We start from the raw sequence: 57671 nt of genomic DNA on the forward strand, positions 1-57671 counted from the left end.
GCCAAAAGAGTCAAGCTTAGCACCTTGCATTAGTAAATCCATTATTTTATATTCATCTAGAGAAGAGGAAGCTGTTATTTGAACATCTTCATAGCCAGCATCATCTAGCATTTTCCTAGCTTGCTTTGATAGGTAGGCAATATCTCCAGAGTCAAGTCTTATTCCCTTTGGCCTAATTCCCATAGGTTTTAAAACTTCATCAAATGTTTTAATTGCATTTGGAACGCCTGAACGTAATGTGTCATAGGTGTCAACTAAAAGCACGGTACTATCTGGAAAAGTTTCGGCGTAAGCTTTAAAAGCTTCTAATTCTGAGTCAAACATTTGAACCCATGAGTGTGCCATAGTTCCTAGTGCTGGAACCTTAAAATCTCTATCAGCCAAAGTATTAGCAGAACCTATACACCCAGCAATATATGCACTTCTAGCTCCAAAATTTGCTGCATCAGCTCCTTGAGCCCTTCTTGAACCAAATTCCATAACTGCTCTTCCCTTAGAAGCCCTAACAATTCTAGAAGCTTTGGTTGCGATCAAAGACTGATGGTTAATTAAAAGTAAAAGCATAGTTTCAAGAATTTGTGCTTCTATGCATTTTGCCCTAACTGTAATTAGTGGCTCACCAGGAAATACCACAGATCCTTCTGGTACTGCCCATATATCAGCTTCTAGTTTAAAATTTCTGATAAAGTCAATGAATTTATCAGAAAAAATATTTTTCGACTTAAAATATTTTACATCTTCTTCAGTAAATGAAAGATTTTTTAAATATGATATACAGGACTCTAGACCGCAGCAAATTGCAAATCCTCCATTATCTGGTATATTTCTAAAAAATAGGTCAAAATAGGCAACCTTATTCTCCATATTTTTCATTAAGTAGCCATTAGCCATAGTAAATTCATAAAAATCTGCAAGTAAGCTTAAGTTTCTTTCTTTATTTTTATCCATTTTATCCCTTCTTTTTTTAATATATAAATATATTGTACCACATTTACTTGTTTTATAAAGCTTTAGTATTATAATATTATAAGAGGTGTTTTATGGAATTAGAAATAAAAAAACTATCCAAATCTTTCAAAGAAAATTTAGTTCTGGATAATTTATCTGCAAAATTTAATAGCGGGGAAATTTCTGTAATTATGGGAGAAAATGGAGAGGGAAAGTCAACACTTGTAAAAGTACTTGAAGGAGAGTTAAAAGCTGATTACATAGATGTAGTTTTTAATGGACAAGAAAAGAAAATCTCTAAAGACTATTACAAAGAAAATTCCATTGGGCTTTGCCAGCAGGAGATCAGCTTATCAGAAAATCTTTCTATTCTAGAGAATATAATTATTAGTAAAGATAAAAAATGGATCAATTTTCTTAAGGAAAAAGAAAAAGTTTTAAAAATTTTAAAAGATTTAAATTTAAGCCTAGACCTAAATAAAAAAACTCATAATCTTACACTTAAAGAAAAAGCCCTTTTAATTATTGTAAAGATGATTTATCAGGAGAAAAAAATTCTCCTATTTGATGAAAGTTTTTCTCTTTTTACAAAAGCTGAGAGAAAATATATTTTATCCGCATTAGAAAAATTAAAAAAAGACAAAATAATTATCATTATTTCACATAGACTTTATGAACTAGAAAATATATGGGATAGAGTTTTTATTTTATCAAAAGGAAAACTTAGGGAAAAAGAACTTCAAAAAGAGAATGGCTATTATAAAGATTTAGAATTTACTGAGAAAACAAATTACATGAAGTTAGACTCTATTCCAATGGATCAGGGAGTCTTTGTTTTTAGAGCAGATAGTAAAGAGTTAGAGGAAGAATTTGTAAAAAGACTTATTAGAAAATTTAAGGATATTAGTATTATTAGTGAAGATAGAAATGATCTTCTAGCTAAGGAAAGGTCACTTTCAGTAAACCTCTTACCAAAGGGAATTTTTAACATAAAAGATAAAGAAAGATTAGACAAAGTTTCTAAAATTTTAAAAGATTCTAATATAAAGGGGAAAAGAGAAGATGCCCTACATACTCTATCAGGCGGCAATATGCAAAAATTACTTATTAAAAGAGCCTTATCTTTTGGAGAAATTCTTTTAGCAGTAGATCCTTTAAGAGGTCTTGACGAAAAAAGCGAAAAAATATTTTTAGAAAAAATAATGAAGTCAAATCATAGACTTAAATTTATAAAGATTGATGAAAACTACTTAGAAGCATATAAGTATAGGAGGATTAAAATTGATAAAGAAGGACAGATTTACGAAATATTTTAAATTAATAGTCTTTTTTATTTTTCTAGTTTTTTTTCTCATAAGTCCTCTTGGAAGAATTACTTTAGAAATATTTTTCAAAAAATCAAGCCTTATAGAGTTTATCAGCTTATTTGCATTCACATTATCCTTAAGTCTAGGATTTAATTTTATAGCTATGTCTGGGAAAATAAACCTATCCCTAGCTTCATCAATTCTTATTGGACAGCTTTTCTTCACGATTTTTGCAATTAGAATTTCAAATCCTATATTAGTCTTTTTATTAGCTGGAGCTTTATCTATACCAGTAAGCTTTTTAGTATCATACTTTTCAAACTATTTAGACTTAAAATTATCTATCGATACTGTAGTTAGCTCCCTTATTACAAATTATATTGCCTTGTACCTAGTTAGTTTTATTAATTTTTCACTTCTTAGGGACAAAAGTTCAACCGCTATGGCTAGTAGAATTTTTATGACTAAAAACACTTTTCCACTCGGGATAATTCTAAGCCTGATATTATTTACTTTATATATTTATATTTATAAAAATACTTCCTACGGAGAAAATCTTCTAATAAGTGGAGAAAATAGGAAAATGGCAAGCTTACTAGGTTTTAAGCCAAGAATTTTGGATAAAAAAGCTGTATTTTTAGCATCTTTATTTGCAGCTCTTTCGGCAGGCGTTTTTTTATTAGAAAATTATAATAATCTTGAAGTTAGAGACCCATCTATATTTTGGGATGCCACCTTAATCTCCATAACTTCAAGGCAAAAACCAATCCAAACACTTATATTCTCTTTTATATTTACCTTAGTTAAATTATCATTTTCTATACTTTCAAGAAGAGGTAATTTATCTTATGAATTAGTAGTTATTTTAGAAACAATTTTTATATTTGGGCTTTTAATTTTTAGAAATAGGGGAGAAGTAAAATATGAGTAATTTAAATATATTTTTTGAAATATTGATCCCCTTATTATTTCTTGTATGTGGAGTAATTTTTTCTTCAAACTATGGTAGATTTAGAGTTTCTGTAGAAGGAGAATTTCTCATAGCTGCCTTTTTTACAAATTTTTTTGCAATTAAAACACAAAATGTTTACTTATCTATATTTTTAAGCCTAATAATTAGTGCTTTTTTTGCTACTATTTCTTTTATTATTATAGAAAAATTTAGAATAAATGACATTATTTATGGCATTATTTTCAATGTTTTTGCCTTAAGTTTTACAAGTTTTCTTATGGAAAGTTTAGCGGGAGAAAAGGGACTTTTATCAGGAACGAGCCATTTAAAATTACCTATACTTCTTCCATTTTTAGAAAATAACATATATCTTTCTTTTTTTAACAAAAGTATTCTTTTTTATTTGGGAATTATTCTTCCTATTTTTTCCTATTATTTATTAAAAAAGACTGGATTTGGTATAAAACTTAGACTGGTAAAAACAACTAGTAATATTTTGTCTTTAAGCGGAGTTAATAAAGATAAATATAGACTTATAGGAGAAATTATTTCATCTATTTTCTTCTCTTTAGCTGGATCTTATCTTAGCCTAGTTACATTGAGCTTTTTTTCTAGGGGAGTTTCGGCTGGCAAGGGCTACCTTGCTTTATTTATTGGAGCATTAGCTAAAGATGATTTAAAAATGGGTTTTATATTTACAGGATTTTTTGCCCTTTATAGTTTAATAGGAGAGTCTTTAAAATTAATATTTCCCTACTACTCAATAATTCTTGAATCAATTTCATATATTTTAATTTTAATAACTGGAATTATTTATGTTAAAATAAAAAAAATTAATTTTGCTTATTTGAATAACTTAAAAAAATAAGATTTATGATATAATAAAAGTATATTTTAAAACTAGGAGGTTATTTATGTTAGTTTCAGCTGAAAAAATGTTACAAGAAGCCTTTAAAGGTGGCTATGCGGTAGGACAATTTAATATAAACAACTTAGAGTGGACAAAAGCCATTTTATTAACCAGCGAAGAAGAAAAATCACCAGTTATACTTGGAGTATCCGAAGGTGCTGCAAAGTATATGGGAGGATATAATACTGTAGTAGGCATGGTTAAAGGCATGATAAAAGATCTTGATATTACAGTAGATGTTTCTATTCATCTTGATCATGGCTCTTTTGAAGGAGCTAAAAAAGCTATTGAAGCAGGATTTACTTCAGTTATGTTTGATGGATCAAAATATGATATAGATGAAAATATAGAAAAAACAAAAGAAATTGTTGAACTAGCACATTCTAAGGGCATAAGCGTGGAAGCGGAAGTTGGATCTATTTCTGGAGAAGAAGATGGAGTTGAAGGAATTGGAGAGCTTGCTTCACCTGATGAATGTAAAAGAATTGCTGATCTTGGAATTGATTTTTTAGCTGCTGGTATAGGAAATATACATGGTAGATATCCAGAAAATTGGAAGGGACTTGATTTTGAAGTTCTTGAAGAAATTAAAAACAAGACTAAAAATATGCCGCTTGTTCTTCATGGAGGAACAGGCATACCAGAAGATATGATTAAAAAATCAATTTCTCTTGGAGTATCTAAGATAAATGTAAACACTGAATGCCAATTAGTTTTCCAAGAGGCAACTAGAAAATATTTTGAAGAAAAGAAAGACCTACAAGGTAAGGGATATGATCCAAGAAAGATATTAGCACCTGGCTTTGATGCAATCAAAGAAAAGGTAAGAGAAAAAAATCCATATTTTTGGATCAAATGGAAAAGATAAATAAATTTATTTAAATAAGGAGTAGAGATGAAATTTTTTATAGATACTGCAAATGTTGATGAGATTAGGGAAGTAGCAAGTTGGGGAATTTTAGATGGAGTTACAACTAACCCATCCCTTATTGCCAAAGAAGGAAGAGATTTTAAAGAAGTTATTAAAGAAATTACTTCTATTGTAGATGGTCCAATATCAGCAGAAGTTATTTCAGAAGATTCTGAAGGAATGTTAAAAGAAGCTAGAGAATTAGCAAAAATTCATAAAAATATCACAATCAAAATCCCTATGACAAAAGAAGGTCTTAAAGCTACAAGCGTTCTTTCAAAAGAGGGAATTAAAACAAATGTTACATTAATTTTCTCAAGCAACCAAGCCCTACTTGCTGCTAAGGCTGGAGCTACATTTGTCTCTCCATTTTTAGGTAGACTTGATGATATTGGAAATGAAGGAGTAAATTTAATACAAGAAATCATGGATATTTTTGATATCTATGGTATAGAAACTGAAGTTATTGCAGCTTCCATAAGACATCCGCTTCATGTAACTGAGGTTGCTAAAACTGGTGTAGATATAGCAACAATTCCTTATGGTGTTTTCCAAAAAATGTTAAAACATCCTCTAACAGATTCAGGCATTGAAAGATTTTTAAAGGACTGGGAATCTGTTAAATAACTACTAGAACATAAGTGAAATTAAGGAAAATTTATTCAATTTTACTTTACAATAATTTTTTCTATTATTTTACAGCAAAATAGAGAAATAGGATCCCTATTTCTCTATTTCAAATTTATTTAAGGAGTGAGACAATGGATAGAAATTTAACTATAAACTTAGTAAGAGTAACCGAAGCAGCTGCAATCTTATCATCTACATATCAAGGTAGGGGAGATAAAAATGGCGCTGACCAAGCAGCAGTTGACGGAATGAGATCTATGCTAGAAGATTTAGACATGGATGGTATTGTAGTTATAGGAGAAGGAGAAATGGATGAAGCTCCTATGCTATATATTGGAGAAAAAGTTGGTAGAGCTGACGAAGCTTCTGAAAAAGTAGACATAGCAGTTGACCCAGTTGATGGAACAGACCTTGTAGCAAAGGGAGAAAATAATGCTATAGCAGTTATTGCAGCTGCTCCTAGAGGAACCCTACTTCATGCTCCAGATATGTATATGGATAAAATTGCAGCTGGTCCAAAAGCAGTAGATGCAGTTCATATTGATCTACCTATAGAAGTAAATCTTAGAAGACTTTCAAAAGCCTTAAATAAAGATGTATCTGAACTTGTAGTTGCAGTTTTAGATAGACCAAGACACGAAGAATTAATAAAAAAGATAAGAGAAACTGGTGCAAGAATTAAATTGTTTGGTGCTGGAGATATCGCTACAGCAATTTCAACTTGCATGGATGAATCAAATATAGACTTAATGGTTGGAATAGGTGGAGCTCCTGAAGGAGTTATAGCTGCTGCAGCAATAAAAGCCATGGGTGGTGTTTTCCAAGGTAGACTTATGCCAAGTAACGAAGAAGAAACAAAAAGATGCAGCGAAATGGGAATAACTGATCTTAACCATGTACTTGATATAGATGATCTTGTTAAGGGAAAAGACTGTATGTTTGCTGCAACAGGAGTTACAGATGGAGATTTCTTAAAGGGCGTAAGACAATTAAGTGGTGGTAAAGTAAAGACCTACTCTGTTGTTATGAGAGCTGAAACTGGAACAATTAGATTTATAGATGCTATCCACAACCTTGATAGAAAACCTGAATATGCACTAAAAAGCGATCACGTAAAGGTTAGAAGATTGGACTAATGCCAAACACAGTTGAAGATTTAAAAAAATTAAAACTAGTAGATTTAAAGAGTTTGGCAAAAGGACTTGGCATAAATGAAATTTATAAATATAAGAAAGATGATCTTATAAGTGAAATATTAAAAGCTAAATCATTTGCTGGTGGGGACTCAGAAAAAGACTCTTTAGAGGATGAAAGCTTGCTTGATGAAGAAAAAAATACAAGTAGTAAAAAAGAGAAAAAAGGAGAAAACACAAGCGAAGTTTCTGGTATATTAGAAATACTTCCAGATGGATTTGGATTTTTAAGGAGCAACTTATTTGAATCAGGAGATGATGATATTTACGTTTCTCCAACTCAAATCAAAAGATTTAGACTTAAAAATGGAGATTTTATTACTGGACTTACTAGAACAAAGAGGGAATCCGAGAAATTTTCTCCTCTTATATTTGTATCTACAGTAAATGACGATAGTCCTGGATTTGCAATTAATAGAAAAGAATTTGAGAATCTTACTCCAATCTATCCAAATGAGAGAATACTTTTAGAAAATGGCAGCAAAAACCTTACTTGTAGAATAGTAGATCTAATTTCTCCAATAGGAAAAGGACAAAGAGGTCTTATTGTTTCAAAACCAAAAGTAGGTAAGACTACTCTAATAAAAAACATAGCCAACGCAGTTTGTAAGGCTTACAAAGATATTCAAATTTTTATTCTACTTATTGACGAAAGGCCAGAAGAAGTTACAGATATGGAAAGAGAGGTAGTTGGAGATAATGTCGAAGTAATAGCATCAACCTTTGACCAGCTGCCTTCAAATCATACAAAAGTTAGCGAAATGGTTTTAGATAGGGCAAAAAAGATTAGTAGAACATGGAAAGGATGTTATGATCCTTTTAGATTCTATTACTAGACTTACAAGAGCCTACAACTTAACAACAACTCCTAGTGGTAGAACCCTATCTGGAGGACTTGATCCAGCAGCATTCTATAAACCAAAAAGATTTTTTGGTGCAGCTAGAAAAATTGAAAACCTAGGCTCACTTACAATCCTTGCAACCGCTCTAGTTGATACTGGTTCTAGGATGGATGATGTTATCTTTGAAGAATTTAAGGGTACTGGGAATATGGAAGTCCACTTAGATAGCGAGCTTTCAAATGTAAGAATATTTCCTGCAATAGATATTTTTAAATCGGGGACAAGAAGAGAAGAGCTCCTTCTATCAAAAGATGAATTGGAAATAATGAGAAAACTTAGGAGAAAATTCTCTAAAAATACAAATATAGAAATTCAGGAATCTTTTTTTGAAACACTAGAGAAAACTTCAAGCAATAAACAATTTATAGAGATTTTAAAGACTACGATAGAATACTAAAAAGTATAATTAAGTCTCTAGTACTCTTTCTTTTATGAAAAACTAGAGACTTTTTTACTTGATATTTATTATTTTACTAATAGAATATTATTTAAACTAAAATTTTTAATATTTAAATATTTATATAAATCATACTTTAGATAATAGGAATGGAGATAGAAAATGAAACTGGGATTTGACCATGAAAAATATTTAAATGAACAATCTAAATATATCCTAGAGCGTGTAAACAACTACGATAAGCTCTATATTGAATTTGGAGGAAAACTAATAGGCGACCTCCATGCAAAGAGAGTCTTACCCGGCTTTGATGAAGACGCCAAAATTAAGGTTTTAAAGAGCATAAAAGATAAGCTAGAAATAATAATATGCGTCTATGCTGGAGACCTTGAAAGAAATAAAACAAGACAAGACCTTGGTATTACATACGATATTGAAGTCCTTAGGATGATAGATGACCTTAGAGCATTTAAGCTTGAAGTAAACTCTGTAGTAATTACTAGGTACGAAAATCAAGTATCTGCAAATGTATTTTCAAATAAACTTGAAAGAAGGGGGATAAAAGTATATAAACATTATCCTACCAAAGGTTACCCAACCGATGTTGATACAATTGTTAGCGATGAAGGATTTGGGAAAAACCCATATATAGAAACAAAAAAACCAATTGTAATTGTAACAGCTCCAGGTGCAAATAGTGGTAAGCTTGGAACCTGCTTATCTCAGCTTTACCATGAGAGTAGAAGAGGTAAGATTGCAGGATATTCTAAGTATGAAACTTTTCCAGTTTGGAATTTACCTTTAAAACATCCTGTAAATATTGCCTATGAGGCGGCAACGGTGGACCTTAAAGATGTCAATATGATTGACTTCTACCACCTAGAAGCTTATGGAGTAACATCTGTTAACTACAACAGGGACATAGAACTTTTTCCAGTCTTAAATAAAATTATAGAAAAAATTACTGGAAGGGAAAGTGCATTTAAATCTCCGACAGATATGGGAGTTAACAAGGTAGCAGATGGAATAATTGATGATGAAGTTGTAAAAAAAGCTTCCATAGAAGAAATTATTAGAAGATATTACAATACCCTATGTGATTATAAAAAAGGAATTATAGAAAATGATGTAGTATCTAGAATGAAAATGATTATGGAAGAGCTTGGACTTAAGGGAGAAGATAGAAAAGTAGCCCTTATGGCAAATCTAGCAAAAGAAAAGGAAAGTTTTATAGGAGAAGATGGAGAGAAAAAATATCCAAATCTTGTTTCTATCGAGCTTAATTCAGGCAAATTTGTAAATGGAAAATTTTCAAAACTTATGAATGGGTCCGCTGCAGTTATCTTAAATGCAATAAAAGAATTGGCTGAAATTCAAGACGACATTCACTTAATTTCTCCACTCGTTTTAGAGCCAATTATTAGTCTAAAAAAAGATGTTTTAAAATCTAGGACAATTGCACTAGACGCTGAAGAAGTTCTAATGGCCCTTAGCATAAGTGCAGTTACAAACCCTGTAGCTCAATATGCTATGAGTAAATTAAAAGAATTAAAGGGCTGTCAAGCTCATTCAACAGTTATTCTTTCTAACGACGATGAACAGGTTTTTAGAAAACTAGGAATAGATGTTACATCTGACCCACTATTTCTAACAAGTAATTTATTTGAAAGCTAAAATTTTAAAAGTTCTTTTAAAATTTATCTTTTAATGTTATAATAAATATAGCTAATATATTTAGCTTGCAGTTGTTAGAAAAAAATGTTATAATATTAAAGTTAATTTAAATATTAAAGGATATGTAGAAAACGAGGTGAAAAGCATGAAAGAAGGAATTCATCCAGAATATCACGAAGCAACAGTTACATGTGCTTGCGGAAATACTTTTAAGACTGGATCAACAAAAGAAAATTTAAAGGTTGAAATCTGCTCAGAATGTCATCCATTCTATACAGGACGTCAAAAATTCACTGAACGTGGTGGTAGAGTAGAAAGATTTAAGAAGAAATATAATAGAGATTAATTTCTTCTAGAGGAGGTTAGTGCTTAGTGTGCTAACCTTTTATTTTTGTAGGAGGATATATGAAAAAAACTACAATAGGAGGGCAGGCTCTCATAGAGGGCATACTTATGAGAGGCCCACTCAAATCCTCAATAGCAGTTAGAAAAAGTGATGGAGAGATAGCCCTTAAAGTTTTTGACACAAAAAATAAATATAATTCCAAATTTTCAAAACTTCCTTTTATTAGAGGTTTTTTTATGCTGTTAAATTCTATTTCTCTAGGTCAAGAAGCCTTAAATTACTCAGCTTCATTCATAGAAGATGAGACTTATGACGAGAAAAAAGAAGGAATATTTGAGAAAATTTTTAAAGAAAACTCTGAAAAAGTCCAAAACTTTTTAATGAGTCTTTTTTGCTATATTTCTAAGTTTAGCAATCTTCTTTTTTATACCAAACCTAATAACAGGGCTAATTAAGGGCAGAGTTAAAAATATATTTTTATTGAATTTAATAGAAGGTATTTTTAGAATTATTATGTTTTTAATTTATGTAAGTCTTTTTTCATTTTCTAAAGAAATGAGAAGAATATTAATGTACCATGGGGCAGAGCATAAGGCAATATTTGCCTATGAAAAAGGACTCGATCTTACAGCTGAAAATGCAAAGAAACAGCCCAAAGAACACCCAAGGTGCGGTACAAGCTTTTTATTTTCTATTATGCTAATTTCAATACTTGTTTTGTCTTTCTTTGGCTGGCAAAGTCCACTAAAAAGGCTTATTATAAGACTACTCCTTGTGCCACTAATTATAGGTATAAGTTATGAAGTAAATAGAATTTTGGCAAAAAGTGATGGATTTATTAGTAGAATTCTTATAAAGCCTGGTTTATTAGTTCAAAAACTTGCCACAGTTAAAGAACCTGACTTAGAGATGCTTGAAGTTTCTTTAGAAGCATTAAAGGCAGTAATTCCAGAAGATGGTGAATTAGATACATGGAAATAAAAGACCTATTAGAAGATTTAGAGGAAAACGAAAGAAGACTAATCTTAGAGGAAATCTTTAACATAGATAGAACTTCATATTATTTAGGAAACTTTAACCTATCAGGAGAAGAATATAAAGAACTTAAAAATCTTGTAGAGAAAAGAAAAGAAGGCTACCCACTCCAATATTTAATAGGCAAGTGGTGGGTTTACGGCTTGGAGCTTTTTGTGGAAGAAGGAGTTCTTATTCCAAGATTTGAAACTGAAATTTTGATAGATAGGGCAGTAAATTTAAAAAAAGAATTTAAAAAGATTTTAGATATAGGAACAGGCACAGGACTAATTGCAATAGCCCTAGCTAAAGAATTTAAAAATGCTGAAATTATAGGACTTGACATAAATCCAAAGGCTATAGATTTAGCAAAGAAAAATGCTAGGCACCACAAGGTAGATAATATTAAATTTATAGAGTCGGATCTTTTTTCAAATTTAAAAGAAAAAGATTTTGATTTAATTATTTCAAATCCACCTTATATCGATAAAAACCTTAAAAAGAGTTTACAAAAAGAGTTAACCTACGAGGACGATAGGGCCCTTTACTCTGGAAGTAGTGGACTAGATTTAATAAGAAAGATTATAATAGAGTCAAGGGACCTTTCTAAAGAGTTTAATCTACTACTAGAAATTGGATATGACCAAGGAGAGTCGGTTAAAAATCTTTTAAGTAAAGCTCTATATAAAAATATAGAAATTACAAAGGATTTAAATAATTTCGATCGAGTGGCGGAAGGATATTACAATGCATTTACTTAACTTATTTATTTCATTTTTTAAAATAGGGCTATTCAGTTTTGGTGGTGGCTATGCAATGATACCCATGATAAAAACTGAAGTAGTTCAAATAAATAGCTGGCTTACTAATAGTGAGTTTATAGATATGATCGCTGTATCTCAGATGACTCCAGGTCCGATCGCTATTAATCTTGCAACATATATTGGTTTTCAGGTAAATGGACCTCTTGGAGCGGTAGTATCAACTCTAGCTGTTATTCTGCCATCTTTCATTATAATGACTATAATTTATCTTTTAGTTTCAAAACTAAAAGGATCAAAATACATGGACTGGTTTTTTACGGGTCTAAGACCAGTTATAGCAGGATTAATAGTATCAGCCATACTCATGGTGCTACCATCGAGCATTGTAGATATAAAGACCTTTATAATATTTGCTCTTTCATTTGTCCTAGTCCATTTTAAAAAGATTCACCCAATTTTTGTAATAATTATAGCTGCCGGTTTAGGAGGAATTATCTATGGATGGTAATAAAAAAATAAATCCTATTAAATTGTTTACATCGTTTTTTTTAGTAGGTGCCTTTACCTTTGGGGGCGGAATCGCAATGATACCAGTCATAGAAAGAGAAGTAGTTACTAAAAATAAATGGCTTGAAAATGATGAGTTTTTAGATGTTATCGCACTTGCTCAATCATCCCCTGGACCTCTTGCAGTTAATACAAGTATTTACTTAGGCTACAAGCTAGCATCCCTTCCTGGAGCAATATTTTCTGCACTTGGAACAATCCTACCATCATTTCTAATAATGCTGCTGGTAGCTACAGTTTTTACATCAATAAGATCACTAAAAATAGTTGATTCAATATTTATGGGAATAAGGGCCTGTGTTGTAAGCTTACTTTTATCAGCCATCATTTCAATCACAAAAAGAAGTAAATTTAAAATTCCTTCCTACTTAATTATGCTAATTGTAACACTTATTGTTTCATTATATGGCATATCGCCAATTTTTGTAATTTTAGTAGGTGGATTTGGTTATATTTTATATAAATTAATTAGTCTAAAGTTTAGGAGAGATGAAAATGTTAGATAAATTAAAAATAATAGAAGATAGGTATGAGGAGCTTGAAAAGTTAATTTCAGATCCTGAAACTATGAAAGATATGGATAAGTTTCAAAAACTTTGCAAGGAACACGCAGACCTTGAAGATATAGTTAAGGTTGCTAGAAGTTACTCTAAAAATATAGAAATATTAAATGAAGATAAAGAACTTTTAGGAACAACAGACGAAGAAGAAATGAGAGAACTTCTAAAAGAGGACATAGCTGAAAAAGAAAAAAATATAGAAAAGCAAGAAGAAGAAATAAAAATACTGCTCCTTCCTAAAGACCCTAACGATGAAAAGAACGTAATTGTCGAAATAAGAGCTGGAGCAGGAGGAGACGAAGCCGGTCTTTTTGCAAAAGATCTTTTTAGAATGTATTCAATGTATGCAGACTCTAAGGGCTGGAGGTCTGAAGTTATGACGATGAATGACCAGGGAGCAGGCGGCATAAAAGAAGCAATTTTTATGATAAAAGGAAGCGGTGCCTATTCAAACCTTAAATATGAATCTGGAGTTCATAGAGTTCAAAGAGTCCCACAAACAGAATCTCAAGGAAGAATTCATACTTCAACTGCAACAGTAGCAGTTCTTCCAGAAGCAGATGATGTTGACGTTCATATAGAACAAAAAGATCTTAAAATTGATGTATATAGATCAAGCGGAAACGGTGGTCAATCGGTAAATACAACAGACTCTGCCGTTAGAATCACCCACCTTCCAACAGGAATTGTAGTAACTTGTCAGGACGAAAAATCTCAGCTTAAGAACAAAGACAAGGCAATGAAAATTCTAAAGACAAAACTTTATGATATGATGCTTGAAGAGCAAAACAAAGAAATTTCAGAAGATAGAAGAAGTCAAGTAGGTACAGGAGATAGGTCTGAAAGAATTAGGACATATAACTTTCCTCAAGGAAGAATAACAGATCATAGAATAGGGCTTACAATCTATCAATTAGATTCCTTCTTAGATGGAGATATTCAAGAGATGATAGATGCCCTAATTGCAGAAGATCAAGCTAAAAAATTATCTAAAATTGATTAATTATTAGCTTTTCTATAACTTATATTGGCAAAATCTTTAAACTAAGAGAAGAGGGTGGTGACTTCTAAAAGTTACCACCTCAGCTAATTATTATTTACTTTACCCTTTATATTTTACTTAGGCAATAAAACTTTTATTTCCGAGCCCTCTTTAAAATACATAAATTTAAATTTAAGAAATAAATCATAAGTTAAATAGGAGATTTTAATGGTTAACTTTTTCGCTAAAATTTTTATAAAAGATTATAAAAACACAAATAACCCCAATATCCAGCTAAAGTATATAACCCTTTCAGGCATTATAGGTCTTGCCTTAAATCTAATTTTATTTATTATAAAATTAACAGCAGGCTTAATTATTGGATCAGTTTCAATCTTTTCAGATGCCTTCAATAACTTGTCCGATACTCTAACATCTTTATTAGCCATATTTGGTTCGACTTTTTCAAGACGTCCAGCAGATAAAGAGCATCCTTTTGGACATGGAAGATATGAATATATAGCATCTTTTTTAGTCTCAATGGTTATAATGTATGTTGGTTATTCACTTTTTAAAAATGCCTATGAAGAAATTAGAAACCCTTCAAAAGCTGAATTTGGACTACTTTCCATCTCTATATTAGTTTTTTCTATACTTTTAAAACTTGAAATGTATAAATATAACCACGACCTATATAAAAGATTCGACTCTGTATTAAACGATGGAGTTGCAAAAGATAGTTTAAACGATGTTGTAGCTACATCTGCAATCCTCTTATGTGGTTTTTTAAACCAATTTATAGATTTTAACCTAGATGCACTTGCAGGACTCGTTATCTCAGTCCTAGTTTTTAAAACTGGTTTGGACTTTGCAAAAGATACAATTAGCATCCTTACAGGAGAAGAAGTTTCAGACGATATAAAAGGAAAAATAACTGATATAGTTTTAAATTCCACCTATATAAAAAATTATCATGACCTCAATGTACACGATTATGGTAGAGGTAAGATCCTAGCATCAATTCACGCTGAAACTCCATACGATCTTAGCATCCTCACAATCCATGACGAAATAGATAGAGTAGAAAAAGAAGTTATGAAAAAACTGCACATTGAACTTGTTATCCACATGGACCCAACATATTCATACTATGACGAGGAAAAGACAAAATATAAGACAGAACTTTTAAAAATAAATTCTATAAATGACCTTAAACAAATAAGCTGGCCAGCAGAAATTCTCAAAAGAGGTGGACTTGTTGTTATTCCAACTGAAACGGTTTACGGTCTTGCAGCCTTATATAACAATGAGAATGCCATAAGGAAAATCTTTGAAGTAAAAAATAGGCCGCTTGATAATCCTCTTATAGTTCATATAGCAGACTTTAGCGATATATACGACCTAGCGGAAGATATTCCAGAAAAATTTGAACAAATTGCAAAAGAATTTTGGCCAGGACCACTTACGGCAGTTCTTAAAAGAAAAAGTACAGTTCCAGACATAGTTACAGCAGGTGGGGATACAGTCGCTATAAGAATGCCAGATAATGAGATCACTAGAAAAATAATTTCACTTTCAGGGCCACTAGCTGCACCTTCAGCCAATCTTTCAGGCAGACCTTCCCCAACCAACCCTAAAGATGTACTTATGGACTTAGATGGAAGGGTAGAAATGATTGTTGATGGAGGTATTTCAAGAGTAGGAATAGAATCTACTGTTGTAGATTTTACAGGAGAATTTCCTACAATCTTAAGACCTGGTTTCTATACAGAAGATGACTTTTTAAAATATTATGAAAAAGTTTTATTGGACCTAAGCCTAAAAGATAAAAATCAAGTTCCAAAATCCCCAGGGCAAAAATACAAGCACTACGCTCCAAAGGCTGAAATGTATATCTACGACTACAATCTAGAAAATAGAATTGATAAGATGAAAAAAGACCTTGAATCCTATAAAAATCAAGGCAAAAAAGTTGGAATCCTTACATTTAACGAATACCTTAGAGAATTTGACACCCCATATGTAAAGTCCTTAGGAAGTATCAAAGATACAGAAGAAAATTCCAGAAAACTTTTCTCCTCTCTTAGAGACTTCGATAGGTACAATGTTGATATAATTTTAGCAGAGGGAATCAAAGAAGAGAATCTTGGATTTTCTATAATGAATAGGATGAAAAAATCAGCAGCAGGTAAAATTATCAAGTAAAAAAACTATAAAATCTAGCAAATAATTAAAATAATATTAAATATTAAAAAAGTCAGTAGAGAAAAATATGTTATAATAAATTGACTAGAAAAAATGATTGGGGGCTAAAAATGAAAGTTGTTATAGGATCAGATCATGGTGGATATGAATTAAAAAAAATCATAATTGACTATCTAAAGGCTAGGGAAATAGAAGTAGTAAATCTTGGAACAGATTCATCTGAGTCTGTAGACTACCCAGATTATGCAGAAAAATTAGCCAAAGAATATCTAAATGGCGGTTATGATTTTGGGATAGGAATTTGCGGAACTGGAATAGGAATATCTATTGCCTTAAACAAGTTTAATGGAATAAGGGCTGCACTTTTATCAGATGCTTTTTCCGCAAAAGCAACCAAAAGACACAACAACGCCAATTTTATTTGTTTTGGTGGTAGAACCATAGGACCAGAAGTCGCAAAAGACATAATAGATGCCTATATGGGAGCAAGCTTTGAAGGAGATAGGCACCAAAGAAGACTAGATAAAATAGAAAAAATAGAAGAAGAAAATAGGAGATAAAAATGTCAAAAGTTACAGTATTTGAACATCCACTTATAAAACACAAACTAACAATATTAAGAAAAATAGAAACAGGATCAAAAGACTTTAGAGAACTTGTAAATGAAATTTCAACAATGATGGCATTTGAAGTAACTAGAGACTTACCAGTTAGAGAAATAGAAATCGAAACTCCAATAGAAAAGACAACAGGATACGAAATAGCTGGCAAAAAACAAGCCCTTGTCCCAATCTTAAGAGCAGGACTAGGAATGGTAGATGGAATACTAGAAGTTCTACCAGCAGCAAAAGTTGGCCATATAGGACTATATAGGGATCCAGAAACCTTAAAGCCAGTTGAATATTATTGTAAACTTCCTGTAGATATAAGCGAAAGAGAAATCTACGTATTAGATCCAATGCTTGCAACAGGAGGATCATCTTCAGCTGCCATAACTTTCCTAAAAGAAAAAGGCTGCAAGTCGATAAAACTTGTAAATATAATAGCTGCACCAGAAGGCATAGAACTTGTTCAAAGAAACCACCCAGATGTAGATATATTTGTAGCAGGCCTAGATAAAAAACTCAATGAACATGGTTATATAATGCCAGGCCTTGGAGATGCTGGAGATAGGCTTTTTGGTACAAAATAATTCTTCAAAAACAATTTAATAAATTTTAAAATAAAGCCAAAAATCTTAACTAAAGATTTTTGGCTTTAATTTTTAAAACATTTCATATAACAACTAAAAAGTTTACTTTAAAAAATAAAATAAAAATCTTATTCATAAAAATAAAAATTGAACTAAATTAATACCAATGTCAAAATTGATTTTTTTAAAATTAAGTGCTAAAATATAATGCGAAAATAAAAAAATAGTAAATAAAAAACGTTGTGCTAATTATAGTATGCTTTTAAGCATTAGGGAATCAAGTGCAAATCTTGAACTAATCCGGTAACCGTGATTGCTGACAAATAATATGGCCACTATCTTTAAGGTGGGAAGGCGTTATGAGGATGAAGCTAAGTCGGGATACCTAATAGCGTTTTTTACCGGGATAGATAAATTTATGATGTCTTTCTCGGTTTTGAGAAGGATTTTTTATTTTTCAAGGAGGAAGACATGAAAAAAAGAATATTATCATTATTTTTAGCTTTTGCCCTTGCATTTTCTTTTACAGCTTGTGACAAAAACAATAATAATAATGAAACAAAACAAGAAACTGAAAACAAGACCGATGAAAATTGCAAATCTTTAGAAACTGAGAATACAGTATACCCTCTAAACATAAAGGATATGCTAGGAAATGAAATCTCATTTTCTCAAAAACCAGAAAAAATAGTTGTACTTAATCCTGATAGTGCAGAAATAGTAAATGAACTTAAAGGAGCAAAAGATATAGTTGCAATAGGTCAATATGTAGACTATCCAGAAGAAATACTAGAAAAGCCAAAACTTCAAACAGGAGACGAGTTAAACGCAGAAGAAATTATTAAACTAAATCCAGATGTAATCTTTGTTTCCGATATGGCTCAAACTGCCGAACAGTTTAAAACAATTAAAGATGCAGGTATAAGTGTAGTTACATTTAACGCCAAAGATCTAAATGGAGTATATGAAGAAATTGATCTTATCGGAAAAATATTAGACAAAAACAAAGAAGCTAAAGATTTAATTGGGTCTATGAAATACGTATTTGACGAAATAGCAAAAGATAAAGAAGCCAATAAAGGCAAGAGCATATATTTTGAAGTATCTCCTTTAGAATATGGACTATGGTCAGCTGGAAAAGGAACATTTATGCAAGAAGCAGCAGATATGTTAGGATTAAAAAATATATTTGACGATGTAGAAGGATGGAAAGAAATCTCTGAAGAAGAAGTTATCAAAAGAAATCCAGATTATATAATGACAATTACTATGTACTCAGGAAGTGGAGACAAACCTGAAGAAGAGATAATGAAAAGAACTGGCTGGGAAGAAATAAGTGCAGTTAAAAACAAAAAAATATTAAATTTACAAAACAATGAATTATCTAGACCTTCACCAAGATTAAAAGAAGGATTTAAACTTTTATCAGATTTTGTAAAGTAGAATGTTTACTAGTAAAAATCAATCCAAAATCTACATTCCTATATTGCTTTTACTATTTATAAGCATGATAATATGTATATCTATAGGAAGTGTAACACTCCCTTTTAAAGAAGTTGTCGAAATTTTAATAAAAGGATTTAAAAGAATATTTGAGGGGCATCCAGCCCCTCTTTCTGCTAATGAAACCATTATCTTAAAAATAAGACTACCTCGAATACTCTCAAGTTTCTTAGTTGGAGCATCGCTTGCAATAAGCGGAGCGTCTATGCAGGGGCTTTTAAGAAACCCCCTAGCAGATGGGTCAACCTTGGGAATAAGCTCAGGAGCTTCGCTCGGAGCTTATTTAGCAATTGCCTTTAATCTTAGCTTTCCAATAGGAATATTTAGACCAACAGTAGTATTTGCCATAATATTTGCATTAATATCTATAATTATAATCTTTACTCTAGCAAGACAAATAGATAGTGGATTTTCAACAACCACAATAATCCTACTTGGAGTTATCTATTCAATGTTTGTATCTGCAATAACAAGTCTTATCATAACATTTAATACAAGAAAAATAGAGTCCATAACATTTTGGTCGATGGGATCTCTACAAGCTTCAAGTTATGAAGGAGCATTAGTTTTATTTTTAGTACTTTTAATATTTTCAATCATACTTATATCCAAAAGCAAGGAACTTGACGCCCTATCTATAAGCGAATCATTTGCTAGCAACATAGGAGTAGATGTAAAAAAGAGCAAAAAAATAATCATATTGGCAGTATCATTTTTAGTTGGTACAAGTGTAGCTTTTTCTGGAACGATAGGCTTTGTAGGCTTAATCTCACCTCACATAGTTAGAAAAATAACCGGACCAAGCCACAAAAAACTATTTATATTTTCAAGTATCTTTGGTGGTATTTTTTTACTCTATGCAGATCTTTTATCTAGAACCATACTTAGACCAGCTGAAATACCAATAGGTATCATCACATCCTTTGTCGGTTCCTTTATTTTCATATATATATTTTACAAAAAGAGGAAAAGTCATGCTTAGATTAGAAAATGTATCCCTTGAAATTGGAGAAAAGAAAATATTAGATGATATAAATTTTGAACTTAAAAAAAATACAAAACTAATGGTTATAGGGCACAACGGAGCAGGTAAGTCAAGCTTAGCTAAGGCAATCACGCAAAATATTAAATATAAAGGTAAAATATATTTTGAAAATAAAGATCTACAGTACATGAAAGCAACAGAAAGAGCCAAAGCTATTGGCTACCTAATGCAAACAAATTATATTGAGTATCCATTTACAGTAGAAGAAATAGTTTCTTTCGGTAGATATCCATATAGAAAGGGTATACTAGATACACAAAGTGAATTAGACAAAAAAATGATAGACTCGGCAATAGAGACAATGGAGATAGAAAATATAAGAACAAGATCTGCAAACTTTCTTTCAGGCGGAGAACTACAAAAAGTTTTCTTGGCTCAGGTCTTAGCCCAAGATCCTAAAATCTTGATACTAGACGAAGTTACAAACCATCTTGATATATCCATTCAAGAAAAAATATTTAGTTTAATAGACTCTTGGGTTAAAAAAGGGGACAGGGCAGTTATAAGTATAGTTCACGACCTAACACTTGCTAAACTCTTCTCAGATAACATACTCCTTTTGCAAAAAGGGAAAATTGTAGCAGAGGGGAAAGCAAGTCAAATTTTTAAAGAAGAAAATATAAATAAGGCCTATAACTTTGATGTAATTTCTTGGATGAAGAAAAGAGCAAAAATATGGATAGAGTAAAAGCAAGTTGAAGAATAAAAATTACCTTCAACTTGCTTTAATATTTATATAGAAAAAGGGAATAATAAATATATTAAGATATAAAATAAAATTTATAAAAGATAAATAATACCAACTTTCAAACTCAATAAAAAAATTAATATTATTAAAAATAAAAATGCTATTTTGCCTAGCAATTCTCTTTTTAAAAATATAAAAAAATTATAAAAAAAGAGAAAAGAAAATTTTTCAAAAAAATTAAATTTAATTCTTTTAAGAAAAATATTTTAAGCCTAGAATTATAAAAAAATATATGAACTCGCATAAAATTCATAAATAAAACTTTAAAAAACATCTTAATAAATTTATAAATCTATAATAAAATATAAAGAAAACACATATAGAAACTTCTAAATTTAAAAAAATAATAAAAATTAAATAAATCAACTGAATTTTACATTTTACCTCTAAAAAAATCGCTAAAATTAGTAAAATGTAGTATAATATGGGTAGAAATATATAAGAAGAAGTGAATCATATTTTAATGGATTTTTTATAAGTTCATGTATTATTAGTCAATAAAAAATTGAAAAATTAATCACCTTACAAAATCTATAGATTTAATAGATTTTAAAAAACTAGTTAATAGCTGACCAAATTGTGCATTAAATTAATACACATAAAGCCAGATATTATATATAGCAAATGCTAAATTGCAAACACCTAAAAATAATATAGTTAGGAGGGGATAATATTCGGATAGAAAAATATTTAAATTAAGCAGATTATTTTAATTAATTAGGGCTTAATTTAAATTTTAATCTTTTTTTTGAAAATGTATTTTCAAAAATAAAATTTACAAACAATTTAAACAAGGAGGAAAAAAATGCAAAAAAACAAAGAACAGTCACTTCGCAGATTCTTATCACTTTTTTTGGCACTAATAATGATTTTAACTAGCTTGCCACTAAACGTATTTGCGGAAGAACCTTCAACAGGGACTAGAGCAGTAGCCACTCCAGACTGGGAAGTAAGCGACGAAGAAGCAGAGGCTGATCACTGGCCATTGACAGCAAATAATAGACTTGTAGAAGCTGCCAATGCTGACTCAATTAAAAACCCCAACATTGAGTATGGAGGTACATTTAATTTAGGAGATAGACAAGTCATTACAATTCTTTATAAAACACAATCAAGTGCAAACGCAGTATGGCAAAGGTTGCTTCTAAAATTTGATAAAACCTTAGCACAAATGATTGACTGGGATAATGCTAAAACAGGAGCATGGAAAGATCCAGCTAAAAATAAAGAATCTACAAATCCACAGCATTTTAATGGGGACATTATAAAATTTACCTCAGAACCAAGAGAAAATGCCGGATCGGACAATGTATATAGTGTGGCTTTAAATGATGCTATGTTTAAAAAGCAAGCTATAGAAGCGCCTATGCATTTTGTATTAAAATCTCCAGACCAATTACAACAGCTAGGTCTTCCAACGAGTGTTGAAGCCCTTGTACAAAGTAAAGAGCCAGTAATACAATCAAGAATAGTAGATAAGTATTATGAAAAAGTTCGTATGAACCCATGTGCCCACTTAGATGGTTACTCAACTTATACTTCTTCTACTATTATACCTAGAAGAGACTATAGGGCTGGTTTGATACCAGAATGTGAAGATGATAACATAGATCCATGGATTTTAACACAGACTGCTTTTCTAACCTATAACAAGAATAAGGGTTATGTAGACTTAACAATTAGACACAATAAAAACGCCAATAAGCCTTTACAACATAAACCCGTTTTAGGACTTAGAACAGTGATTGAAGATAAATTCTTTAACGTTTTGGCAGGAAGTGCCGAAGAAGGAGTCCCAGAAGATGGAAGTGCGAAAATTGCTGATGTATTCATTGTAGGAGCCAATGAAAAACCTTATGATGGTGGTTCGTATGATAATCCAGTCCCAGAAAGGCGCATTCCTGTTCTAAGAAATCAAATTAATCAAGGGCAAGATGGTCTTCAATATATTCAAGTGGTGGGTACTGACTATCAAAAGACAGCCTATGAAAATAACATCAAAATGCAAAGCAAAGGAAATGCATTGGAGACGCTTTTAAACTCTGCACTTGCTTCAGGTGGTAGAGGTGTTGGAACCATTGTTAGGTTTTATGTAAAACCTGAAAAGTTTGAAAGTCTTATTAGCGATACAGACCTTCTAGATATGACTTTTTATACAACATTTACTACACAAACAAAGAAGGGAGAAGCTAGAGAAACTTTCTCTGGAAAAGTTGATAAAGATAGAACCCTTCAAAAGGGACAAAAACTAGTTCTAGATGTTGGAACAAAAGAATTTGGCCTTGGCTCTTTTGCGGGCAATCGAAAGATGGTAATGGAAGTTGGAGAAAGACCGCATAATGTAGTTTTCCAATCAGCCCCAAATGATGCTCTTGGCACCTCTCTATATTGGAAAGACTCTACTTCATACTGGTGGACAATTCCTTATGACATGACTTTAAAAGAAGGGACACCAATAAAAATCTACATGCAAGGCTTAAAAAACAATATACAAGAAGTTAGATTTTACACAAGTAAAGATGAGCAAGCCTTAGGAGATGCAGGAGACTTCTTTACAATAACAAAAGATCCTGACAAATGTGGAGACATGCAATATGTTCGTTTCGCTGGCAACTTAAAAAGCCCGAACATTGAAAAAACCCAAAATGAAGCCTCCATTCCAGAAATCTTTACAACAGATACAATTCTCTATGGACACACAAAGATTGGTAATGCAATTGTTAGAGCAAGGGGCGTATCGGAAGACGAAAAAGTCTGTATTAAACCAAGCTTACCTATCAGACGCAAATGACACCTACAAAGATGTAGGAAGTGGAGACGATACAGAGTCTGTAATTGATAAAAAAAGATCACGGGCTGTAATTGTAAATAAAAAGATATATAACGGCTATGAATTTTCAACACAAACAGCAGTTAACCCAAGCGATCCTTTGGGAGCTACAACAGGGATTTTAAATAAGAAGTATAAAATGGTAAAAGATGCGCCACTAGCCTTTTCAACAGAAGACTACTCCATCAATGCTATTGAAAAACTTCCACCAGTTATCGAGCAAGTACAAGCCAAAGTGAAGTTTGACTTAAATGGAGGCTACTTGGGAGAAGACCCAAATGCGGAAAAGGCAAAAGATCCCATTGTTAAAATTGCTCCGCTAAATGAAAACTATAGATATGTAGTTGATAAGGATAACTTCCCAACAGCAACATTAAATCCATCCTATAAGGCCAATGCCTTTGAAGGTGCCAACAGAAGAATGGTTGATGATGGTGCTGGGAATCAAGTGATGGCATCTCACACCGACCAGCCACTTGGAACAGAAATATATCAGGTTGCCTTTGATAGATACAAAGAACAGCTACAAAATAGACTTGTAGAAGCAGAGGCATTGGATAACACTATAGGTACGCCTAGAACAATAAGAAATGCAGCTATAGCTGAGGCGAAACAAGATATCGATTCTTTCGATAATTATATTGCTAAATTCTATACAAACAAGGGCATCGACATTACTAAGTCACAACTTTGGCTAAGAGAATTCCCTGGTAAAGAAAGTCAAGTAGAACTTAAGACAGAAAATCCAAAGATGGAAAACAAAGAATTCTATGGCTGGACAACAAAGAAAGTTACAAGCGTTGACGAATACAACAAATTGGAAGAATTGAAGACAGAAGCACAAGCTAAAAACATAACAAAAACATATAAGTTTACAGAAAATTCTCCAATCCTATCTGAAATGACCGTATATGCTTTCTATGGACCAGTAAAATCACAAGTAACAAATCCAAAGCAAACTTATGATGAAGCCAAGGACAAGCAATATATAGAAATTACACCTGCAGAAGAAGGAAAAGACCTTCCAGAAAATGCAACTTATAAGCTTGTTAAGAAAAATGAAGATGGAAATTATACAGAAGTTGAAGGTTTAACACAAACTACAAAAGAAGATGGAACACCAGTATTTGATATAACAGATTTACCAAGTGATAAATTCGATCCAAATGCAGACTACTATATCGAAACAATAGAAACTGGCAAGAATCCATCTTATTCAGACACACCTATTAAGATTGATAAAGTAGCACCAACATTTGCTGATATGGGCAATGGAAAACAAGTATTAGCTAATCCAGACCCACTAGGCTACTTTGTAAAAGTTTCAGCTAAGGCTGAAGACCAAGCTGGTATCCTAAGAATATATGTTGATGGCTATAAAGATAAGGGTTACTATGATAGCACACCAAAAGCTGAAGATAATTCAGACGTTACAAAGTCCTTAAATGATAATGTAGCTGTTCAACAGGGTCAGGAAAAGACCTTCACTGTTATAGCTATTGACAAGTTCGGCAACAAGGCTAATGTAGAACACAAAGAAGCAAAAAAAACTTCCACTAATCAAGGTTGGTATAGACAGACCTTATAGCGGTGATGATGCTATATATGTTATGACAGATATTGGAGCTAACCTTGAAATAACTGTTTATGACAGAAGTGGCAATGAAGTCTTGAAAATGACAGCTAAACAAACAGAAGAAATTTCAGAAATCAAGCTTTCTGATGGCAAAACTCTACCAAAAAGAGGTGGAAAAGTAGCCGTTAAAGCTAGCATTGAAGGAAAAGATCCAAACACAGTAGTATCTAGAATTAGATAGGAAGAGAACTAAGAAGGAGGAGCAATGAAAAATAAATTAATCTCCTTGATTCTTGCTATCTGTATATTATTGGGAACAGTAAGTCCAGTTTTTGCAGCTGGACCTACTTCCCATAAATTAATTACAGAAACCAGCCAGACTTCAAGTGAATTAGAAGAACACAACGGTAAGCTTAGTGCAGCAGTAGAAATCCCGGTATCAGAACTAAGACAAGCGAAACAAAGTAGCTTTAGCCTATTCAACAGAAGATTCCAAACACGTAGTGGTAATCCTAATGATTTAAGTCATGGAGAAACCTATATTAGAATTGATATAGAAAAATTCGGTATTGAAAATAATGAATTTGACTTCGATGCTGTTTTTGGCACTGAAGCACCAGATGTCAATGTTGCTTTAATATATCCTGACGGAAGTACAGAGCAAGAAGTGAGCTTTGAAATTAACAAAGATACCAAGACTATTGATGTTAATGGCAAGTTCTCCCAATACGACTTAGTAGATAAAAAAATCTACATTGAATTTGACGGAGAAAAAGTAGCTGGTAACTTCACATTCAAAGAAAGTTCTTATGACGTTGACTACGACACCTTTACAGCTGTATTTACACTTTCACTATATCAACTAAGAAATACAGACCTAATTGTAAAAACAGTTAAGGCAGGAAATGAAGCTACAAATCCTACAACAGCAGCTACAAAGGGCAAGATAAAACTTACTGCAGGAAGTCTTGAAAAAGAAATAGAAATCCCTGAAGGCTCAAAAAAAACAGAAGTTTTATCTCCAAGAGAAGCTAATCTTAAAAACAGAAAGAATATTAACAGTGGTCTAACTTTTACTGTTGAAGGTTTAGAAAATGGCGTATTAGTAGATAAAAATGCTAATAAAGTTTATAAACCAGGTACACCTGTAGTTGATGAAAATGGAATCGACCCTACAGTAATCACATTTACAGAAAAACCAATCGTAACAGAAACAGAACCAAGGATTGACGATCCAGAAAACCCTGGAACACAAATCACTGACCCTGACTATGTAGCTGTAACTTTTGCAGCAGGCGAACACGGAACAATAGTAGCAAACAAAACCTATTACGTCTTCAAAGGCGTGGAAATGGATTCTACTTTAACTCCACCAGCTGTTACAGCAAATAATGGCTGGACACAAAAGACTGGAACAGAAGCGTGGAATCCAGCTTTAGCAACAAAATATGATACAGCTACAGAACATGTTGCACAATATAAATATAATGGACCAGATGTAGTTCCACAACCAGGCAATGACATACCAGACGTACCATCAAACTTTGTATTAGTAGAATTCAAGCCAGGAGACCACGGAACATTATCTGGAACAACAAAATACTGGGTAAACCCAGATGCAAACAAAACCCTAGAACACATTACAAAACCAGGAGTAACAGCAAACGATAATTACAAGTTTACAGTCTGGGATAAAGCTGATACAACAGCAATCACAGAAGCATTAGAAGTAACAGCTAAGTATATTAAAGACGGTCAAGAAATTGTACCAGGAACAGACTTACCAGATGGAGTATTTGAAGTAAAAGTCTTAAGAGATGAAACATCAATAAAAGACAACGCTCTTTACGGAAAATCTTATGCAGTATTTAAAGATAGCAAACTAGCACAAGACAAATTCCCAACACCAGAAGCAGAAGAAAACTTCAAAGACCCATCATGGAATGTAAAAAATCCATGGGATCAAGCAATAACAACAAACACAGATTTCAAAGCATCAGCAGTAAGTTCAGCATTTAACAAAGACAAAGTTACAAAAATTGAATTTACAAAAGATCCAACTAAGATGACTTATACAGAAGGTGACAAGCCAGAACACGACGGATTAGAAATCACACTAACCGACGAAAATGGAAACACCCAAGTAGTAACAAAAGATAAGTTAGGCGAATTTGGAATCACAGTAACACCAGCTGAAGCAACAGAATTAGCGAAATCAAACAATGGAAACCACTTTGTAGCAAAAGTAAACGACAAAGACGGAAAAGAAATCGAAGCAAACTCACCAGGAACAATAACTGTAAATGATAAGATATCAGATACAGAAGTAATTCCTTACGAACCAGAAGACAAAGATAACCCAACAAATCCAGACGATAAAAACATTCCAACAGAAGACGACAAAGGAAAGATTGACAAGAGTCAATACAACATTGTAGCGTTCAAGACAGAAGACATCGCTAAAGGAAAATTAGAACTAGGAGACCTAAAAGATAAAGAAGTAATCTCAGTTCTAGTTAAAAAAGGATCAAAATGGGATAAAGTAACTGTACCAGCTACAAAACCAGTAGACGACACAGTTAAATTCTTAAGCTGGGATCCAACTCTACCAGAATCAACAGTAGAAGTAGAAAATGGAAAAGTTTATACAGCTAAGTTTGTAAAAGATGGTCAAGAAATTGTACCAGGAACAGACTTACCAGATGGAGTATTTGAAGTAAAAGTCTTAAGAGATGAAACATCAATAAAAGACAACGCTCTTTACGGAAAATCTTATGCAGTATTTAAAGATAGCAAACTAGCACAAGACAAATTCCCAACACCAGAAGCAGAAGAAAACTTCAAAGACCCATCATGGAATGTAAAAAATCCATGGGATCAAGCAATAACAACAAACACAGATTTCAAAGCATCAGCAGTAAGTTCAGCATTTAACAAAGACAAAGTTACAAAAATTGAATTTACAAAAGATCCAACTAAGATGACTTATACAGAAGGTGACAAGCCAGAACACGACGGATTAGAAATTACTCTAACAGACGAAAATGGAAACACCCAAGTAGTAACAAAAGATAAGTTAGGCGAATTTGGAATCACAGTAACACCAGCTGAAGCAACAGAATTAGCGAAATCAAACGATGGAAACCACTTTGTAGCAAAAGTAAACGACAAAGACGGAAAAGAAATCGAAGCAAACTCACCAGGAACAATAACTGTAAATGATAAGATATCAGATACAGAAGTAATTCCTTACGAACCAGAAGACAAAGATAACCCAACAAATCCAGACGATAAAAACATTCCAACAGAAGACGACAAAGGAAAGATTGACAAGAGTCAATACAACATTGTAGCGTTCAAGACAGAAGACATCGCTAAAGGAAAATTAGAACTAGGAGACCTAAAAGATAAAGAAGTAATCTCAGTTCTAGTTAAAAAAGGATCAAAATGGGATAAAGTAACTGTACCAGCTACAAAACCAGTAGACGACACAGTTAAATTCTTAAGCTGGGATCCAACTCTACCAGAATCAACAGTAGAAGTAGAAAATGGAAAAGTTTATACAGCTAAGTTTGTAAAAGACGGTCAAGAAATTGTACCAGGAACAGACTTACCAGATGGAGTATTTGAAGTAAAAGTCTTAAGAGATGAAACATCAATAAAAGACAACGCTCTTTACGGAAAATCTTATGCAGTATTTAAAGATAGCAAACTAGCACAAGACAAATTCCCAACACCAGAAGCAGAAGAAAACTTCAAAGACCCATCATGGAATGTAAAAAATCCATGGGATCAAGCAATAACAACAAACACAGATTTCAAAGCATCAGCAGTAAGTTCAGCATTTAACAAAGACAAAGTTACAAAAATTGAATTTACAAAAGATCCAACTAAGATGACTTATACAGAAGGTGACAAGCCAGAACACGACGGATTAGAAATCACACTAACCGACGAAAATGGAAACACCCAAGTAGTAACAAAAGATAAGTTAGGCGAATTTGGAATCACAGTAACACCAGCTGAAGCAACAGAATTAGCGAAATCAAACGATGGAAACCACTTTGTAGCAAAAGTAAACGACAAAGACGGAAAAGAAATCGAAGCAAACTCACCAGGAACAATAACTGTAAATGATAAGATATCAGATACAGAAGTAATTCCTTACGAACCAGAAGACAAAGATAACCCAACAAATCCAGACGATAAAAACATTCCAACAGAAGACGACAAAGGAAAGATTGACAAGAGTCAATACAACATTGTAGCGTTCAAGACAGAAGACATCGCTAAAGGAAAATTAGAACTAGGAGACCTAAAAGATAAAGAAGTAATCTCAGTTCTAGTTAAAAAAGGATCAAAATGGGATAAAGTAACTGTACCAGCTACAAAACCAGTAGACGACACAGTTAAATTCTTAAGCTGGGATCCAACTCTACCAGAATCAACAGTAGAAGTAGAAAATGGAAAAGTTTATACAGCTAAGTTTGTAAAAGATGGTCAAGAAATTGTACCAGGAACAGACTTACCAGATGGAGTATTTGAAGTAAAAGTCTTAAGAGATGAAACATCAATAAAAGACAACGCTCTTTACGGAAAATCTTATGCAGTATTTAAAGATAGCAAACTAGCACAAGACAAATTCCCAACACCAGAAGCAGAAGAAAACTTCAAAGACCCATCATGGAATGTAAAAAATCCATGGGATCAAGCAATAACAACAAACACAGATTTCAAAGCATCAGCAGTAAGTTCAGCATTTAACAAAGACAAAGTTACAAAAATTGAATTTACAAAAGATCCAACTAAGATGACTTATACAGAAGGTGACAAGCCAGAACACGACGGATTAGAAATCACACTAACCGACGAAAATGGAAACACCCAAGTAGTAACAAAAGATAAGTTAGGCGAATTTGGAATCACAGTAACACCAGCTGAAGCAACAGAATTAGCGAAATCAAACAATGGAAACCACTTTGTAGCAAAAGTAAACGACAAAGACGGAAAAGAAATCGAAGCAAACTCACCAGGAACAATAACTGTAAATGATAAGATATCAGATACAGAAGTAATTCCTTACGAACCAGAAGACAAAGATAACCCAACAAATCCAGACGATAAAAACATTCCAACAGAAGACGACAAAGGAAAGATTGACAAGAGTCAATACAACATTGTAGCGTTCAAGACAGAAGACATCGCTAAAGGAAAATTAGAACTAGGAGACCTAAAAGATAAAGAAGTAATCTCAGTTCTAGTTAAAAAAGGATCAAAATGGGATAAAGTAACTGTACCAGCTACAAAACCAGTAGACGACACAGTTAAATTCTTAAGCTGGGATCCAACTCTACCAGAATCAACAGTAGAAGTAGAAAATGGAAAAGTTTATACAGCTAAGTTTGTAAAAGATGGTCAAGAAATTGTACCAGGAACAGACTTACCAGATGGAGTATTTGAAGTAAAAGTCTTAAGAGATGAAACATCAATAAAAGACAACGCTCTTTACGGAAAATCTTATGCAGTATTTAAAGATAGCAAACTAGCACAAGACAAATTCCCAACACCAGAAGCAGAAGAAAACTTCAAAGACCCATCATGGAATGTAAAAAATCCATGGGATCAAGCAATAACAACAAACACAGATTTCAAAGCATCAGCAGTAAGTTCAGCATTTAACAAAGACAAAGTTACAAAAATTGAATTTACAAAAGATCCAACTAAGATGACTTATACAGAAGGTGACAAGCCAGAACACGACGGATTAGAAATCACACTAACCGACGAAAATGGAAACACCCAAGTAGTAACAAAAGATAAGTTAGGCGAATTTGGAATCACAGTAACACCAGCTGAAGCAACAGAATTAGCGAAATCAAACAATGGAAACCACTTTGTAGCAAAAGTAAACGACAAAGACGGAAAAGAAATCGAAGCAAACTCACCGGGAACAATAACTGTAAATGACAAACAAGCTGAAGAATCTACACCAGTAACAGATCCTAAACAAACACCAAATACTCCTGACGGAAAACCAACTGTTGAAGTTACTATTCCAGAAGGTGTAGAACCAGGAACTGTAATTGATATTGTAAAAGAAAAAGAAGATGGCACCACTGAAGTAGTTGGAAATACAACTATTCCAGAAGATAAAAAACCTGGAGACAAAATAACTATTCCTTTAGATGATGACAAGACTGAAGATAAAGATGTTATTAAAGTTGTAACTACTGAGCCTGATAAAAAACCATCTGAATCAAAGACCAAAGTAACTTTAGACAAAAAAGGTCCTGAATTCACTCATAAGGATGAGAATGGACAAACTGTTATAGGAGTTATCGTTAAGCAAGAACCTTATAGTTATGAAATTAAGATAGATACAACTGCAAAAGATGATACAGGTATTCTTAAGATTTACTATGAGGGAACAGATGGAGAACTATATTATCTCGAAGAAGCAAGTGAAAAGACAGTGGATTTAAGTAAGTTAATTAAAAAAGCAAAATTAAAAGACAATAAAATTAAATTAGTTGCTGAAGATAAATTTGGTAACAAAACAGAATTTGAAGCTGATCTTAATGCAAAGCCTGAGCCTCTTATAATGAAAGCTGAAAGACCTTATGATGGTGATGATTTCTTAGCATTTAAAACTGAAAAAAATGCAAGTGTTGTTGTTAAAGTTTTAAGAGGTGGAACTGAAATATTTAACAAAACAATTACTGCCTCAGGTGAATTTGACGAAATAGATCTTGACTCTGATCTAGAAAAGGGAGATATAGTTATTTATGAAGCTAAACTTGCTAATAAAGTAGGCAAGATGAAACAATTAGTAAGATAATTTAGGAGGAAAAATGAAGAGATTAATAGCTTTACTTCTAGCTATTAGTATGGTTTTCGGAACAGTTAGTCCAGCTTTTGCAGCTGGACTATCCGAAAAACCGGATAATAATATAGAGCTAGAAGGCAGTACTGAAAATGGTGTTGCCAAAGTAAAATTGCTTTTACCAAAGGATAAAAAAGGTTCATCAAAGCTTTTTAATTCAAGAAAAGCAAAACCAGCTAAAGCATTACAAGCTAATGGTGAAGAAGATCCACCTTTTGAAAAAACGTATGTTGATTTGGAAGTAGAATTTAATTGGCTTGACGGTCTAGATGCAGCAGAAGCATTTAAAGGTGTATTTGGAAATGATCAAGTCAATGTAACATTAAGCAAAATTGATGGAACAGATAAACAATATTTTCCAATAGATAAAGATACTAAAAAGATAAGATTTCCAAAGCAAGTATTACAACAAGATGTTTTAGATGGAAAGTATGAAGTAACTGTAGATTTAGGAAGCAATCAAGATACTATTCTTTTAAAAATGCTTCAAATAGAAAAAAATCCATCAGGACCAGTCGTAGGTAGAGAAACTTTAGCAAAACTTGAAATAATCCAAGTTAGAAATTCTCAATTCTTTGTAAAGACATTTGACAAAGCTGGCAACGAAGTAGAAAACCCAACTTCAACTACTAGCAAGATAAAATTAAACAATCTAACTAGAAAAAATGAAAAAGATATTCCAGCAACAACTGATTTACAAAAATTCAGTAACAGAATTAGATCACGTGATGCGGATGCTTTAAGAAAGGACTTAAAATTTGTAATTACTAACCTTAATGCAGATGGATATTTAGCCGCTGATGGTAAGCTTTACAAACCAGAAATTAAGGTTGATCCAAAAGGAATCGAGCCAACAAGTATAGAATTTACTGAAAAACCAATTTGGACAGAAGATTCTAACTATGCTAATGACCCTGACTATGTAGCAGTAACATTTGATCAAGCTGATCATGGTAAAATTACTGAAAACAAAACTTACTATGTCCTTAAAGGCGTAGAAATGGATTCTGTTTTAAAAGCACCAAATGTTAAAGCAAATACAGGTTGGGATTTTGCAAATTGGAAGCCAGAACTAGCTAAAAAATACGATTCAGCTACAAAGCACATTGCCCAATATAAATATACTGGAGACGATGTAGTTGCTCAAAATCCTGGAGAAGATAAACCAGACGTACCAGGTAATTTTGTTAAAGTAAGCTTTTTAAAGGGTGAACATGGGGTAATTGGTAACGATGAAATTGTTACTTACTGGGTAAATCCAGAAAATGAAGTAACAGTTCCAGCTCCAACAGTAACACCTGACGAAGGTTTTATATTTAAAGGTTGGGATAAAGATTTAACTCAAAAATTTACTGTTGAGACAGAAATTACAGCAGAATATACTAAAAAAGAAGATTTTCGTTGTTTAACTAAAGATGCTCTTAAGAATCAATTTGAAAATGCCGCTGATGGTTTATTCTCTAAGATAAATAGTAAAGCGGGTGTTTATATTGGATCTTATGACAGGGCAACAAAAACAGTTGAAGTTGCAATAATAGATAAGACTAAGGGTATAGGTGAAATTTCTGGAACTGGCTTAATTTCTAACCTATGGGATTTAAAAGATAATAACTATCTATATTCATTTAAGATAGGTAGTGAGGATGAAAGAGTTATTACATCAACTATGACCATGAATGATGTTAAACAGCTTGTTCTTTTTGATATGGCCAATGCTATTTCCAATGGAAACCTAAAAGGATTAGAAGATTTTATAGGTAAAAGTATTACTCTACAAGTTAAGGTTAAACAACCTGGATGTAATAATGCTGTAACTATTGACTATACAATTAAAGGTAAAGAAGCTATATCATCTATACTAAAAGACAAGCTTGATCCAAAGAATATAGTTGTATGGAAAGATGCTCCAGTAGATGAAATTAACTGGAAAGACGGAGTAGAACTTAATGATGCAAACAAAGATAACACAGAATACAAAACTTATCTTAATGATGCCACAGTTGAAGAAGCAACAAATCCAGCAAGAAAGACTGACACAGTTGGAAATATTCCTGGTAAAGTTAAAGTTACTTTCAGCGATGGTTCAAGTTTAATTATCGACAAACAAAATTTAATTGTTAAGGAAAACTTCGTTTCTAACGAAGAAGAAGCACCAAAAGACGCTATAGAAGTTAAATTCTATTTAGGCGAAGGTGTAAAAGTTGTAAAAGACAGTGTTACTACTGAAGGCGATAAAGATAGTCCTGTACTTTATGCAACTTATAAAGTTAAACCAGGAACAGACCTAAGCACCTATAAGCATTCACAGCTTAAAGCAACAATATTTGAATTAATAAAGGCCCAAGCAAATGAAGGTTACTCAGATCCAGTTACTTGGAAGGGCAATATAGCAAGCAATCCTAAAAACTATGTTGTAAGTAAAGACAATAATGAATTTACAGCAAGTGCAACAAAAAAACCTGTAGAGTGTAAAACAAAAGAAAAACTAAAAGAAGATTTTGAAAAAGCTGCAAATGCAAAATTTGCAAGCATAAGCTCTAAGCCTGGAGTTTATTCTGCAGTTTATGATGCTGACAAGCACAAGGTAACTGTAACAATTCTTGATAAAACACAAGAGTTTAAAAAACTAAAAGGAACAGGTCTTGTAGCAGGATTATTTGACTTAAAAGAAAACAACAATGTTGTAGCAGTTCAAATAGGTGCCCAAGATAGAATTAATCTTCCAGATGGACTTAATATGAATGATTTTTCTTTACTTGTAGCTGCAGGTATAGGAAATGAACTTAATATACAAGGTGTTCCAAACCTACAAACACTTGAAGATTTTGCGGGAAAGACAGTAGCAGTTAAGTTATATATCAAAGAAGCTGGATGCGATAATGAAGTATCTGTAACCTACTATATAACAGGACAACTAAATGACTCAGACAAGGACGTAATCCCTTACGAACCAACTGATCCTGAAAAACCAACAGATCCAAAAGATCAAAATATTCCTAAAAAGGATAAAGATGGAAAAGATGTAGTAGCAAAAGACTTTGTTAGAGTAGCATTTAAGGTAGATCCAAACCCATCAGGAACTCTTACATTAGATAATGTTGCAGAAAAATCTGTAATATCAGCCCTTGTAAGAATTACAAAACCACAAAAGACATGGGCAGAATTTACAATGCCTACTACTAACGATACAGAAACTTATAAGTTCTTAAAATGGGAAATGCCAACTAATAAAGTAGTTGCAGATGGCGATGTTGCAGTAGCTAAGTTTATTAAAAACGGCGACAAGATAGATCCAAATGACACTCTTCCTAAAGGAGTACACAAAGTAACTCTTAAGCAAGGAATAGGCGTTGAAGACAACGAAAAATATGCAACTTATGCAGTATTTGATGGAAAGACACTTAAAGAAGCTGGAATAGCATTTGACCCAGTTGCTCAACAAGGTTATGACAATCCAGCATGGTATGATGGAGAAACTAAAGTTGAAAATCTTGGTGAAGTTACTGTAACAGAAGATAAAATTTTCGAAGCAAAAGCAAATGCCTTACAATGTTTAACAGAAGAAGGCCTTAAAGAACAATTTGAACAAGCAGCAAATTCTATGTTTGCTGGAGTTGCTCAAAGAAAAGATGCTTATATAGGCAAATTTGATGAAAAAACTCATACAGTAACAGTTGCTATCTTAAACAAAGATGCAAAACTAACTGAAATGAGCGGAAGCGGATTAATTGCAGGATTAACTAAGCTATATAAAGAAAAACACCTTACAAAGATTAAAATTAGCGAAAATGCTCCTATTGATTTAGATTCAGTTTGGGAATATGCAAAGAATAATTTACCAGAAGAAGATAGAAACAGTGAAGAAAAAATAAAAGCTTCATTTATGGGTAACCTTAAGCTAATAATTGGTGGTCATGTAGGTAACACATTAAAGAATGGCGAAGCTCTTAATCTAGATGAAGATACACTTCAGTTATTTATTAACAAGGAAGTAAAACTTGATCTAACAATAGAACAAGAAGGTTGTAACAATGCCACAAATATTGTTTATACAATTAAGGGTAAAGAAGCTGACTCTGTAACACTAAAAGATAAACTTGCTCCACAAGATATTTCAGTTTGGGTAAAAGATGGTATTAACTGGAATGACGGAGTTAAGTTAAAAGAAGCAAATGCAGACTTACAAGCTATACTTGACAAGGCTACAGTAACAGACCTTGGAAAAAATGGAACAGAAGACGCTCCACAAACTGAAAGAACATCAGCAGCTAAAGGTAAATATACTGGAAATCTTTTAGTAACATTTGAAGATGGTTCAAAATTAGTAGTAGAAAATCAAAATCTATATGTAAGAGAAGAAAAAGAAGAAATTACAGATAATAATGAAGATTGGCCACTTCCAAAAGATGGACTTGAAGTTCAATTTAAAGCTGGCGAAGGCATTAAAAAAGATGCTGAAGACAAAGATTTAATAAAGACTGTATTATATAAAGCTGGAACAAAATTAGAAGATGCAGACTTCCCAGAAGTAGAGTTAGAAACTGGCTACACTGAGCCAGCTAAATGGACTGGAAATGGAAGCGGCGAAGGCTTTATAGTTTCTAAAACAAACAATATCTTTACAGCAAACGCTGCTAAAAAAGGAGATATTATCGAAGATACTACACCAGATACAGATGATGATAAACCAAAAGACTATGTAACTGTTAAGTTCTTAGCTGGAGACCATGGAAGCCTAGAAGGACCTACTAAGTTCTATGTTAATCCAAAGGCAGGAGTTAAGAATTCTGATTTAACTGAACCTACTATTAAAGCTAATATAGGTTATAAAGTAGCAGATCCAAAATGGGATCCAGAATTTGCTAAAGAAACAGAAATAAAAAAAGATGCAACTTACATTGCTCAATACAATAAGTTAGATGACATTATAAATGGTCATGATGATAATAACGGTGAAGTTGATAAACCAGAAGGCTATGTTACTGTAAGATTCTTAGTAGATAAAAATGGAACATTAGAAGGCGAAACAGTTTTCTATGTAAATCCAGAAGCTAAGAAGACAATGAAGGAAATTACTCCTCCAACTATAAAAGTTAAAAATGAATATATCGAAAAAGGCTATAAGGTTGGACATCCAAACTGGGAACCTGATTTAACTAATGATGAAACAGAAATAACTAAAGACAGATACTATGTAGCAAACTTTGACTGTGACCATACTAATCCAAATGAGTTTGAAATAACTTATATTTCAATGGATACTAAAATGGGAACAGTAAATCCAGCATTAGAAACAGTGAAGACAGATATAAACGCTGAAAATGAAACTGGAAAAATAAAGGGTTCAACAGCAACAGCAAACGAAGGCTACAAATTTGTAAAATGGATAGATACAGAAGGAAATCAAGTATCAACAGACGCAAAATTTGTACCACAAGATAGAAAAGCTGCAACATATATAGCAGTATTTGAAAAAGAAGAAGAAGTAACACCAGAGCCAACAGACTTCACAATCAAATATATCTCTTCTGACACTGATAAGGGAACAGTAGACCCAGCAGAAGAAATAGTAGCAATTGATGGTGGAGAAATAAAAGGCTCAACAGCGACAGCGAAAACAGGCTACAAATTTGTAAAATGGATAGATATTGCTGGAACTAAGGTATCAGATAAAGCAAAATTTGTACCAACAGAAAGAAAATCTGCAACTTATATAGCTGTATTTGAAAAAGAAGAAGAAGTAATACCAGAGCCAACAGAATTCACAATCAAATATATCTCTATGGATACTAAAATGGGAACAGTTTCTCCAGCAGAAGAAACAGTAGCAATTGATGGCGGAGAAATAAAAGGCTCAACAGCGACAGCGAAAACAGGCTACAAATTTGTAAAATGGATTAATATTGCTGGAACTAAGGTATCAGATAAAGCAAAATTTGTACCAACTTTAAGAGAAGAAGCAACTTATATAGCTATATTTGAAAAAGTTGAACCAGTAGAACCAAAGCCAACAGAATTTACAATCAAATATATTCCTGTTGGAAATGATATGGGTACAGTTTCTCCTAAGTCAGAAACTGTAGCAAAAGACGGCGGAGTTATAAGTGGTTCAACAGCAACTCCAAAAGATGGTTATAAATTTGTAAGATGGATGGATAAAGATGGAAATACTGTTTCAACATCTGAAAAATTTGTACCAAGTCTAAGAGAAGATGCTAGCTACTACGCTATTTTTGCTAAGAAACAAACCACAGTTTTAGTACCAGATCCAATCCCAAGTCCAGAACCAAAACCTGAGCCAAAACCAGAACCAAAGCCAGAAACAGATAGGACAAGCGGAAAAGACAGAATAGAAACAGGAATAGAAGTATCAAAGAAATACTTTGACAAATCAAAAATAGTAATAATAGCAGATGAAAAAGACTTCCCAGACTCAATGACAGCATCAGTACTATCCAAAATCTTAAGAGCGCCAATACTACTAACAAACACAAATAAGTTAGACCCAAGAGTAGCAGCAGAAATCAAGAGACTAGGAGCAGAAGATGTAATCATAGTCGGAGGAGAAAACTCAATATCAGAAAAAGTCGCAAAAGAACTAGCAAACTACGACAAAGACACAGTAGAAAGACTAGCAGGAAAAGACAGATACGAAACATCAGCTGAAGTAGCAAGAAGAGTAGTAGGACTAACAGGTCAAAAAAGGCTACGCAGTAATAGCAAGTGGAGAAGTCTTCGCAGACGCCCTTACAATAGGAGCATTTGCAGCAAGAGAAGAATACCCAATCCTACTAGTAAAGAAAAATGAAATACCAGAAAGCATAAACAAAGCATTCAAAGAACTAGGAATCAAAAACGTATATCTAGCAGGCGGAGTAAACACAATAAGTGAAAAAGTCGCAAAAGACCTACCAGGCCTAATAGAAAGAATAGCAGGAGAAGATAGGTTTGAAACAGCAGTGAAAATAGCAAAAGAAAAATTTGCAGGAAGAGAAAGCATATTCCTAGCAAATGGACACGTATTTGCAGACGCACTAGTAATATCACCAGTAGCAGGATTACTAGACATGCCAATCCTATTAACAAATGCAGACACAGCACCTAAGTCACTTACAGAATATATAGAAGAAGAAAATATAAAAGCTATAACAGCAGTAGGTGGACAAAGGATGGTAAGCGATAAAGTATTAGAAGAGCTTACAAAATAGTTCTGAGAATAAAGACAGAAAAGACCGAGCAATCGGTCTTTTTTGCTTGGAAAAACTTTTTATATACATATAATCTTTTTTATATAAGTATCTTTTATAAAAACTTAAATAATATTAGAGGTGATTTATAAATTAATTATAAATAATAACTACTTGAAAATTAATATAGTAAAAAGCTTCAAGATAAATATTAAAAATATAATATAATATTAAAGATAAAATATAAGAAAAATATCTCTTATTTAAATTATTAAGACATAATAAATTTTTATTAATAAAGATAAAGATTAAAAAACATATATTTAGACTAAGCATTTTAGGGTAAATATATTAAAGTAGGAGAATTTTTTATTCATAATAAAATTAAAAATTATATAAGTATTTTTTATATTTAGAAATATTAATATAAATTTTTAATTAAAAAATATACTTTAAAATTCTTTTTTTACATCAAAATATCATTTTAAAAAATATTTAAAATAATTTTAAATCATACCATTTTTATTTGAATTTTATGCAAAAAAAGGCTATAATTAAAGTGTATAAGAATATTTAGGCAAATAAAATATAATTATTTGAAATACCTAATTCAATAAATAATGCTTAGGAAGGAAAGTGAATTAATACAATACAAATCGTAAGTATCTATAATTTGGGATTTAAGTTAGCTATTGAAGGTATTTTTAAGATATATTATATTTTTAATATAAAATTTTGTTTGAAACTACAATTCTTAAATTAGCTTCATTAAATTAAATCAAAATAGATTATATAGATTTTCACGTGAGACTTTTATTTAAGTTTGATATTTAAACAGAAAATTAGAAATTTTATTTAAAAATATATTTGCAAAAATAATATATAAAATATTTTGCAAGATTTTATGGTAAAAGATAAATATAGAGATTTAAAAATAATATATACTACTAAAGGAGGAAACGTGAAAAATTTTTTAAAGAAACTATTGATATGGACACTTATTTTTACAATGGTCCTATCTACACCAGTTGAGATTTTTGCACAGGTTACAAGAGAAAATGTAACATATAATCCACCAAAAATCTCAAACTATGAAGATTTATCTCAAGATAAATCAAAGATAATAAATGAGCTGAAGCCTGTTAAGCCGGCTAAGCTAAAAAGTGGACAAAAAGCTGAAGATTTAATAAAAAATCCTGAGCAGCCTAAAATTTATACACTTAGAACAGATTATAAGGTTCAAAGGGGAGAAAAGTATGAAGTTGGCTACCAACCTTATATTGCCAGTGTAGGAGAGGCAGCAAGCGAAGAAGAAAAGGCAAAAGTTAATAAAGTAATTACACTTCCAGAACTTGCAGGCTACGACAAGTCACATCTAGAAGATACTTTCACTAATAATTATGATGAAATTGTTAAAGCTGCAAAAAATGGTACACAATCTGGCAATAAAAATAATGGAATAAGATATGAGGAAGAAAGAGACTTTAAATATAAGTCCAAATCAAATACCATAACAATCAAACACGTATTCCAAGACTTGCATGATTTTTCCAAGTACACAAATCCTGATGGAACTATCACACATTCAGACGGAACTAAGGGAACATTAATTAATAAAGGTGGTACTAACCCGGTAGAAGTAGACGAGAATGAAGTTAAAAAGCATGAACTTAGAACAATACAAAATGGAAACACTGGTTCTACTATGGAAGTAATACCTTTAGACCAAGTAGAGAGGAAGGGATTTGTTCCAGAAGCTCCATTTATAGCTATGCAAGTTCCAGAAAATGCCGAGAATTTTATACTTGAATATCGCTACAACCGTGATCATTATGATGTTAATTTTGATACCGATGGCGGAACAGAACTTCCAAATCGTACTCTTTACTATGGACAAACTATTCCTAAATTAGATTTTAATGTAAAAAAACCAGGTTCAAATTTTCTAGGTTGGAAAGCAGATAAAGATATAAATTATTTTGATGCTGATGGCAATAAAAAAACTCTTTCTAAAGATGATTTAATTACAAAAGCAGACTTTGAGCCAGGTGAAAAATTTCAAGATGGCATAAAATATGCTATGCCAGCAGAAAGTCTTACTTTTACTGCTCAGTGGACTGAAAATGAAACAGCAGAATATGTAATCCAATTTTGGACTGAAAAGCCGGATTACAATGACCAAGACGACACACTTCCTTTGCGCGATCGCTACGATTTTATCGGCGCAAGAAGAGTAGACAATGCCGACACCGCTTCTACTCCGGATCTTACAAACTTAGATATCCACGGCATCACCTTCCCGGACTTAAATGACGGACGTTTAGAAAAAGCACAAGAGAGCAAAGAGGAATTTGAAAGATATTACGTCTTAAATGAAGACTTGACTAAGAAGCAAAATGCTTCTGAAAAAGACCCAACCGTACAAAAAACTGTATCATCAACGGGAGAAACAGTCTACAACGTATACTACGACCGCAGAGTCTATACCCTTTACTTTACAGCTGCGAGTGGAGAGGCGTTTGATATAGTAGGTAGCTTCTGGCCGATTATAACAAGAGATGGGAAAGTCATAGGAAAAGAAGGATCTCCTTATAAAGTAGATGTTCGCTTCAACCAAAGCTTGGATAAAATATGGCCAAAGGATGCGGAAGTTTCAAATCTTCCGACTTCTTCTGATAAAGAACAAGGAGACACCGGCCTAATAGGCTGGACAATTAACAATAACGAGGGTGAACAAGCTTATCGCGATACTCCACCTTATCGTTTAAGTGCAGAAGATTTTATCGACAGTCAAGATGTAGTGGGAACAGGAGAGTTTGAGGGATTTGGTCACTCAGATCAAATACCTATAAAGGATGGAGAAACTAAGAAAAGAGATAAATATGAGATTTCCATAGGATCGACATCCTATGAACAATCTGTTGTCCATCACATTGATATTATAAAGGACGATTTCGATGGCAAGGAACAAATCGATTATGACATGTCCTATTGGAAGAGCGATACGAGTGCAGCTGGACCTAATGGGTATCCCTTCGGTTTGCCTCATCTTCAAGGTTTTACCCTTAAAGAAGAGAGAAGGACGGCAGAATGGATAGGACTAAAAAAAGGTCGTGTTGGAACTTGGGACGCACGTAAAACTTTTGATGAATTAAATGCAGAGAGAAATAAGAAAACGCCTTTTAGAAGCGACGCCGACAAGATAGAATACATCGATCAATTTCCTTGGGGCACAAAATCCTTTAAAGGGGCAAATGCCTACAATTATGCAAACTACTCTCGTAATAAGTACAAGTTAAAATTAAATAACGATCCAAAGACAGTAAAAAATGACAGCGAATATGGTGCAGGCAATATTATAGAGGTGCCTTATGAATTGCCATTAAATGATTTAAAACTCGATACGACACACAAACCCGAAAAACCGAATTGGGTACGTGATGATTGGAGCTTCTTAGGCTGGGCACTGGATCCCGCCGGCGACAACCTGGTAAAAGACGGAAAAGAAACAAAACTTCATTATGACCAAATTCTCTACGCCAAATGGGGCGAACCTGATTATAAGTGGAAGGTTATCTTTGATCCAAATGGAGGTAGTTTAAGGACAATCGATGAAAACAAATTAACTACAAAACGCAAGACGGTAAAAGAAGGCGATATTGGTCAAGAAAAAGAAACAACTTATCCTATAAAAGAAACAAACGATGGCAACAAGCAAGTCTTTACAGTTATCCAAAGACAAAAGCTTGTAGAACCGAACTTTAAACCAGAAAAGAAGGGCTACGACTTTATGGGCTGGGAAGTAATTCGCTATAAAAAGGATGCCAAGACAGGTGACTACACAGATGAGATCGACAACTCTTATAGAGAAACCTATAAGGTTCCAGAATTATATTCCTTCGGCAATGATGTTGTATCTCCAATTTATCTAAAAGCGATTTGGGTTCCAAATCAAAAGGTAGATATTGATGTCTTACATTATATGTTGGACGATAATTATGAGTTAGATAAGCTAGTAAAGCCTAATCCTAAAAAAGATAGGCTAGAAGAAAAACGTGCAAACTACCTAGTTGCTACAACTGGCGATAGACAAAATGACGAATATATCTTAGCACCTCATGACGAACTTCAAAAAAAATTAACCGGCGACTTAAAGAAGGAATACGAAGAATATAACAATCGCGTAAAATTAAACAACTCCTTCTTCCAAACATTTAGGGTTGAACCAGAGAAGATTGATGATGGCAATGGAAATTTAATTCCAAATCCTAAAGCAGAAAACAATGTCTTTAAATTCTTCTACAGACCTTTTAGGAAAAGAGAATACAAGATCAACTATATAGATGAAAGATTTAAAGGCAAGGAAAACGAAAAAGACGGAGCTATTATCGGTCAAGAACTTGTAAAAAATGGTAATCGTTATTATGATGCAAGAAATTATAGACGAATTCCAGGTTGGGTTCTTACAAGTGCACCACAACAACAACTATTCTTTGATGTAAATGAAGAAACCAACGAATTAATAGGCATCAATGGTACTGGTAGTGATGAAATTACCTTCTATTATAAGGACGTAAGAGTAATAGAAGTTCCTGGAGACAAAGAGCCACCAGAAGGATATGTTAGAGTAACTTTCAAGGCAGATAAGGGTGGAGCATTTGTAGACAAGTACGGAAACGAAGTTACAGAACTTCACTACGATGTAATAAAGGGACTTAAATCAGACCTACTTCCAGATCCAGAAATATTGGGTAAAAAGGCAGATGGAACACCTAATGACAAAGAAGAAGGAAAGTATTATATCACTCCAGATGATGGTAAGAAATTTGTAAAATGGGATAATAAACCATTATTAAACAAAAATACCCTTGTTGAAAATAGTGCAGAAAACTTCTACGTATTTACAGCTTACTTTGAATGGTCAGGTCTATCTGCATCTGGTCTAGTAAGAACAGAAGCCTACAAAGATCCAGAAGGAAATTGGACAAATAACTTTGCTCCAACGATTGAAGATATAAAGAAACAATTAGTTTGGAGAGAAAATGACCAAGTAAAAGATCTTCCAACAGGAACTGAAATAAAATTATACGATGAAGCTGGCAATGAATTAACAAGCGATCAGCAAGTTTATGATTTAGTAAATGAAAAAAAAGCTGCCGACAAAGACCAGCTTGTTCGCACAGTAAATATCAAAGCTAAAGTTACATTCCCTGATAAAAAAGACCCACAAGAACTTGATATACCAATTACAATTTACAAAAATGTTTACGAAGCCCTTAACAAAGAAGGCGACAAACCACTATTCTTAAAAGAAGCGGAAGAGAAAGAAGCTAAAGATGGTGGACTAAAAGATATTTTAAAGGATAATACTGAAAACAGATATATTAAGGTTACAATTAAACCAAATAAAGACTTTACAAACAAAGACGATAAAGTTTACTATGTAAATCCAAATGCTTGGGTAGAAATTCCTGAATTAAAGGTTGAAGATACCGAAGCAGCAGGCACAGGATTTATTAACTGGACAGCTGATCAAGTTAAACAAAATGACGATGGCAAAGCAAATGGCAAGTTTGATTTTGACAAGCGTCATAAGTTTACAGAAGATACAATAATAACGCCAGTTGATGCTAAGGATGTAGTTGAACAAGAAGATCCAAACAAGAAACCTGATGTACCAAATGGATATGTAAAAGTTATAGTTAAAACAACTGACAATGCAACAGATGATACTAAGTTTGAAAAAACATTCTGGGTTAATCCTACTAGGGAAGTAACTATAGGTGTAACAAACCCAACAGGTAAAACAATAACAACTGATACTACAAAATATACTATGAATTTCTCTAAGTGGGAATCAGAAGATAAATCAAGAACTTGGGAAGACAAGATAGTAGGAAAATTTGAAAATGATACTACAATCCTTGCAAAATATTCTGTAAAATCTGAAGTGATAAAAGACCAAGTTCCGACAACAGATACAGTTCACACACCACAAGGAAAGACACCGACAGTTGATGAAATCAAAGATAAGATTACTCCACCTGAAGGAAAAACTATTAAGAATGTAACAATAGTTGAAAATCCGGATGTAAATAATCCGGGAGAAAGTAAGGTTAAAGTAATAGTTGAATATACTGACGGTTCAAAAGTTGGAACAAATGAAAAGCCTGTAGAAATTCAAGTTAAAGTACACGAACCAGTTGTACCTGCTAAACCAGATGGCACAAGGCCAGAAGAAGCACTTGAAAACTATGTAAAAGTAATCTTCAAGGCTGGCATAGGCGGAAGTCTATCAGGCGATTTAGTTTACTATGTATCACCAGAAGTTGAAGTTGATATGACAGAATCAGCTGGAAAGATTACAAAGACTCCAGAAGTTGGATACATTGTAAATGGTGAAAACTGGACTAACAAAGATAATAAAACTTTAAAAGGAACATTTAAAGATTCTGAAACTGAATTTGTATTTAATTTTGACAAGTCTGACGATGTAGTAGAAAAAACTGACGACCCAACTCAAGTAATTCCAGAAGGCTATGTAAAAGTAACCTTTAAGACAGAAGATGAAAATAAGGGTAAACTTGATGGAAAGAAATTAGAAAAAATCTACTATGTAAATCCAAAGGCTGAAATAAAATTAGTTGAATTAGCTGATGGACAAACTGCCAATGAAAAACAATTAGCAGTTCCAAAAACACTTCCAGCTGATAACTATGAATTTGTTAAATGGTATGAAGAAATTGATACTGAAAATTCAATCACAAGCGAAAGAATCCATGTTGCTAAATTTAGACTAGTTAAGGTAACATTAACTTATGAGGCTGGCGAAGGAGCGACTGGCAATGTTCCAGCTGAGCTTGAAGTAGATTATGGTACAAGTGTAAGACTTGCAGGTCCAGGAAATCTTGCAAAACCTAATGCTACATTCGCAGGCTGGAAGATAGGAGAAAAAACTTATCAAGCTGGCAAGGAAGTAACATTAACTAAAAACACAACAGCTACTGCTGAGTGGAATACAGCAAAACACACAGTAACATTTGATACAAAAGGTGGAAGTAATGTTCCTAGCCAAGAAGTTGAACATGGAAAGATTGCAACAGAACCAAAAGCACCAACATTAGACGGTAAAGTCTTTATGGGTTGGAAGGAAAAAGAAAGTGACACAAGTTACTTTAATTTTGAAACTCCAATTACAGAAGACAAAACCCTAATAGCAATCTGGCAAGATTCAGTTCAAAAGATTGGCGATGGCGATACTGTTGAAGATGAGTTTATAAAAGTTACTTTCAAAGAGGGTTCTCATGGAACACTAAAAGATGGTAAGGATAAAAAAGATACAGTAACTTACAAAGTTGCAAAAGGATTAAACTTTGAAGATGCTAAAAAATTAGGCCTAAAAGTTCCAGGAATCGACCCAGCAAAATACTACAAGGCAAAAGATGAAAACTCTGGTTGGGACAAGGCACTTGACTTAACACTTGCTTCAGGAGAAACAGAAAAAATCTTCACAGCACAATATGAACCAATTGCAGATGTAATACCAGTAGATCCTAAAATAACACCAGACGATAAACTTAAAGATGACAAACCAGAAGGAATGGTATTAGTAACATTTAAAGTTTCAGATGATAGTAAATTCTACATTCCAAAAAATGCTAAATATTATGTCAAGAAAGAAACAGAAGTTAGAATACCAACGCCAGTTGTTTTGGAAAAAACTATTGACGCTGTATTTAATGGATGGAAAGATGTAACTCTAGTAGAGGAAACTCTTAATCCAGATGATAAAGATCCAAAAGCAAAAAAATTCATATGGGTAAAACAATCATTTAAAGAAGATACAGTAATTAGCGATAAAGAAACAGATGAAATCAAACTTATAATTAAAAAGCCATCAGTAGGCGATAAGAGAATTTATATCGAGCAAATGTCTGCTGATTCTACAGGAAAACTTGAACTTATAAGAAATGGTGTAGTAATAGAAACTACTACTAACAAAAAGTTCAAGAGAAGAAGAAAAGAATACAATGTATTTGAACTTAATAATGCATTGCAAACAGGAGATACTATAAGATACTGGCAAGAAGGTTCTTCTAGAATATCTGACAAAACAACAGAAATTATTAATTAGAGAAAGGAGCAATTAAATTAGAATGAAGAAAAAAATATTATCAGGATTTTTAGCTCTTGTTTTTCTATTGCAAGCCTTCTTACCAAGCCTTGCATATGCATATCAAACAAACCTTCAAGACGCAAAAATAATATCTGATGACCATAGCACTCAAGACAATTTAATAACAATTGGAAAGCTAAAAGGAGTGGGATTCTCTAAAGACAATCCCACTGCAGCTATTTCCATAGAAGGAGTAGAAGAAAAAAACCATAAGAACACAGTCGCTTTAGATGGATTAGAAATAGGCGATGAAATTATTCCTCAAATATTGATGAGCAGTAATTCTCCTTACATCCAAGGCCGACAACCAGCTGACCCGGACAAACCAAATTACTGGGCAAATGTACAGGGAAAACTTACTACAGTAGGTCTTGACGGTGGAACATTTGATTGGAATAAGGTACTAGGCCAAGGGGCAAAGGTAAAGCTTTTGTTTACTCAAACAAATGGCAATGTAATGACCGGTGTAAGATTTTATCTAGAAGTAGATAAAGACGGAACCTACACTTGGTCAAATAACGATGGCAATCCAACCTACCTACCTTTGTATGACGCAGATGGAAATCCCTACACCTATAATGTCCAAATAGAAAGAAACTTTAGTGAAAATGTTCAGCTTATTATCCAAGAAAGTAACGGTACACCTGGTGTATCATGGAGACCAGAAGGTGACAAGCAAGTTGCTACCATACAATTCCTTGATATAATGATTCAACAAGTTGCGTCAACTAAATTTGTTTCTGAATGGCACACAAGCTTAGCAGAAGCAGATAGACCTCAAATTGAAGGATATTTTAAAGTAGAGGAATATTTAGATAATAACTTTAACTTCCCTAAAAATGACACAACAAGAACTATATTAAGGTCTAGTTTTGTAGAAAACTTTGAAGAAGATGAAGACAATGGTCCATGGTCTTTCTTACCTTCTGAACTTGAAACAACTCCAGAAACAGTAGAAGTTAAAACAGACACACAAGGACTAACTTTCGAAGAAGCAGACGGAGTTAAAACAGTAAAGTCAGGCGACCACAAGTTTAAATACGACTTCACCTATCATGTTATAGAAGGCGGTAAGCTTACTATGACTGAAATCATCCCATTAACTTTTGATGCTAATGGTGGTAAGTTTGAAAACTTTACGGATCCTGATACAGAAACAAAGATTGTAAAAGAAGTTGACTATGAAGGAACTTTAACTTCTATGCCTGACGCTCCTACAAAGGATAGAGAAACCTTTAAAGGCTGGTCAACAACTCAAGATGGAAAAAATCCTGTTACAGATGCAGATTTTGCAAATATCAAAGAAGCAAAGACTTTCTATGCAATTTGGGACAACAACGAAATTCAAGCAGAAGAGTTAGAGGTTTTTGAATCTTTTAAAGATGGAGATACTTGGGTCAATGACTTTATTCCAACACTTGAAAAGTTAAAAGGACAAGTTAAGATTAAAGATGCAGATGGAAATCCTCAACCATTAGCAAATGATGATACCTTTGAAATACTAAATGATGAAGGCAATGCTATAACTGGAAATGATTTAAAGAATTATCTATATGAAAAATTAAAAGAAAAAGATAATCCTAACGATGAACCGACAAGGATAGAAACTGTAACAGCGAAAGTAACTAAAAGTAATGGCGAAAGTCAAACGGTAGAAATTCCTATAAAAGTTACAAAAAATATCTATGAAGCAAAGACTTTAACTGAAAAGCCTTTCTATGTTCCTGATGGATATGTAAAAGTTACAGTAGATCCAACAACTAAGGCTAAAGACCCACAAAGGACAGTCTACTATGTAAATCCAGAAGCAAAGGTTGTAATTCCAGGAAGTGATCCAACAGCTATTGATGGATATGTATTTACTAAGTGGCTTATTAAGGGAAATACTGAAGAATATAAATTAGCTGAAAAGCCAAGATACATGTTCAAAAAAGAAGCGACAATTGAAGCCCAATATGAAAAAGAAAAGCAAGGAATTGTAAATATTAAATACGTTGACGAAAAAGGAAATAATTTACTAAATGCTGACCCAAGCGTTAGGATTAAAGGTCAAGATTATCCCGAAGAAAAATACGGCAAAAATGGCGATCCAATTCCATCTGATGTTTATAAAGAAGAAACTGCTCCTAAGTTTATAGGCTATAAGTTCAATAAAATTGAACTAAACCCTGAAGATGGAAAATATGCCTTAGACAATAAGGCTACAATTAAGATTTATTACAAAAAACTTGATGATGTAATTACTAAAGAAAAACTAGATTCTTCAGGAATTCCTGAAGGTTATATATATGTTTTTTTCAATACTGGACAAAATGGTAGAATATCTTACACTTATGACACAACTAAAGCCTTGTATATAAATCCAAATGCAAAAGTTAACTTGAAAGAATACGCACCACAAGTAACTCCTCATACTGGTTATACTTTTACAGGTTGGGATAAGGATATTAAGACAGCTAGAATCTATCAAGATGGCGAAGAAATAAAAGCACAATACAATGAAATTGATTCAATAATTCCAGAAAAAAATGATGATGAAACACCAAATAAAAAACCAGATGGATACGTAACAGTGACATTTAAGCCAGATGCTAATGGAACATTATCAGGAACTACAGTATATTATGTAAATCCAAATACCGAGCTTAATTTAAAAGACAAAGCTGATGCGATTGTTAAAAATCCAAATGTAGGCTATACAGCAGATGGCGGAACTTGGACTCCTGAAATCACTAGTAAGAAGTACACTAAAGATTTTGAATACACTTATAATTTCAAACCATTAGAAGATGTAGTCAAAAAAATAGATGAGAATACAAAGAAACCTAAAGGCTATGTAACAGTTACCTTTAAAGCGGATGATAGTGGCAATGGAACGGTTACAGAGACTGTTTACTATGTAAATCCTAATAAGTATGTAAGTCTTACTCCACCAACGGATGCCAAAGGTAAAACAGGATATGAATTTGGTGCTTGGAGTGAGAATGTATCAAATTATAGACAATATAAAAAAGATACTTTTATTACAGCAAGCTTCAATCCTATAAATTCTGTTATACCAGAAAAAAATCCAGATGGAACAAAAAATGATAAGCCAGATGGCTATGTGACAGTTACTTTTGTAATTGCTCCAGATGTAGGTGGAAAGATTGCAGACGGCGAAATTAAGGTTTACTATGTAAATCCAGACAAAGATGTAACTATCAATCCACCAAAAACAGAAGCAGAAACTGGCTATGAATTTAGCGAGTGGGACCCAGATACTACAACTCCTAACAAATACACTAAAGACACAGAAGTTAAAGGAAATTTCAAGAAGTTAGAAGATATTATTCCTTCAACTAATGACCAAGGAAAACCAAATGCCAAACCAGAAGGTTATGTAACTGTTACTTTTGAAAAGGGCGAACATGGAGAACTAAGTGGACAAACTATTTACTATGTGAACCCAGAAGCTGATCCAGTTAAAACATTGGCTAATATAACTAAGCCAGAAGTAAAACCAGAAATTGGCTATAAAGCTGATGGTTGGGACAAAGAAGATACTCTAGAAATAAAAAAAGATGAAATTGTTACAGCTAAATACAAAAAACTCGATGATATTATTCCAAAGACAAAAGATGATGATTCAGAAAAACCAGACGGATATATCACAGTAACCTTTGTAAAGGGCGAACATGGAAAAGAATTAGAAGGACAAGCAGTTTATTATGTAAATCCAAAGAAGGCTGTAGTTCTTAAAGATAAAGCTCCTAAAGCTATTCCAAATACAGGATATAAATTTGCAAGATGGGATGTATCTATTGATCAGGCTATTCAATACGAAGACGGTGCTGAAATCACAGCTCTTTATAATGATCCTGGCAATATTTCCACAACAGAAGTAGAAGGTTTTGTAAAAGTTGAATTTAAACCTGGAGATAATGGTAGTTTAGAAGGAACTACAGAGTATTGGATTAAACCGGAAGTTGAAGTTAATATCCTTGCACCAACTGTAAAACCAAATGTTGGATACAAATTTGATAAGTGGGACAAGGATTTAACAGTAACTTTAGAAGCAAATGCTCCAACTTACGAAATAATAGCACAATATACTCCACTTAAAAATATCATTCCTCAAAAGAATACTGATGGATCTGACAAACCAGACGGTTACCACACAGTAACATTTAAGGCTGTTAATGGAACCTTAAGCGGAGATGCTATTTACTATGTAAAACCTGATGTAGATATAGACCTAACAGATACAGCTAAAAATATTACTAAAAAAGCAAATGTAGGTTATACAGAAGATGGTGGAACTTGGACTCCTGCAATAGAATCCAAGAAGTATAATGCAAATGAAACTTATACATTTACTTTCAAAGCATTAGCTGATGTAATTGAAAAAATAGACGATAGTACAAAGAAACCGGATGGATATGTAACTGTAAAAGTTGTACCAACTGATAAGGCAGTAGATAGTACAGAAAAAATTTACTATGTAAATCCAAATAAAGAAGTTACAATTCCATTTGCAAAGCCTGAGGGAAAAGACGTTCCAGTTGATGAAAGTATTCCAAAGGCATTTAAGTGGTTGTTCACAAAGTGGACATCAGACGAAGTACCAACAAGAGTTTGGGAAACTGGTGTTGACAAAGGCATTACTGCTAAATTTACAAATGAAACCACAATAGTTACTGCAAATTATGACAAGAGCATTACAGACCAAGGTTCAGTTCAAGCAGATGAAGTAACAGTTCACGAATCATTTAAAGATGAAGACGGATGGGTTAACAACTTTATTGATACTGAAGCCACAGAAGCAATTTTAAAAGATGCACTTAAAGTAAATGGTGGTAAGTTACCAGCTGATGCTACAGTTGTTTTCTTAGATGACGATGGAAATGCTTATGCAGATGATGCTGCATTTAAGGCTGCACTATATGACAAGCTAAAAGAAAAAGATGATGGCAATAAGCCAAGCAGAATAGAAAAGCTTAAGGCTAAGGTAACATTTAAAAATGGCGAAGTTCAAATAGTAGATATACCTATCAAGGTTATTAAAAATATCTACGAAGCAAAAACTGAAGAAGGAAAGCCAAATTACGTTCCAGATGGATATGTAAAAGTTACAGTAGATCCAACAACAAAGGCTGAAAATCCTCAAAAATATTTTTACTATGTAAATCCAGAAGCAAAGGTTGTAATACCTGGAGAAGATCCAGTAGGAGTAGATGGAAATACATTTACTAAGTGGTTAATTGATGGTAAAGATACTGTATATGAACTTGCAAAGAAACCAAGACATCAATTTGATTCTGCAACAACAATAAAGGCACAATATTCAAAAGATGTAATTCCTGCAAAACCTGATGGAAGTAAAGCTGAAGGAACTCCAGATAACTTTGTAAAAGTTACATTTGTTCCAACAGAAAAGGGAACTCTTGAAGGAAATAGTATTTTCTATGTTAATCCTGAAAAAGAAGTAATTATCCCAGTAAATAATCCAGTGGGTAAAACTTATTACACATTTAAAGAATGGAAGATAGACGACATTAATACAGGAGAAACCTATACAGTAGGTAGTCCAAAACAATTTACTGCAAATGAAACAACAATAACTGCAACTTATACAGAATCTGACAATATAATCCCTTACAATCCAAAGGAACCTACAACAAGACCTGATGGCTATGTAAGAGTAACTTTTGAAGCTGAAGAAGGACTCACTTTAACAGAAGAAAAATCTTATTATGTAAAGGCAAATGCAAAGGATGCAGAAGGAAATCCGATCACACTTGGAAATTCAGAACTTGTAAAACCAGCATATAAAGAAGAAACTGGCTATAAGTTTGATAAGTGGGATAAAGAAGACAGTCTTGTAATCGAAGCTGCTGATATTGTAGTAACAGCAAAGGCAACAAAGCTTGACAATGTTATTCCAGAGAAAAAAGAAGATGGAACTCCAAATGAAAAACCAGCAGACTACAAGGAAGTAACATTTGTTATTAAAACTGGAGACGAATCTAAGGGTTCAATTACTGGCGTTGCAAAATTCTATGTCAATCCAACCGAATATGTAACCATCAACCCACCAGCAACCAAGGCTGAAACAGGTTATGAATTTGGCGCATGGGATAAGGATACAACTATTCCAACAGTTTACGACAAGGATACAACAATTACAGGTTCCTTTAACGACTTGGAAGCTGTTATTCCAAAGACAAATCCAGATGGAACAGAAAACAAACAACCAGCTGGCTACAAGACAGTGACCTTTGTAATTGATCCAGCAAAAGGCGGAAAGATTGCAGACAAAGAAGCCGCAGTTTACTATGTAAATCCAGCTAAAGAAGTAACAGTCCCTCAACCAAAGACTCAAGCTGAAACAGGCTATGAATTTGAAAAGTGGGATAGAGATACTGTTACAACTCCTAAGAAATACACTGACGACACAGAAGTTAAAGGAAATTTCAAGAAGTTAGAAGATATTATTCCTTCAACTAATGACCAAGGAAAACCAAATGCCAAACCAGAGGGTTATGTAACAGTAACATTTGCTAAAGGCGAACATGGAGAACTAACAGGACAAACTATTTACTATGTAAACCCAAAAGCAGACCCAGCAAAAACTTTAGGCGACACATCAATAGTAAAACCTGAAGTAAAAGCAGAAATTGGATATAAGTTCAAATCTTGGGATTATCTTGATACAAAAGAAATAATAAGCGACATTAAAGTTACTGCACAATATATTTCAATTGATGATGTCATTCCTTCAACAAATGACCAAGGAAAACCAAATGAAAAGCCAGATGGCTATATTGAAGTAAAATTCTCTACAGAAGAAAATGGTAAGATAAAGGGAACAGAAAAAAAAAGAAAAAGTTGTGTATGTAAATCCAAACAAGGCAGTTGTATTAAAAGGTTTCGATCCAGAAGTTACACCAGACACTGGATATGACTTTGCTGGATGGGATACACCAATTGAAAAGAAAATCCAATATTCTAAAGGGGATGTAATCAAAGCCCTTTACAATGAAAAAGGTGATGTAATCCCACAAGAAAAACCAGACGGATCAGATAAACCAGCAGGATATATAACAGTTACTTTTGATAAGGGAACTAATGGTGAATTAGAAGGCAAGACTGTTTACTATGTAAAACCAAATAAAGAAGTAACAGTACCAGCACCAAAGGTTAAACCAGCTGTAGGATATGAATTTAGTAAATGGGACAAAGAATTAACTCAAACATTTAAAGAAGATACAAAAATAACTGCAGAGTATAAAACACTTGAAAATATAATTCCTCAAAAGAATACTGATGGAAGTGACAAGCCAGATGGATATGTAACAGTGACATTTAAGTCAGATGCTAATGGAACATTATCAGGAACTACAGTTTACTATGTAAAATCAAATACGGAAGTAGATTTAACAAGTACTGCTGATGCAATTGGCAAAAATCCAAATGTAGGTTATACAGAAGATGGTGGAACTTGGACTCCTGCAATAGAATCCAAGAGATATGACGCAGATGCTGAATACACATTTAAATTCAAGCCATTAGATGATGTAATTCCAAAAACAAAAGATGATGATTCAGAAAGACCAGAAGGCTATGTAAAAGTAACTCTTATCCCAACAGATAAAGCAACAGATATAGCAAATAAGGTTTATTTTGTAAATCCTAACAAGGAAGTTACTATTACAAATAAACCAGAAGGTAAGACTGAAACAATTGATGGTATTAATTACACTTATATTTTCACTGGCTGGACAGTAACAAAAGGTACAATAGCTTCTTGGTCTGATGAAAATATCAAGGGAACATTTATCCAAGATACAGAAATCACAGCTCAGTATAAAACATCAGTTAATCCTGGAGAATTAATAGCTGCACCAGTAGGTAAAGAAAATGTTATTACTCCAGTAGGGGTAAAACCAGATGCTAAAGATTTAATTAAAAATATTCCTGGAAGTGAAAAAGACCCACTACCAGATGGAACAAGTTTTGATTATGCAGAAAATGGTGAACCAAATGTAAATGAAGCTGGAAAAACTACTGCAAAAGTAAAAGTAACTTATCCAAATGGAAAGACTGTCATAGTTGAAGTACCAATAACAGTAGTTGGAAATGTAGTTCCACAAAAACCTGGCGAAGATAAACCAAATGTACCAAGTAACTATGTAAAAGTTACATTTGTAATTGATCCTCATACAGGTGGAAAGATTGCAGATGGTGAAACTACTATTTACTATGTAAATCCAGATAAGGAAGTAACTGTACCACAACCAAAGACAGTAGCTGAAACAGGCTATGAATTTGAAAAATGGAATCCTGATACTTCAACAGCTAAGAAATACGATAAAGATACAACAGTTAAGGGTAATTTCAAAAAGTTAGAAGATATTATTCCTTCTACTGATGAAAATGGAAAACCAAATGCCAAACCAGAAGGCTATGTAACTGTAAGATTCTTAACAAATGATAATGGAAGCTTGGAAGGTGAAACTGTTTACTATGTAAATCCAAAAGCTAAGATAACTATGAAGGATATAAAAGCTCCTACTATAATTCCAAATGATGATTATCTAGTAGCTAATCCTGAATGGAGACCTGACCTTACAGATGATAATTCAAAAATAATTTCAGACAGATGGTATCTTGCAAACTATAAAGCTAAGGTGAAAAATCCAACTGAATTTAAAATAACTTATATTTCTGGAAATCCAGAAGGAGGAAAGGTTGATCCTAAGTCTGAAGTAGTTAAAATTGATGGTGGAGAAATAAAAGGCTCAACTGCCACTCCAAACGAATGCTACAAATTTGTTAAATGGATTGATGCAGATGGTAATAAAGTTTCAGATAGTGAATACTTTGTACCAACAGATAGAAAAGAAGCAACTTATGTAGCTATATTTGAAAAGAAACAAACCACTGTTTTAGTACCAGATCCAATCCCATGTCCAAATCCAGACAAACCTGAGCCAAAACCAGAAAAGCCAGAAACAGATAGGACAAGCGGAAAAGACAGAATCGAAACAGGAATAGAAGTATCAAAGAAATACTTTGACAAATCAAAAATAGTAATAATAGCTGATGAAAAAGACTTCCCAGACTCAATGACAGCATCAGTACTATCCAAAATCTTAAGAGCGCCAATACTACTAACAAACACAAACAAGTTAGACCCAAGAGTAGCAGCAGAAATTAAGAGACTAGGAGCAGAAGATGTAATCATAGTCGGAGGAGAAAACTCAATATCAGAAAAAGTCGCAAAAGAACTAGCAAACTACGACAAAGACACAGTAGAAAGACTAGCAGGAAAAGACAGATACGAAACATCAGCAGAAGTAGCAAGAAGAGTAGTAGGACTAACAGGTCAAAAAAGGCTACGCAGTAATAGCAAGCGGAGAAATCTTCGCAGACGCCCTAACAATAGGAGCATTTGCAGCAAGAGAAGAATACCCAATCCTACTAGTAAAGAAAAATGAAATACCAGAAAGCATAAACAAAGCATTCAAAGAACTAGGAATCAAAAACGTATATCTAGCAGGCGGAGTAAACACAGTAAGTGAAAAAGTCGCAAAAGACCTACCAGGCCTAATAGAAAGAATAGCAGGAGAAAATAGGTTTGAAACAGCAGTCAAAATAGCAAAAGAAAAATTTGCAGGAAGAGAAAGCATATTCCTAGCAAATGGACACGTATTTGCAGACGCACTAGTAATATCACCAGTAGCAGGATTACTAGACATGCCAATCCTATTAACAAATGCAGACACAGCACCTAAGTCACTTACAGAATATATAGAAGAAGAAAATATAAAAGCTATAACAGCAGTAGGTGGACAAAGGATGGTAAGCGATAAAGTATTAGAAGAGCTTACAAAATAGTTCTGAGAATAAAGACAGAAAAGACCGAGCAATCGGTCTTTTTTGCTTGGAAAAACTTTTTATATACATATAATCTTTTTTATATAAGTATCTTTTATAAAAACTTAAATAATATTAGAGGTGATTTATAAATTAATTATAAATAATAACTACTTGAAAATTAATATAGTAAAAAGCTTCAAGATAAATATTAAAAATATAATATAATATTAAAGATAAAATATAAGAAAAATATCTCTTATTTAAATTATTAAGACATAATAAATTTTTATTAATAAAGATAAAGATTAAAAAACATATATTTAGACTAAGCATTTTAGGGTAAATATATTAAAGTAGGAGAATTTTTTATTCATAATAAAATTAAAAATTATATAAGTATTTTTTA

At 32.9% G+C, this 57671-nt stretch carries 29 protein-coding genes, 2 pseudogenes and 1 riboswitch (1 of these 32 cut by a window edge); of the genes and pseudogenes, 30 read left to right on the plus strand and 1 reads right to left on the minus strand.

All coding sequences use genetic code 11. From position 1 onward, the window contains the following. A protein-coding gene (locus VLK81_RS04995; protein ID WP_324619571.1) for a nicotinate phosphoribosyltransferase crosses the window boundary here: on the minus strand, positions 1 to 948 show its 5' portion. 513 nt of this gene lie to the left of the window's left edge; only the first 948 of its 1461 coding nucleotides appear in the window; it begins with the start codon at positions 946 to 948; its stop codon lies off the left edge, out of view. Between the two features lie 92 nt (positions 949 to 1040). Here VLK81_RS04995 and VLK81_RS05000 point away from each other — a divergent pair, with 92 nt between their 5' ends. The 30 genes and pseudogenes from VLK81_RS05000 (at position 1041) to VLK81_RS09790 (ending at position 57283) form a co-directional block, all read left to right on the plus strand. Beyond that, on the plus strand, positions 1041 to 2264 hold the full coding sequence (locus tag VLK81_RS05000; RefSeq protein WP_324619572.1) for an ATP-binding cassette domain-containing protein: 1224 nt from the start codon (positions 1041 to 1043) through the stop codon (positions 2262 to 2264). Continuing rightward, the gene (locus VLK81_RS05005) at positions 2230 to 3186 is read left to right on the plus strand and encodes an ABC transporter permease subunit (protein WP_324619573.1); all 957 of its coding nucleotides are present in this window, start codon (positions 2230 to 2232) and stop codon (positions 3184 to 3186) included. Before VLK81_RS05000 ends, VLK81_RS05005 begins: the two co-directional genes overlap by 35 nt. Continuing rightward, positions 3179 to 4075, plus strand: a complete 897-nt coding sequence (locus tag VLK81_RS05010) for an ABC transporter permease subunit (protein ID WP_324619574.1) — start codon at positions 3179 to 3181, stop codon at positions 4073 to 4075. Before VLK81_RS05005 ends, VLK81_RS05010 begins: the two co-directional genes overlap by 8 nt. 46 nt (positions 4076 to 4121) lie before the next feature. Then, the gene (gene fba / locus VLK81_RS05015; protein ID WP_324619575.1) at positions 4122 to 4985 is read left to right on the plus strand and encodes a class II fructose-1,6-bisphosphate aldolase; all 864 of its coding nucleotides are present in this window, start codon (positions 4122 to 4124) and stop codon (positions 4983 to 4985) included. 27 nt (positions 4986 to 5012) lie between these two features. Then, a complete protein-coding gene (fsa, locus tag VLK81_RS05020) occupies positions 5013 to 5654 on the plus strand; it encodes a fructose-6-phosphate aldolase (protein WP_324619576.1) in 642 nt (213 codons plus the stop codon). 134 nt (positions 5655 to 5788) lie between these two features. After that, positions 5789 to 6793: a class II fructose-bisphosphatase gene (glpX, locus tag VLK81_RS05025; RefSeq protein ID WP_324619577.1), complete on the plus strand. Its 1005-nt coding sequence runs from the start codon at positions 5789 to 5791 to the stop codon at positions 6791 to 6793. Next, positions 6793 to 8149: pseudogene (gene rho, locus VLK81_RS05030) on the plus strand (transcription termination factor Rho). Before glpX ends, rho begins: the two are co-directional and overlap by 1 nt. 162 nt (positions 8150 to 8311) lie before the next feature. Beyond that, a complete protein-coding gene (locus VLK81_RS05035; RefSeq protein WP_324619578.1) occupies positions 8312 to 9823 on the plus strand; it encodes a DUF1846 domain-containing protein in 1512 nt (503 codons plus the stop codon). A 145-nt stretch (positions 9824 to 9968) separates the two neighbouring features. After that, a complete protein-coding gene (gene rpmE, locus VLK81_RS05040; protein WP_324619579.1) occupies positions 9969 to 10169 on the plus strand; it encodes a 50S ribosomal protein L31 in 201 nt (66 codons plus the stop codon). 236 nt (positions 10170 to 10405) lie between these two features. Then, positions 10406 to 11150 (plus strand): annotated as a pseudogene (locus tag VLK81_RS05045) (DUF1385 domain-containing protein). Beyond that, positions 11141 to 11944 (plus strand): peptide chain release factor N(5)-glutamine methyltransferase, encoded by an 804-nt coding sequence (gene prmC, locus VLK81_RS05050; RefSeq protein WP_324619580.1) that lies wholly within the window; start codon positions 11141 to 11143, stop codon positions 11942 to 11944. The pseudogene VLK81_RS05045 and the gene prmC overlap by 10 nt, the downstream one beginning before the upstream one ends. A 55-nt stretch (positions 11945 to 11999) precedes the next feature. Next, positions 12000 to 12455: a chromate transporter gene (locus VLK81_RS05055; RefSeq protein WP_324619581.1), complete on the plus strand. Its 456-nt coding sequence runs from the start codon at positions 12000 to 12002 to the stop codon at positions 12453 to 12455. Next, a complete protein-coding gene (locus VLK81_RS05060) occupies positions 12445 to 13020 on the plus strand; it encodes a chromate transporter (RefSeq protein WP_324619582.1) in 576 nt (191 codons plus the stop codon). Before VLK81_RS05055 ends, VLK81_RS05060 begins: the two co-directional genes overlap by 11 nt. Next, the gene (gene prfA, locus VLK81_RS05065) at positions 13010 to 14077 is read left to right on the plus strand and encodes a peptide chain release factor 1 (RefSeq protein ID WP_324619583.1); all 1068 of its coding nucleotides are present in this window, start codon (positions 13010 to 13012) and stop codon (positions 14075 to 14077) included. The genes VLK81_RS05060 and prfA overlap by 11 nt, the downstream gene beginning before the upstream one ends. Positions 14078 to 14284: 207 nt before the next feature. Beyond that, entirely contained in the window at positions 14285 to 16261 is a 1977-nt protein-coding gene (locus VLK81_RS05070) for an L-threonylcarbamoyladenylate synthase (protein ID WP_324619584.1), read from the plus strand. Positions 16262 to 16371: 110 nt separating this feature from the next. Then, positions 16372 to 16821 (plus strand): ribose 5-phosphate isomerase B, encoded by a 450-nt coding sequence (gene rpiB / locus VLK81_RS05075; RefSeq protein ID WP_324619585.1) that lies wholly within the window; start codon positions 16372 to 16374, stop codon positions 16819 to 16821. A 2-nt stretch (positions 16822 to 16823) separates the two neighbouring features. Continuing rightward, positions 16824 to 17453, plus strand: coding sequence for a uracil phosphoribosyltransferase (gene upp / locus VLK81_RS05080; RefSeq protein ID WP_324619586.1), 630 nt, complete (start codon positions 16824 to 16826; stop codon positions 17451 to 17453). Positions 17454 to 17677: 224 nt separating this feature from the next. Continuing rightward, a riboswitch (cobalamin riboswitch) is annotated at positions 17678 to 17860 on the plus strand. A gap of 64 nt (positions 17861 to 17924) precedes the next feature. Next, a complete protein-coding gene (locus VLK81_RS05085; protein ID WP_324619587.1) occupies positions 17925 to 18896 on the plus strand; it encodes an ABC transporter substrate-binding protein in 972 nt (323 codons plus the stop codon). Between the two features lies 1 nt (position 18897). Continuing rightward, entirely contained in the window at positions 18898 to 19938 is a 1041-nt protein-coding gene (locus VLK81_RS05090; protein ID WP_324619588.1) for a FecCD family ABC transporter permease, read from the plus strand. Beyond that, complete coding sequence (locus tag VLK81_RS05095) at positions 19931 to 20689, plus strand: ABC transporter ATP-binding protein (RefSeq protein WP_324619589.1); 759 nt, start codon at positions 19931 to 19933, stop codon at positions 20687 to 20689. The genes VLK81_RS05090 and VLK81_RS05095 overlap by 8 nt, the downstream gene beginning before the upstream one ends. Before the next feature lie 865 nt (positions 20690 to 21554). Further along, entirely contained in the window at positions 21555 to 23540 is a 1986-nt protein-coding gene (locus tag VLK81_RS05100; RefSeq protein ID WP_324619590.1) for a hypothetical protein, read from the plus strand. After that, on the plus strand, positions 23461 to 25167 hold the full coding sequence (locus VLK81_RS05105; protein ID WP_324619591.1) for a hypothetical protein: 1707 nt from the start codon (positions 23461 to 23463) through the stop codon (positions 25165 to 25167). The genes VLK81_RS05100 and VLK81_RS05105 overlap by 80 nt, the downstream gene beginning before the upstream one ends. A 22-nt stretch (positions 25168 to 25189) precedes the next feature. Beyond that, positions 25190 to 25396 carry a hypothetical protein gene (locus VLK81_RS05110; RefSeq protein ID WP_324619592.1) on the plus strand — a complete coding sequence of 69 codons (207 nt, stop codon included), beginning with the start codon at positions 25190 to 25192 and terminating at the stop codon, positions 25394 to 25396. A gap of 24 nt (positions 25397 to 25420) precedes the next feature. Further along, complete coding sequence (locus VLK81_RS05115; protein WP_324619593.1) at positions 25421 to 31993, plus strand: hypothetical protein; 6573 nt, start codon at positions 25421 to 25423, stop codon at positions 31991 to 31993. A gap of 13 nt (positions 31994 to 32006) precedes the next feature. After that, positions 32007 to 38846, plus strand: a complete 6840-nt coding sequence (locus VLK81_RS05120; protein WP_324619594.1) for an InlB B-repeat-containing protein — start codon at positions 32007 to 32009, stop codon at positions 38844 to 38846. Further along, the gene (locus VLK81_RS09785) at positions 38791 to 39246 is read left to right on the plus strand and encodes a cell wall-binding repeat-containing protein (RefSeq protein ID WP_407651964.1); all 456 of its coding nucleotides are present in this window, start codon (positions 38791 to 38793) and stop codon (positions 39244 to 39246) included. Before VLK81_RS05120 ends, VLK81_RS09785 begins: the two co-directional genes overlap by 56 nt. A 988-nt stretch (positions 39247 to 40234) precedes the next feature. Next, positions 40235 to 47359 (plus strand): InlB B-repeat-containing protein, encoded by a 7125-nt coding sequence (locus VLK81_RS05130; protein WP_407651965.1) that lies wholly within the window; start codon positions 40235 to 40237, stop codon positions 47357 to 47359. A 22-nt stretch (positions 47360 to 47381) separates the two neighbouring features. After that, positions 47382 to 54347 (plus strand): InlB B-repeat-containing protein, encoded by a 6966-nt coding sequence (locus VLK81_RS05135; protein ID WP_324619596.1) that lies wholly within the window; start codon positions 47382 to 47384, stop codon positions 54345 to 54347. Further along, positions 54274 to 56883: a cell wall-binding repeat-containing protein gene (locus VLK81_RS05140; protein WP_324619597.1), complete on the plus strand. Its 2610-nt coding sequence runs from the start codon at positions 54274 to 54276 to the stop codon at positions 56881 to 56883. The genes VLK81_RS05135 and VLK81_RS05140 overlap by 74 nt, the downstream gene beginning before the upstream one ends. Beyond that, positions 56828 to 57283, plus strand: a complete 456-nt coding sequence (locus VLK81_RS09790) for a cell wall-binding repeat-containing protein (RefSeq protein ID WP_407651966.1) — start codon at positions 56828 to 56830, stop codon at positions 57281 to 57283. Before VLK81_RS05140 ends, VLK81_RS09790 begins: the two co-directional genes overlap by 56 nt. Positions 57284 to 57671: the final 388 nt, after the last annotated feature.

The organism is Citroniella saccharovorans (assembly GCF_035481615.1).
Taxonomy (GTDB): domain Bacteria; phylum Bacillota; class Clostridia; order Tissierellales; family Peptoniphilaceae; genus Citroniella; species Citroniella saccharovorans.

Coding starts and splice junctions, on each gene's coding strand:
- VLK81_RS05000 (WP_324619572.1), top strand. CDS start 1,041: ATGGAATTAGAAATAAAAAAACTATCCAAATCTTTCAAAGAAAATTTA.
- VLK81_RS05100 (WP_324619590.1), top strand. CDS start 21,555: ATGCAAAAAAACAAAGAACAGTCACTTCGCAGATTCTTATCACTTTTT.
- VLK81_RS05090 (WP_324619588.1), top strand. CDS start 18,898: ATGTTTACTAGTAAAAATCAATCCAAAATCTACATTCCTATATTGCTT.
- fsa (WP_324619576.1), top strand. CDS start 5,013: ATGAAATTTTTTATAGATACTGCAAATGTTGATGAGATTAGGGAAGTA.
- VLK81_RS05010 (WP_324619574.1), top strand. CDS start 3,179: ATGAGTAATTTAAATATATTTTTTGAAATATTGATCCCCTTATTATTT.
- VLK81_RS05110 (WP_324619592.1), top strand. CDS start 25,190: ATGACAGATATTGGAGCTAACCTTGAAATAACTGTTTATGACAGAAGT.
- fba (WP_324619575.1), top strand. CDS start 4,122: ATGTTAGTTTCAGCTGAAAAAATGTTACAAGAAGCCTTTAAAGGTGGC.
- VLK81_RS05120 (WP_324619594.1), top strand. CDS start 32,007: ATGAAGAGATTAATAGCTTTACTTCTAGCTATTAGTATGGTTTTCGGA.
- VLK81_RS05095 (WP_324619589.1), top strand. CDS start 19,931: ATGCTTAGATTAGAAAATGTATCCCTTGAAATTGGAGAAAAGAAAATA.
- VLK81_RS05070 (WP_324619584.1), top strand. CDS start 14,285: ATGGTTAACTTTTTCGCTAAAATTTTTATAAAAGATTATAAAAACACA.
- VLK81_RS05085 (WP_324619587.1), top strand. CDS start 17,925: ATGAAAAAAAGAATATTATCATTATTTTTAGCTTTTGCCCTTGCATTT.
- VLK81_RS05115 (WP_324619593.1), top strand. CDS start 25,421: ATGAAAAATAAATTAATCTCCTTGATTCTTGCTATCTGTATATTATTG.
- VLK81_RS05105 (WP_324619591.1), top strand. CDS start 23,461: ATGCAATTGTTAGAGCAAGGGGCGTATCGGAAGACGAAAAAGTCTGTA.
- VLK81_RS05055 (WP_324619581.1), top strand. CDS start 12,000: ATGATACCCATGATAAAAACTGAAGTAGTTCAAATAAATAGCTGGCTT.
- VLK81_RS05035 (WP_324619578.1), top strand. CDS start 8,312: ATGAAACTGGGATTTGACCATGAAAAATATTTAAATGAACAATCTAAA.
- prmC (WP_324619580.1), top strand. CDS start 11,141: ATGGAAATAAAAGACCTATTAGAAGATTTAGAGGAAAACGAAAGAAGA.
- upp (WP_324619586.1), top strand. CDS start 16,824: ATGTCAAAAGTTACAGTATTTGAACATCCACTTATAAAACACAAACTA.
- VLK81_RS05060 (WP_324619582.1), top strand. CDS start 12,445: ATGGATGGTAATAAAAAAATAAATCCTATTAAATTGTTTACATCGTTT.
- VLK81_RS05130 (WP_407651965.1), top strand. CDS start 40,235: ATGGTCCTATCTACACCAGTTGAGATTTTTGCACAGGTTACAAGAGAA.
- rpiB (WP_324619585.1), top strand. CDS start 16,372: ATGAAAGTTGTTATAGGATCAGATCATGGTGGATATGAATTAAAAAAA.
- glpX (WP_324619577.1), top strand. CDS start 5,789: ATGGATAGAAATTTAACTATAAACTTAGTAAGAGTAACCGAAGCAGCT.
- rpmE (WP_324619579.1), top strand. CDS start 9,969: ATGAAAGAAGGAATTCATCCAGAATATCACGAAGCAACAGTTACATGT.
- VLK81_RS05135 (WP_324619596.1), top strand. CDS start 47,382: ATGAAGAAAAAAATATTATCAGGATTTTTAGCTCTTGTTTTTCTATTG.
- prfA (WP_324619583.1), top strand. CDS start 13,010: ATGTTAGATAAATTAAAAATAATAGAAGATAGGTATGAGGAGCTTGAA.